The sequence below is a fragment of the Pseudomonas bananamidigenes genome, assembly GCF_001679645.1.
Taxonomy (GTDB): Bacteria; Pseudomonadota; Gammaproteobacteria; order Pseudomonadales; family Pseudomonadaceae; genus Aquipseudomonas; species Aquipseudomonas bananamidigenes.
The window spans coordinates 1-57,383 of sequence record NZ_LRUN01000036.1; the positions used below are offsets into that span (position 1 = coordinate 1).

Here is a 57,383-nt window from a genome sequence, read left to right on the forward strand (position 1 = left end):
CCCTCTCCCTCTGGGAGAGGGCTAGGGTGAGGGCGGCGATCTGCCTGACTCACTCGTGATCTTCGAGATACTGCAGCGCCATCCGCTCCGTCGCCACCTTCACCGGCGGCAACAGGTGCGGCGCCACCAGCATCATGATCTGGTACACCACCAGCCTTACTTCCCCCTCGCGATCGAGAATCCGCTGGTAGTCCAGCGAGAACAGCAGGGTCATGGTGATCTGTTCCACCAGTTGTCCCAGCGCCTGGGTATCGCTGACCAGTTGCCCCGATGCTTTCAACCGCGCGAGCAGTGACGCCAGCGTGCGCTTCAGGACATTGAGGAACTGGCGAATGCCCTTGGCCAGTTTCGGCAGGCGCCCGGCCAGGTTCGACAGGTCCTGGAACAGGAACCGGTACTGCGCCAGGCGTTCGACGATCAGGTGCAGGAACAACCAGTAATCCTCTGGCGCCAGTTCGACATCGGCGGGCGGGTCGAGCAGTGGCGCCAGTTCGTTCTGAAAACGCTCGAACAGCCCGAGAATCAGCGGTTCCTTGCCATGGAAGTGGTAGTAGAGGTTGCCCGGGCTGATCCCCATTTCATTGGCAACCTCCATGGTGGAGACGTTCGGCTCGCCCTTCTCGTTGAACAACTGCAGGGCACATTCGAGGATCCGTTCGCTTGTTTTCATCCAGTATTCTTAACAGGGTCGGGGTCGGTCAGCGCACGCGCACGTAAGTGCCGGGTGCCGCCTCCATCGGTGGATAATTCGCGTTGCCCAGGGTCATCCGGGTTTCATGCAGGGTGCCGGAACGTTGCTGGACCCATTCCAGCCATTGCGGCCACCAGCTGCCGTCGACTTTTTTCGCGTCGTAGTACCAGGCGCGCGGGTCGCTGCTCAGCTTGCCGTTCTCGACGTAGGTGGCTTTGGGGTTGCTCGGCGGATTGAGAATGCTCTGCACATGGCCGCTGTTGGACAGCACGAAACGCCGCTCGCCGCCCAGCAGCAGGGTCGAGCGATAGACCGCGTCCCACGGCGTGATGTGGTCGTTCATGCCGGCCACGCTGAAACTGTCGACCGTGACTTTCTGCAGGTCGATCGGCGTGCCGCAGACTTCCAGGCCTCCCGAATGAATCAGCGGGTTGTGCTTGAAGAAGTCCAGCAGATCGCCATGAAACGCCGCCGGCAGGCGGGTGCTGTCGTTGTTCCAGTAGAGGATGTCGAACGCCGGCGGCTCCTTGCCCAGCAGGTAGTTGTTGACGAAGTAGCTCCAGATCAGATCGTTGGGTCGCATCCAGGCGAACACTTTGGCCATGTCGCGACCGTCCAGCACGCCTTTCTGATAAGAGCGGCGCTTGGCCGCTTCGAGGGTCTGCTCGTCGGCGAACAGTGTGGCCGGAGAGTCGATCTGGCTGTCCAGCAGGCTCACCAGATAGGTGGCGCTGGAGACCCGCCGCAACTGCCGCTTGGCCTGCAAGTGCCCTTGCAGCGCGGCGATGGTCAGCCCGCCGGCACAGGCTCCCACCAGGTTGACTTCCCGGGCACCAGTGATCGCCCGGCAGATATTCATCGCTTCTTCCACGGCCTCGACGTAGGTCGACAGGCCCCATTCGCGATGGCGCACGTCCGGATTGCGCCAACTGATCATGAAGGTCTGCAAGCCGTTTTTCAGGGCGTACTGGACGAAGCTGTTGTTCGGGCTCAGGTCGAAAATGTAGTACTTGTTGATTTGCGGCGGCACCACCAGCAACGGTTTCGAGTACTGCTTTTCGCTCATTGGCCTGTACTGGATCAGTTCGAGCAATTCGTTGCGAAACACCACCGAGCCGGTGGTGGTGGCAACCGTCTTGCCGACTTCGAAAGCCTGTCTTGTCACCTGACGTGGCAAGCCGTCGTTGTGCAGCAGGTCATCGAACAGATGACTCAGGCCGCGCACCAGACTGTGACCGCCGGAGTTGAACAGCTCCTTGATCGCCAGCGGATTGAGCAGCGTATTGGAAGGCGCCACGGCGTCGTTGATCAGGGAAAAAGCGAAGTGCGCACGGGCGCGATCGTCGTCGCTCATGCTGCTTTCGTCGATCCAGCTCTTGACCTGTTTCTGCCAGCTCAGATAGGCCTGCAGGCTCCGGCGATAGAACGGATTGAGGCTCCAGGCCGGGTCGGCAAAGCGGCTGTCGTTGGGGTTGGTCGGGTGCAGGGTTTCGCCGAGCAGCACGCGTCCGAGCGCGCCACCGAGTTTCAACGCGTGTCTGGCGCTGTGGATCGGGTTGCGCAGACCATGGGCGGCGACGCTGCGCAGCGTCGAAATCAGATCGCGGCCACGCAGGCCGGCCATTGCACTCTGTGCATTGATGAACACGGCAGGACCGGGCGCTGCGCCCGTCGCTGGTTTGTCGCGCATGACTCAACACTCCTTCGTCTTCAGGTCAATAACAAACACACCGAACCAGAACACCATAGACGCTGTTGCGGGTTGTTGCCTGCGCGGCGTCCTGCCACGCACTTGCAAAAAGTCCTGCAAGGAACTGTCCAGAAAACCGTGTCCGAACGGTTATCCGCCCAGCGGTGTTGGGTGGGGATGCATCACTGCGCGAAGGCGTTCCTCCTGGAGAAATTTCATGATGATCGGCGCCACGGCTTCGGCCCGGGTGATGAGGAACAGATGCCCGTCATCGATGATGTGCAATTGCGCGTTGGGAATGCGCCAGGCGAGCAGACGCATGTTGATCAGCGGGATCAGCGGATCGTCGTCGCCGGCCAGCACCAGAGTCGGCTGGTGGATCTTGTGCAGCCAGTGAATGCTGGTCCAGCCGAGGCCCGCGAACAGTTGCCAGTAATAGCCGAGCTTGCCCGCCGAACGTACCTTGGCCGCATGGCTGGCGGCGAGGGTGGGATCACGCCGGAACGAACCGCCGTAGATCATCGGGGCGATGCGGATCACATGGGACGGCTGGATGTAGCGGCGCGGACTGGCCATCATCCACAGCACCTTCGGCTTGCCCGGCACCATCACCGCGCCCGCTGCCGTGGCGGCCAGTACCAGCTTCTTGCAGCGCTCGGGATAGTCATGGGCGAACTGCTGCGCCAGCGCGCCGCCCCAGGACACGCCGATCACATTGACCTGGCCGTAGTCGAGGTAATCGAGCATGCGTGCCGTCAGCTTCGCCAGCCCGGGAAAGCGGTACGGCCGGCTCGGCGTCGAAGAACCGCCGACGCCAGGCACGTCGAAGGCGATCACTTCCAGATCCGGATCCAGCGCCGCGACAAAAGGAAACACCAGCTCCAGGTTGGCGCCGATGCCGTTGAAAATCAGCAAGGGCGTCAAGTGAGGCTTGCCGGGGCGTACGGCGGTCCGGAGGGTCTGGCCATCCAGCTCGACGGTACGGAAGATGAACGGTTGCGGCATGCTTCAGGGCCCTGTGGGTGAAATCTCTATCTCATCTTTAACTGTGGGAGCGAGCTTGCTCGCGAAAGCGGCGGATCAGTCGATTTCAATGTTGAATGTCAGTCCGCCTTCGTCGGAACGCCGCCCGGAGCAAGCTCGCTCCCACAGGTGTCAGTTACCGCTCGTGTACGTAAGTGCCCGGCGAGGCTTCTCCCGCCGGATACGCCTTGTTGCCCAGCTTCGTCGGTGCCTTTTTCAGTTCGCCCGAGCGTGCCGCCTGCCAGGCCTGCCAGTACAGCCACCAGGAGTCGGTGTGCTTGGTCGAGTTTTCCTGCCAGTCATCGGCATTGGCGGTCATTTCGTCGCTGGTCATGTAACGGGATTTCGGGTTGCCCGGCGGGTTCAGGATGCTCTGGATATGCCCGCTGCTGGACAGCACGAATTCCACCTTGCCACCAAACAGCTGCGCCGACTTGTAGCAGGATTTCCACGGGGTGATGTGGTCGTTGGTGCCGGCCAGCGAGAAGATGTCGGCCGTGACCTTCTTGAGGTCGATCGGCGTGCCGCACACTTCCAGTGCATCGGGACGGGTCAGTGGATTGTTTTTGAACATCTCGATCAGGTCACCGTGGAACGCGGCCGGCAACCGGGTGGTGTCGTTGTTCCAGAACAGGATATCGAACACCGGCGGTTCGTTGCCCAGCAGGTAGTTGTTGACCCAGTAGTTCCAGATCAGGTCGTTGGGGCGCATCCAGGCGAAGACCTTGGCCATGTCTTTGCCTTCCAGCACACCGGCCTGATACGAATGACGCTTGGCCATCTCCAGGGTCTGCTCGTCGACGAAGAGTGCGACGTCGCTGTCCAGGGTGGTGTCGAGCACGCTGACCAGCAGGGTCAGGGCATTGACCTTGTTCTCGCCGGTGGCGGCGTAGTGGCCGAGCAGGGCGGTGCAGGTGATGCCGCCGGAGCAGGCGCCGAGCATGTTGACGTCCTTGCTGCCGGTGATCGCGGTGACCACGTCGACCGCTTCCTTCAGGGCTTCGATGTAGGTCGACAGGCCCCACTCGCGCTGTTCCTTGGTCGGGTTGCGCCAGCTGACGATGAAGGTCTGCACATTGTTGCGCAGGCAGAAGCGCGCCAGGCTCTTGTCCGGGCTCAGGTCGAATACATAGAACTTGTTGATTTGCGGCGGCACCACCAGCAGCGGACGCTCGTGTACCTGCTCGGTGATGGGTTTGTACTGGATCAGCTCCAGCACGTCGTTGCGAAACACCACTGCGCCTTCGCTCACGCCCAGGGTCTTGCCGACCTCGAAGGCGCCCATGTTGACCTGGCTCGGCATGCCGCCGTTGTGCACCAGATCCTTGGCCAGATGGGAGAGGCCGTCGAGCAGGCTTTTGCCGCCGGTCTCGAAGAAGCGTTTGACCGCCGCCGGGTTGGCCATGCTGTTGGTCGGCGCCATGGCTTCGGTCATCAGGTTGATCACGAAGTGGCCGCGCGCGATGTCCTTGGGCGAGAGGCTGCTGTCGTCGATCCAGGCATGGAGTTCCTTGCGCCATGCCAGGTAGGTTTGCAGGTAACGTTTGTACAGCGGGTTCTGACTCCACGCCGGATCGACGAAGCGACGGTCATCGCCAGCCGGTTGCAGTTCTGATTTGCCGAACAGCACGTTCTTCAGTTCGAGGCCGAAATGAGTGACGTGTCTGACGCTATGGATCGGTTGTTTGATGGCCTGGGTCAGCACCATCCGAGCAGAGGCCAGCAGATCCTTTCCGCGTAGCCCAACGACGGGATTCAGCCCCAGGGTGTTCTCCGAGGCCTGGTACTTCAAATCATCGTTATTCTTGTTACTCATCTACGACGCTCCATTGTCCTGAGACGAGTACCCGGTTTTCTGCTGTGCAGTTCCACAGCCAATGCCAGGTACTACTGCTCGGGTGACCGTTGATTCTGCATAGCTGCTTTACAGTCGTAGAGCACTGCAGGGAACTTGCCAGTTCCATTGGTTACCCGAGATTGATTTTTTTCGCAAGCAGCCGATCCCGGGCCGCTTTAGCGGAGCATTCAAACAGATGAATCTAGAAAATGCCCTCTAAACAGTCCGAGGTGCGGACTAGAGCATCAGCTTGACGACGGACTGGTCCGGGTCGCGGGTTTTGCCGGCAGCTTTGAGCTCGGCCAGATAATCCGCCCAGAGTGCGTCATAACGTCGCCCCAGTTCGTAGAGGTAATCCCAGGTGAACAGGCCGCTGTCATGACCGTCGTCGAAGGTCAGTTTCAGTGCGTACTGACCGGCCGGTTCGACCTTGGTCAGGCCGACATGCAGCTTGCCGGATTGCAGAATCGGTTTGCCGTGGCCCTGGACCTCGGCGGAGGGGGAATGCACGCGCAGGAATTCGGCGGGCAGGGTGTATTCCTCGCCGGACGCGTATTTGAGCGACAGGGTTTTCGAGGCTTTGTGCAGTTTGATGTCGGTGGGGAGTTGGGTCATGGGCTGGCGTCCGATGTGTGGGCGACCCTTGAGCAAATGTGGGAGCGAGCTTGCTCGCGAAAGCGGTGTGTCAGACAACATTGATATCGACTGACACGGCCTCTTCGCGAGCAAGCTCGCTCCCACAGGGTCCGCTACTGCTGTAAGTATGGCTTACAGGATATAACGGGACAGATCTTCGTTCTGTGCCAATTCGCCCAGGTGGCTGTTGACGTACTCGGCGTCGATCAGGATCGCCTTGTCGTCGTGGGCGCTGGCCAGGTCGCCGGCACTGAACGACACCTCTTCCAGCAGGCGCTCGAGCAGCGTGTGCAGGCGACGGGCACCGATGTTCTCGGTCTTCTCGTTGACCTGCCAGGCGATCTCCGCCAGGCGCTTGATGCCTTCCGGCTGGAACTGGATGTTCAGGCCTTCGGTCTTCAGCAGCGCGCAGTATTGCTCGGTGAGCGAAGCGTGCGGTTCGCTGAGGATGCGTTCGAAATCTTCCGGGCTCAGGGCCTTGAGTTCGACGCGGATCGGCAGACGGCCTTGCAGCTCCGGCACCAGATCGCTCGGCTTGCTCAGGTGGAACGCACCGGAGGCGATGAACAGGATATGGTCGGTCTTGACCATGCCCAGCTTGGTGTTGACGGTGCAGCCTTCGATCAGCGGCAGCAGGTCGCGTTGCACACCTTCGCGGGACACATCGGCGCCGCCGACATTGCCACGCTTGGCGACCTTGTCGATTTCGTCGATGAACACGATGCCGTGCTGCTCGACCGCCTCCAGGGCCTTGGCCTTCAACTCTTCTTCGTTGACCAGGCGACCGGCCTCTTCATCGCGCACCAGTTTCAGCGCTTCCTTGACCTTCAGCTTGCGGGACTTCTTCTTGCCCTTGCCCATGTTGGCGAACAGGGACTGCAGCTGGTTGGTCATCTCTTCCATGCCCGGAGGCGTGGCGATCTCGATGCCGGCCATTTCGGCCACTTCGATCTCGATTTCCTTGTCGTCCAGCTGGCCTTCACGCAGGCGTTTGCGGAACAGCTGGCGGGTGTTGGAATCCTGGGTCGGCGCGTCTTCGTTGCCGAAGCCCATGCGTGCCGGCGGCAGCAGGGCGTCGAGGATGCGGTCCTCGGCTGCGTCTTCGGCGCGGTGGCGCACGCGGGTCATTTCCTGCTCGCGCAGCATCTTGATCGCGGCATCGGCCAGATCCCGGATGATCGATTCGACGTCGCGGCCAACGTAGCCGACTTCGGTGAACTTGGTCGCTTCGACCTTGATGAACGGTGCGTTGGCCAGCTTGGCCAGGCGACGGGCGATCTCGGTTTTACCGACACCGGTCGGGCCGATCATCAGAATGTTCTTCGGGGTCACTTCAACGCGCAGCTCTTCAGGCAGCTGCATGCGGCGCCAGCGGTTGCGCAAGGCAATCGCGACAGCGCGCTTGGCATCGTCCTGGCCGATGATGTGGCGGTTGAGTTCGTGGACGATTTCGCGGGGAGTCATGGACATAATAATTGACGGTCCTCAAGCAGAAACAAGCCGTGGCACAGGGGCCGCATCAGGCTCATTCAGCGAGATCCTGCTCCTCAATGGTCTGGGTGTGGTTGGTGAATACGCAGATGTCGCCGGCGATGCCTAGAGCGGTCTCGACGATTTCGCGGGCCGACAGGTCGGTCTTCTTCAGCAGGGCGCTGGCGGCGGCTTGCGCGTAGGCGCCGCCGGAACCCATGGCGATCAGGCCGTCTTCGGGTTCGACCACGTCACCGTTGCCGGTGATGATCAGCGAGGCATCCTTGTTGGCAACCGCGAGCATCGCTTCGAGGCGGCTCAGGGAGCGGTCGGTGCGCCATTCCTTGGCGAGTTCGACGGCGGCGCGGATCAGGTGGCCCTGATGTTTCTCGAGCTGGCCTTCGAAACGTTCGAACAGGGTAAAGGCGTCGGCGGTGGCGCCGGCGAAACCGGCAATGACCTGGCCGTGGTACAGGCGACGAACTTTCTTCGCGTTGCCTTTCATCACGGTGTTGCCGAGAGAAACCTGGCCGTCGCCGCCCATGACGACTTTGCCGTGGCGGCGGACTGAAACGATGGTGGTCAAGGGAAGAGTCTCCACACTGCGGGGCGAAAATGCCTTATGCCCCTTCATATGGGGGTGGTGGAGAGGATTTCAACTGCGGGGCGGGAGAGGGGACGAGCGGTGGTTTGTACATGAGCGCTCCCACGCAGAGAGACATGATCGTTCCCATGCTCCGCGTGGGAATGCCTCAATGGACGCTCCGCGTCCCTGCGGCAAGAGACGCGGAGCGTCCCGGGCTGCATTCCCACGCGGAGCGTGGGAACGATCAGTGGGGCGTTGTTTAGCGGCTCTGGCGTTGTTGTAACAACAGGTTGCTGAACCCTGCGCCCGCCAGTTGTTTCTGGGCGGTGGTCAGTTGTTCGCGGTTGCTGAACGGACCGACCAGTACGCGGTACCAGGTTTCTTCCTTCACCGTCCCGGATTCAACTGCCACCGCCTGGCCGAGCAGGATGATCTGCGCGCGAACCTTGTCGGCATCGGCCTCTTTGCGGAACGAGCCGGCCTGCAGGAAGAACTTGGTCACCGGCGCAGCCTTGGTCACCGGCGGCGCTGGCGGCGGGGTGATTCCGGCGAGTGCGGCCTGGGCGCGTGCGGTGTCGATCTTCGCCGCTTCGGCCGGGGTCACCGGTGTGGTCGGAATCGCCGGCACCTGTGGCGTCGGCAGGGTTTTCTCCGGCACGGCGTCAGGCGGCACGATCACCTCCGATTCCGGCAGCAGGGTGTAGAAGTCGTACTTCGGCTTCACCGGTTGCGTCGGGCTCGGCGGGGTCTTGTTGGCCTCGGCGATCTTGGTGGCTTTCTGTTGTTGCTGTTGCTCGACCTTCTCGCGCTTGACCGTGTCGCTGCCCTTGCCCGGCTCCAGTTTCATCAGGAACACGATGAACGCGCCGACCGTCAGGCCGATGGCCATCCACAGCCAGCCCGGGATCGGTTGCTTCGCAGGAGCTTGGTAACGGCTGGCGCCACGCTTGGGTGCAGGTTTTTTCTTGGCAGCCAACTTACATACGCTCCAGGGTTTCCAGGCCGAGCAGTTCCAGGCCTTGCTTGAGGGTACGGCCGGTCAGCGCGGCAAGGCGCAGGCGGCTCTGCATTTGTGCCGGGGTGTCCGCGGCGAGGATCGGGCAGTTCTCGTAGAAGCTGGAGAACAGGCCGGCGACGTCGTACAGGTAGGTGCACAGGGTGTGCGGCGTGCCCTTTTCCGCGACGTTGTTCAGCACTTCACCGAACTGCGCCAGTTTGGCCGCCAGTTCCTGCTCGTGCGCCGCTTCGAGGACGATCTGACCGTCGACTTCGCTGAAATCCTTGCCCAGCTTGCGGAACACGCCGGCCACGCGAGTGTAGGCATACAGCAGGTACGGCGCGGTGTTGCCTTCGAAGTTGAGCATCAGGTCGAAGTTGAAGCTGTAGTCGCTGGTGCGGTGCTTCGACAGGTCGGCGTACTTCACGGCGCCGATGCCGACTACTTTGGCGATGGCGCGCAGTTCATCTTCGGCGAGCTCAGGGTTCTTTTCCTTCACCAGACTGTAGGCACGTTCCTGCGCTTCGGTCAGCAGATCGATCAGCTTCACGGTGCCGCCGTCACGGGTCTTGAACGGACGGCCGTCGGCGCCGTTCATGGTGCCGAAGCCCATGTGCTCCATTTCCATCGGATGGGTCACGAAACCGGCCTTGCGCGCCACGGCGAACACTTGCTGGAAGTGCAGGGCCTGACGCTGGTCGACGAAGTACAGCGCACGGTCGGCCTTGAGTTTGCCGCTGCGGTAGCGTACGGCGGCCAGGTCGGTGGTGGCGTACAAGTAGCCGCCGTCGGCCTTGACGATGATCACCGGCAGCGGCTCGCCTTCGGCGTTCTTGAATTCGTCGAGGAACACGCACTGCGCGCCGTTGCTTTCAACCAGCATGCCGGCGGCCTTGAGGTCGTTGACCACGTTGATCAGGTCGTCGTTGTAGGCGCTTTCGCCCATCACGTCGGCCATGGTCAGTTTGACGTTCAACAGTTCGTAGATCTTCTGGCAGTGCGACAGCGAGATGTCCTTGAACCGGGTCCACAGGGCCAGGCATTCGGCATCGCCGGCCTGCAGCTTGACCACCAGGCCACGGGCGCGGTCGGCGAATTCCGGGGATTCGTCGAAACGCTGCTTGGCGGCGCGGTAGAAGTTTTCCAGGTCCGACAGCTCGTCGCTGGTGATCGGATTTTCCTGCAGATACGCCATCAGCATGCCGAACTGGGTGCCCCAGTCGCCGACGTGGTTCTGACGGATCACGGTGTCGCCGAGGAATTCGAGTACCCGGGCCACGCCGTCGCCGATGATGGTCGAGCGCAAGTGGCCGACGTGCATCTCTTTGGCCAGGTTCGGTGCCGACAGGTCGACCACGGTGCGTTGCGCCGGGCCGGCCTTGCGCACACCGACGTGAGCGTCGGCCAGGGCAGCGTCGAGGCGCGAGGCCAGTGCCTGGGTGTTCTGGAAGAAGTTGATGAAGCCGGGACCGGCGATTTCGGCCTTGCTGACGTTCTCGTCGGCCGGCAGGGCGGCGATGATTTTTTCCGCCAGGTCACGTGGCTTCATGCCTGCAGGCTTGGCCAGCATCATCGCGATATTGCTGGCGAAGTCGCCGTGGGTCTTGTCCCGGGCATTTTCCACCTGGATCGCCGGCGTCAGGCCTTCAGGCAACACACCTTCGTTGACGAGTTGGGTGAGGGCTTGTTGGATCAGCTGGCGAATGGTGTCTTTCATGGTCTTCTCTTTCGACCGCAAGCGCGGCGGCGCATCGATGCGCGGGTGGAAAAACTGGGCATTATCCGTTGCGAAGACGGGCTTGCCAACCTTAGCAGGCAGGATGTGGATGTGTGGTGACAATTCGAGCGGTTTTGCCCAGTCAGTACAGATCCACCGGATCAACATCCAGCGACCAACGCACCGCCCGCCCGCTCGGCATCTGCTCAAGCGTCAGCAGCCAGCTCGCCAACAACCGGTGCAGCGGCGCCCGGGCGGTGGCCTGCAATAGTAATTGAGCGCGGAAGCGTCCGGCGCGGCGTTCCATCGGTGCCGGCACCGGTCCCAGCAGCTCGATGCCGCTCAGGTTCTGTTCGGCCAGCAAGCGCTCGGCTTCGCTGCACGCCTCGTCGAGAAAACCTTCGGCCTGCCCCGGCTTGTGCGCTTCAGCGCGCAACAGTGCCAGATGAGCGAACGGCGGCAGGCCAGCGGCGCGGCGCTCGCTGAGGGCCTGTTCGGCGAAGGCGAAATAACCCTGCTCGGTCAATTGCACCAATAAAGGATGGTCGGCCAGATGGGTCTGGATGATTACCTTGCCCGGCTCCTCAGCCCGCCCGGCGCGCCCGGCAACTTGCACGATCAATTGCGCCATGCGTTCGCTGGCACGGAAGTCGCCGGAGAACAGGCCGCCGTCGGCATCGAGGATCGACACCAGCGTCACCCGGGGGAAGTGGTGACCCTTGGCCAGCATCTGGGTGCCGACCAGGATGCACGGCTGGCCTTTCTGGATCGTGGCGAACAACTGGTTCATCGCGTCCTTGCGCGAGGTGCTGTCGCGGTCGACGCGCAGCACCGGGTAATCCGGGAACAGAATCGCCAGCCGCTCCTCGGCCCGTTCGGTGCCGGCGCCCACCGGTCGCAGATCGACCTTGTTGCACTTCGGGCACTGACGCGGCACGCGCTCGACGTAACCGCAATGGTGGCAGCGCAATTCGCCATAGCGCTGATGCACGGTCATCCGCGCATCGCAGCGCTGGCACTCGGACATCCAGCCGCAATCGTGGCACAGCAGTGTCGGGGCAAAGCCGCGGCGATTGAGGAACACCAGCACCTGCTGGCCGGCGGCGAGGGTCTGGCCGATGGCTTGTTGCATCGGTCCGGAAATACCACTGTCCAGCGGGCGACTTTTTACATCCAGGCGCAGGAACCGTGGCGGTTTGGCGCCGCCGGCCCGTTCGTTCATTCGCAGCAGTCCGTAACGACCGGTGTAAGCGTTGTGCAGGCTTTCCAGCGATGGCGTTGCGGAGCCGAGGACAATCGGGATGTCTTCCTGTCGTGCCCGCACCAGCGCCAGGTCCCGGGCGTGATAGCGCAAGCCCTCCTGCTGTTTGTAGGAGCTGTCGTGCTCTTCGTCGATGATGATCAGCCCCGGATTTTTCATCGGGGTGAACAGCGCCGAACGGGTGCCGATAATAATGTCGGCCTCGCCGTCACGGGCAGCGAGCCAGGCATCCAGACGGTCGCGGTCGTTGACTGCCGAGTGCAGCAGAGCGATGCGGGCGTTGAAGCGTTGTTCGAAACGGGCCAGGGTTTGCGGGCCGAGGTTGATCTCCGGGATCAGCACCAGCGCCTGCTTGCCGGCCTCGAGGGTTTCGCGGATCAGCTGCAAATAGACTTCGGTCTTGCCGCTGCCGGTGACCCCGGCCAGCAGGAATGCGTGATAACTGTCGAAACCGGCGCGAATCGCTTCATAGGCGGCGCGCTGTTCGCCGTTGAGCGGCAGTTCCGGCTGGGCCAGCCAGTGCTCGTGACGCACGCCGGGGGCGTGGCGGCGCACTTCGACCTGCACCAGATCCTTGGCCAGCAGCAGGTCGAGGCTGTCCTTGCTCAGCATCAGTTTGCTCAGTAACTGATGGGCGACGCCGTGAGGATGCTGGGCCAGCGTTGCCAGGGCTTCACGCTGGCGCGGGGCGCGGGCGATGCGCGGGTCATCGAGGCTGGCACCGGGAGCGACGGACCAGAAGCGCTCCTGGCGCGCCTCGGCCAGTTCGCCCTGACGCAGCAGCACGGGCAGCGCCCAGCTCAGGGTGTCGCCGAGGCTGTGCTGATAATACTGGGCGGTCCACAGGCACAGCTTGAACAGGGCCGGTGGCAGGGGCGCGGTGATGTCGAGCAGGGCCAGCGCCGGCTTGAGTTTGTCCGCCGGGACTTCGCTGGTGTCGCTGACTTCCACCAGTATCCCGATCATCTCCCGACGACCGAACGGTACCCGCAGGCGCATGCCCGGTTGCAACTGCGAACGCCGGACACCGGCCGGGGCCCGGTAATCGAACAGGCGGCGCAGGGGCGAAGGCAGGGCGAGGCGCAGAATGGCGTCGGGCACGCGGGATCTCGATCAAACAGGAAGAAGGGTTTGGCTTATAACCCTGTGGGAGCGAGCTTGCTCGCGATGGCATTCTGTCTGTCAGCCTCTTTATTGACTGACACGGCGCCTCCGCGAGCAAGCTCGCTCCAACAGGGATCGCGCAATGGCCGGGAGCCTAGCAGACGGTCGGTCTAAGGGACAGCTTGCGTGATTGGCATTGTCTGGTAGAATCCGCGGCCTAATTACGTGCGGTATTCAACAATCGTGTTGGATGGCGGCACGCCAGCTGAGGAAAACACCATGAAAGCCGATATCCACCCGAATTACCCAGAAGTTGCAGTAACTTGCAGCTGCGGCAACAAGTTCGAAACCCGTTCGACCTTCGGCAAAGCCCTGGCGATCGACGTTTGCAACGAGTGCCACCCGTTCTACACCGGTAAGCAGAAGACTCTGGACACCGGTGGTCGCGTTCAGAAGTTCGCCGACCGTTTCGGTGCTTTCGGCGCGAAAAAGGCCTGAGGCCCTTCATTCTGGAAAACCTCAGCGGCTTTTCCGGACTGATGAAAAAGGCGTCCCTTGCGGGCGCCTTTTTTGTGTCCGCGATTTGGCTGTCCGCTGCCCAGGCCTTTTGTCCGGCGCCTTCGGGCGTGTCCAGCGTTGTGGTGCAGCGGGTCGTCGATGGCGACACTGTGCGCCTGAGTGACGGCCGCAGCGTACGCCTGATCGGTCTCAACACACCTGAATTGGGCAAGCAGGGTCGCAGCGACGAACCGTTTGCCGTGGCGGCGCGCAAACGCCTGGAAGCCCTGGTGGCTGACAGTGGCGGGCGGGTCGGTTTGCGCCTTGGTGCGCAAGAAAAAGACCATTACGGGCGTACGCTCGCCCATCTCTACAGCGTCAACGGCGCCAGTCTCGAGGCGCAAATGCTCGCCGAGGGCCTGGGTTTCCAGGTCGCGGTGGCACCGAATGTCGATCTTGTCGATTGTCAGCAAGCCGCCGAACGTAGCGCCCGGCAGGCCGGGCTTGGTCTTTGGAGACGCTCACCTGTACTGAAAGCGGAGCAGATCGAGCGCTCGGGTTTCGCCATCGTCAGCGGGCGTGTGAGCAAGGTTCAGCGCAATCGTGGCGGAATCTGGATCGAGTTGCAGGATAAGCTTGTACTGCGTGTTGCACCCAATCTGCTGGATCGCTTCGATGGCAATGCCCTGCAAGTGCTGGAGGGCAGGCAGATCGAGGCCCGGGGCTGGGTGGTCGACCGTTCCCGGAAGGGTGGCTTGAAAACCGGTCAGGCCCGTTGGCTGCTGCCGCTGACCGATCCTTCCATGTTGCAGACATCTCGCTGAAGAAAAATTGTAGACATTTTTTCTGTTGATTGTGAACAGTCGAGCCCTTGTGCGCCGTGGCTCTTGGCCCAAAGTCGTAGGGCAGGGCGCTTGACAGGGGTGACCGGGCAGTCTTGTGGGGACTTTGCGAGGCGCGTATCCTCGCTGACCAGTCTGTCCAACAGTAAAAAGCGGAATGCCAAAATGTCTGATCTGAAAACTGCCGCTCTCGAATATCATGCCAATCCTCGTCCAGGAAAGCTGAGTGTCGAGCTCACCAAGGCCACTGCTACCGCCCGCGACCTGTCGCTGGCCTACAGCCCCGGCGTAGCTGAACCAGTGCGCGAGATCGCCCGCGATCCTGAGCTGGCCTACAAGTACACCGGCAAGGGCAACCTGGTTGCAGTCATTTCCGATGGCACCGCGATTCTCGGTCTGGGTAACCTCGGCCCACTGGCCTCCAAGCCTGTGATGGAAGGTAAAGGCGTGCTGTTCAAGCGCTTCGCCGGCATCGACGTCTTCGACATCGAAGTCGACTCGGAAAGCCCGCAAGCCTTCATCGACACCGTCAAGCGCATCTCCATCACCTTCGGTGGCATCAACCTGGAAGACATCAAGGCTCCGGAGTGCTTCGAGATCGAACGCGCCCTGATCGAGCAGTGCGACATTCCGGTATTCCACGATGACCAGCACGGCACCGCGATCGTCACCGCTGCCGGCATGATCAACGCCCTGGAAATCGCTGGCAAAACCCTGGCGGACGCTAAGATCGTCTGCCTGGGCGCCGGCGCTGCCGCCATCTCCTGCATGAAACTGCTGGTGAGCATGGGCGCCAAGGTCGAAAACATCTACATGATCGACCGTACCGGCGTGATCCACGCTGGCCGTGACGACCTGAACCAGTACAAGGCCGTGTTCGCTCACGCGACCGACAAGCGCACCCTGGACGACGCCATCGAAGGCGCTGACGTGTTCGTCGGCCTGTCCGGCCCGAACCTGCTGAGCGCCGAGCAGCTGAAGCGCATGGCGGCCAACCCGATCGTCTTCGCCTGCTCCAACCCGGATCCGGAAATCTCCCCGGAGCTGGCTCACGCCACCCGCAACGACGTGATCATGGCCACCGGCCGTTCGGACTACCCGAACCAGGTCAACAACGTACTGGGCTTCCCGTTCATTTTCCGTGGTGCCCTGGACGTTCGCGCCAAGCGCATCAACGAAGAAATGAAGATCGCTGCCGCCAACGCCCTGAAGGACCTGGCCAAGCTGCCGGTGCCGAAGGAAGTCTGCGCCGCCTACGGCGTCGATGCACTGGAGTTCGGCCGTGAGTACATCATTCCGAAGCCGATGGACGCACGCCTGATCACCGTCGTCTCCGACGCCGTGGCCAAGGCCGCCATCGAGACCGGTGTGGCGACCCTGCCATATCCGAAGCACTACCCGCTGAAAAGCGTGGATGACGTGTTCAACGGCTAAGTCGTTGTAACGCTCCAAACGAAAGCCCTGGCTCGTGAGAGCCGGGGCTTTTTTGTGCCTGAGGGTTTTGTATCGGGTGCGCAGGCCTCATCGCTGGCAAGCCAGCTCCCACAAAAGATGAAGTGAGGCGCACACTGTGGACATTCAACAAACCCTGTGGGAGCTGGCTTGCCAGCGACGGGGCCGGTTCATCCACTGTAACTCCCTCAAACAATAAAAAGCCCCGCACTTCTCACGAAGGCGGGGCTCTTTAGCGGATCCGGATCAGAACAAATCGATCGGCGCCTGTTCATCCGCCGGCAGCGGGCTGCCCGGCACGGCGCCATTGCCGATCTCGTTGACCGACGGCGGCGTGTCTTCGGCCTTGAACAGTTCGAAGTAGGCGCCAGGGGTGCTCGGCGAAGCTGCGCGACCGCTGACCGGGTCTACCCGCAGGCTGAGGATGCCTTCCGGCTCTGGCTGGACATGCGGTGGCTTGTCCTTGAGTGCCGCGCTCATGTAGTTCATCCAGATCGGCAGCGCCACGGTGCCGCCGAACTCCCGGCGACCGAGGCTTTCCGGCTGGTCGAAACCGGTCCAGACCGTGGTCACGTAATCGGCGTTGTAACCGGAGAACCAGGCGTCCTTGGATTCGTTGGTGGTACCGGTTTTGCCCGCGATGTCGCTGCGGCCCATGGCCAGTGCGCGGCGACCGGTGCCGAGCTTGATCACGTCCTGCAGCATGCTGTTGAGGATGTACGTGGTACGGCCATCGACAATGCGCTCGGCGACTGCCGGTGTTTGCGGCACAGCGGCGCTGCCCGGTGCTTCACCCGGAACCGGTGCTGCGTCGACGGTGATCGATTGGGTCGCCGGTGCTGCGATGCCGTCGGTGACCGCGCCGCCCTGCGGTACGGTCGGCGGGTTGGCGACGAACAGCGTGTCGCCGTTACGGCTTTCGATCTTGTCGATGATGTACGGAGTGATCTTGTAACCGCCGTTGGCGAAGGTGCTCCAGCCGGTAGCGATTTCCATCGGCGTCAGGGTCGCGGTGCCCAGGGCCAGCGAAAGGTTTGGCGGCAGGTCCTGCTTGTTGAAGCCGAAGCGGGTGATGTAGTCGATGGTCTTGCCTACGCCCATCGCCTGCAGCAGGCGGATCGAAACCAGGTTGCGCGACTTGTACAGGGCCTCGCGCAGGCGTATCGGGCCGAGGAAGGTATTGGTGTCGTTCTTCGGACGCCAGACCTTGTCCAGATACTCGTCGACGAACACGATCGGTGCGTCATTGACCAGGCTGGCAGCTGTGTAGCCGTTGTCCAGTGCGGCGCTGTAGACGAACGGCTTGAAGCTCGAGCCCGGCTGACGCTTGGCCTGCATCGCGCGGTTGTAGTTGCTCTGCTCGAAGGCGAAACCGCCGACCAGCGAGCGGACCGCACCATTCTGCGGGTCAAGCGATACCAGTGCGCCTTGCGCCTGCGGAATCTGGCTGAACTTCAGCGAATTGTTCGGCTGGCGCTGCACGCGCACCAGATCACCGACCTGCGCCACATCCGAAGGCTGACGCGGCGCGGCGCCCATGCTGTTGGTATTGAGGAACGGACGCGCCCATTTCATGGTGTCCCAGGCCACATGCTCTTCACCGGTACGGGTCAGCACTTGCAGGCCGTTCTTGTCGACCTGGGTGACGATGGCCGGTTCGAGGCTGCTGATGGTGCGTTGTTTGGTCAATTCGACGGCCCAGGCTTCACGGGTCTTGCCCGGCAGGCGCGATTCGGGGCCACGATAGCCGTGACGCTGGTCGTAAGTCATCAGGCCTTCGTGCAACGCGGTGTTGGCCATTTCCTGCAGGTTGCTCGGCACCGTGGTGGTGACGCGGAAACCTTCGGTATAGGCGTCGCTGCCGTAGCGGCCGACCATTTCGGCGCGGGCCATCTCGGCGATGTACGGCGCATTCACTTCCGGGGTCGGTACGTGATAGCTGGCGTTCAGCGGTTCGTTGATGGCGGCGGTGTAGTCGGCTTCGGTGATCTTGCCGAGTTTGTACATGCGCCCGAGGATCCAGTCGCGACGCTCCTTGCTGCGGGCGGGGTTGGCCAGCGGGTTGAAGCGCGACGGGGCTTTCGGCAGGCCGGCGATCATCGCCATCTGCGCCAGGCTGACCTCGCGGATCGACTTGCCGTAATACACCTGCGCCGCCGCCTCGATGCCGTAGGCGCGGTTGCCCAGATAGATCTTGTTCACGTACAGCTCAAGGATCTCGTCCTTGGTCAACTGCCGCTCGATCTGCAGGGCCAGGAGGATTTCAGTCGCCTTGCGCGAGAAGCTGCGTTCGCTGGTCAGGAAGAAGTTCTTCGCCACCTGCATGGTAATGGTGCTGCCACCGGACTGAATGTGCCCGCTTTTGACCAGTTGGGTCGCGGCACGCATCAGGCTGCTCGGATCGACACCATAGTGGTTGGCGAAATTGTCGTCTTCAGCACTTAGTAACGCATTAATGAAATTGGGGGGAATGTCGGCGAAACGGATCGGTGTGCGGCGCATTTCGCCAAATTCTGCGATCAATTTGTTGTCGCTGCTGTACACCCGGAGCGGAATCTGCAACTGAATGCTTCTCAGCGCCTCCACAGATGGCAAACCCGGACTAAGGTAAAGAAACGCGCCGCTGAGAACTAAAAGCAGTCCGCAGAAAACGGCGACGATGGACCAACCGAAGAATTTCAGCAGACGAATCAAGGCTTTTGGACATCCAGGGCAAAGAATGAATTTGGCGCCAGGGTTCCGGGAACACACAGAACGGCCCGCGCTGGCGGTACAAAGCGGAAAAAATCGCTGGGCATTATAAGCACTTTTCCGCTGGGGGCGTCATTTGCGCTTCTGTCAAGACGGGGCCAGGGAACGCAATGCGCATTACAGAGTCCGTAACTCACGGAAAGTCATAGGGAATTGGTAGTGCTAGGACTCTTCAATAAAAAGACCAATACGTTGCTGGGGATCGATATCAGCTCCACTTCGGTGAAGTTGCTGGAGCTCAGCCGCCAGGGGGAGCGCTACCGGGTCGAGGCGTACGCGGTGGAGCCGTTGCCGGCCAATGCCGTGGTCGAGAAGAACATCGCCGAACTCGAAGGCGTCGGGCATGCCCTGTCCCGGGTGCTGGTCAAGGCGCGCACCGGGCTGAAATCCGTGGCAGTGGCGGTGGCCGGCTCTGCGGTGATCACCAAGGTCATCGAGATGGATGCCGGCCTGTCCGAGGACGAGCTGGAAAACCAGCTCAAGATCGAGGCCGACCAGTACATTCCCTATCCGCTGGACGAAGTGGCCATCGATTTCGAAGTCCAGGGCGTTTCGCCGCGCAACCCCGAGCGGGTCAATGTGCTGCTGGCCGCCTGTCGCAAGGAAAACGTCGAAGTTCGGGAGGCGGCCCTGGCCCTGGCCGGTCTGACAGCGCGGGTGGTGGACGTCGAGGCTTATGCCCTGGAACGTTCGTTCGGCCTGCTGGCCACCCAATTGGCCGCCTCGCAGGAGCGCCTCACCGTCGCGGTGGTCGACATCGGCGCCACCATGACCACCCTCAGCGTCCTGCATGACGGGCGGATCATCTATACCCGCGAACAACTGTTCGGCGGTCGCCAGCTGACCGAGGAGATCCAGCGTCGCTATGGCCTGACCCTCGAGCAGGCCGGGCTGGCCAAGAAGCAGGGCGGCCTGCCGGACGATTACGTCAGCGAAGTCCTGCAGCCGTTTCGCGAGGCGCTGGTGCAGCAGGTTTCGCGCTCCCTGCAATTCTTCTTTGCTTCCGGTCAGTACAACGCGGTCGATCACATAATGCTGGCCGGCGGTACGGCCTCGGTGCCAGGTCTGGACCGCTTGATCGAAGAACGCCTGGGCACGCCGACCCAGGTTGCCAATCCGTTTTCCGACATGGCCCTGAGCAGCAAGGTCAACGCCGGGGCACTGGCCAGTGACGCGCCGGCCCTGATGATTGCCTGCGGGCTCGCGCTCAGGAGTTTCGACTGATGGCGCGGATCAACCTTCTCCCCTGGCGCGAGGAGCGCCGCGAAGAACGGCGCAAACGCTTTCTGCTGGCCCTGACCGGGGTGGTGGTCGGCTCGATCGGTGCGGTGTTCATTGCTGCGCAGGTGCTCGGTATGGCCATCGAACATCAACAGGCTCGTAACGACTACCTCGGCAAACAGATCGCCGTGATCGATGAGCGGATCAAGCAGATCAGCGAACTGAAGGCGCGTCGTCAGCAACTGGTGGAACGCATGCGCATCATCCAGGACCTTCAGGGTAATCGGCAGATCAGCGGGCGGATCTTCGATCAACTGGCGCGTACCCTGCCTGACGGTGTGTATTTCACCAGCGTGAAAATGGTCGGCAAGACCCTGTCGATCAGTGGCGCGGCGGAATCGAACAATCGGGTATCGGACCTGATGCGCAACCTTGAAGCGTCCGACTGGTTCGATGCGCCGACCCTGAATGAAGTCAAGGCGACCACGGCAGGGCAGCTGGATCAGGCCAACGTTTTCCAGTTGACTGTTCATCAGACCCGGCCGAAGAACCTGGAGGACGAGCCATGAAACCGTCCGAATGGCTGGCCAGCCTGCGCAATATCGATTTCAACGATCTGGACACCAGCAACATCGGCTCGTGGCCGCCGGCAGTGAAAGGCCTTGCCGGGGCGCTGCTGATGATTCTGGTTCTGGCGCTGGGCTACAACTTCTTCATCAGTGACATGGAAAACGGGCTTGAAACCAAGCGTACGGAAGAAGCCACGCTCAAGGAACAGTTCGCCAGCAAGGCGCGCATGGCGGCCAACCTGGAGCTTTACACGCAGCAGATGAGCGAGATGGAGAACTCGTTCGGTGTGCTGCTGCGGCAATTGCCCAGCGATACCGAAGTGCCCGGGTTGCTGGAGGACATCACCCGCACCGGACTGGGCAGCGGTCTTGAATTCGAAGAGATCAAACTGTTGCCCGAAGTGACGCAGCAGTTCTACATCGAGCTGCCGATCCAGATCACCGTTACCGGCGCCTATCATGACCTCGCCACCTTCGTCAGCGGTGTGGCCGGTCTGCCGCGGATCGTGACCCTGCATGATTTCGAACTGGCCCCGGCCAACCCTGAGGGCGGGACGAAGCTGCGCATGAGCATCCTCGCCAAGACTTACCGCTACAACGACAAGGGGCTGCAGAAATGAGCCCGATCCGATTCCTTCTGTTGTCGACATTGACCCTGGGGTTGTGCGGTTGCGGCGGCAACGACTTCAGCGATCTCGATGCCTACATGAATGAGGTGCGCCTGCGGCCGCCAGGCAAGATCGAACCGACACCGACCTTTCGTTCCTTCCCGACGTTCACCTACAGCGCAGCCAATCTGCGCAGCCCGTTCTCGCGTCAGGTTCGGGTCGATCTGGCCGGGCAGCAGCACGGTTCACGTAACGTCAAACCCGATCCGAACCGGGTCAGGCAATACCTCGAAGGTTTCAACATCGAGCAGTTCGAGATGGTCGGCACGATTGCCAATGCCTCCGGCTTCTATGCGCTGTTGCGCGGTGCGGGCGGGGTGCATCGGCTGAAAGTCGGCGATTACCTGGGGCGCAACGAGGGGCGCATCGTCGCCATCAGCGCCTCCCAGGTCGATGTGATCGAGATCGTTCCGGACGGCGAAGGCGCCTGGCTGGAGCGGCCGCGCACCATTCCTTTGAAAGAGCACTCATAGTGGAAGTCGAACAATGAACAGGATTTTCTCCACCCTCGGTTTTTCGCTATGGATAGCGCTGCTGTCACCGATGGTTGAAGCGGCCAACCTGAAGATGCTGGACGTGGCGGCGTTGCCGGGGGATCGCGTCGAGTTGAAGCTGTCGTTCGACGGCCCGCCGCCGCAACCCAAGGGTTACACCACCGACTCACCGGCGCGGATCGCCCTCGATCTGCCGGGAGTAACCAGCCAGCTTGCGAGCAAGACCCGCGACCTTGGCAGCGGCAACGCGCGTTCCGCCACGGTGGTCGAGGCCAACGACCGTACCCGATTGATCATCAATCTGACGCAGCTGGCACCCTATGACGCCCGGGTCGAGGGCAACACGCTGTTCGTGGTGGTCGGACAAGGCACCAGGCCCAGTGCGCCGCGACCTGCCGCGAAGACGCCGCGTGCCACGCCGGTCGCGGCGCCGGCCCGGGCTTACGCGCCAGTCGCCAGGGCCATCCGTGGTGTGGACTTCCAGCGTGGCACTGCCGGCGAGGGCAACGTCGTCATCGACCTGTCCGACCCTGCCATCGCGCCAGACATCCAGGAGCATGACGGCAAGATCATTCTCAACTTTGCCCGTACCCAGTTGCCGGAACCGTTGCGGGTGCGTCTTGACGTCAAGGATTTCGCCACCCCGGTGCAGTTCGTCAACGCCGCCGTCAGCGGGGATCGGGCGATCATTACCGTCGAGCCCGGCGGCACGTTCGACTATTCCACCTACCAGACCGACAACAAGCTGACCGTGAGTATCCGGCCACTGACCATCGACGATCTGCAAAAACGCAACGCCGACCGCAACAACTACAGTGGTGAGAAACTGTCCCTCAACTTTCAGGATATCGACGTGCGTTCGGTGCTGCAGTTGATTGCGGACTTCACCAACCTCAACCTGGTGGCCAGCGACACGGTGCAGGGCGGGATCACCTTGCGCCTGCAAAACGTGCCGTGGGATCAGGCGCTGGATCTGGTGCTCAAGACCAAAGGACTGGACAAGCGCAAGGTCGGCAATGTGTTGCTGGTGGCGCCGGCAGATGAAATTGCCGCTCGCGAACGGCAGGAGCTGGAGTCGCAGAAGCAGATCGCCGAGCTGGCGCCACTGCGTCGTGAACTGCTGCAGGTGAACTATGCCAAGGCGGCGGACATTGCCAAGCTGTTCCAGTCGGTCACCAGCGCCGAGGCCAAGGTTGACGAGCGGGGCTCGATCACCGTCGATGAACGCACCAACAACATCATCGCCTATCAGACCCAGGACCGCCTGGACGAGCTGCGGCGGATCGTGGCGCAGCTGGATATTCCGGTGCGCCAGGTGATGATCGAGGCGCGAATCGTCGAGGCCAACGTCGATTACGACAAGAGCCTGGGCGTGCGCTGGGGCGGTTCGATCCAGAACAAGGGCAACTGGAACACTTCCGGGGTCAGCAATGGTTCGTCGACCACGATCGGTACGCCGGGCAGCACCAGTACCAACTCGCCGTTCGTCGACATGGGCACGGTCAACAATACCTCCGGGATCGGCATCGCCTTCATCACCGACAACGTCTTGCTGGATCTCGAGCTGACGGCGATGGAGAAGACCGGCAACGGCGAAATCGTCTCGCAGCCCAAGGTGGTCACCTCCGACAAGGAGACAGCGAAGATCCTCAAGGGCACCGAGATCCCGTATCAGGAGGCCAGCTCCAGTGGTGCCACGTCGGTGTCCTTCAAGGAGGCCTCGCTGTCGCTGGAAGTCACGCCGCAGATCACGCCGGACAACCGCATCATCATGGAGGTGAAGGTCACCAAGGACGAGCCGGATTACCTGAACAAAGTGCAGGATGTACCGCCGATCAAGAAAAACGAGGTCAATGCCAAGGTACTGGTGAACGACGGCGAGACCATCGTGATTGGCGGGGTTTTCTCAAATACTCAGAGCAAGGTCGTAGATAAGGTGCCATTTCTTGGCGATGTGCCGTATCTTGGCCGCCTTTTCCGGCGTGATGTGGTTTCGGATAAAAAATCCGAGCTGCTGGTATTCCTCACTCCGCGTATCATGAATAACCAGGCGATTGCTGTGAGTCGTTGATTCTGTGCGAAATTTGATTCTTGTAGGACCGATGGGCGCTGGGAAAAGCACCATCGGCCGATTACTGGCCAAAGAGCTGCGCCTGCCGTTCAAGGATTCCGACAAGGAAATTGAACTGCGTACGGGCGCCAATATTCCGTGGATCTTCGACAAGGAAGGCGAGCCCGGTTTTCGTGATCGAGAACAGGCGATGATCGCCGAGCTGTGCGCGTTCGACGGCGTTGTGCTGGCAACCGGCGGCGGCGCGGTGATGCGCGATGCCAACCGCAAGGCGCTGCACGAAGGCGGGCGGGTGGTATACCTGCACGCCTCCGTCGAGCAGCAGGTCGGTCGCACCTCCCGTGATCGCAACCGTCCGCTGTTGCGCACTGCCAATCCCGAAAAAACCCTGCGCGACCTGCTGGCGATCCGTGATCCGCTCTATCGGGAAATCGCCGATCTGGTGGTGGAAACCGACGAGCGGCCACCGCGCATGGTGGTACTCGACATTCTTGACCGCCTGGCACAGCTTCCGCCCCGTTAAAGCCTCGCCGGAAATGCGCTATCCTCGGCGTCCTGTCGAGGGTTGTGGCGGATCGCACGCAAGCGGCGTCACACCCTCAAGACCGGGGACATCCGATAATTCAAGGCAGGACGCCTGCTTCCATCTTCACTGTGGGGACACATGCAGACACTCAAGGTCGATCTAGGCGAGCGCAGCTACCCGATTCATATTGGCGAAGGTCTGTTGGATCAGCCTGAACTGCTGGCTCCGCACATCCACGGGCGGCAAGTGGCAATCATCTCCAACGAGACCGTTGCGCCGCTCTATCTCGAGCGTCTGACTCGCAGCCTGGCGCAGTATTCGGTGATTTCCGTGGTACTGCCTGACGGCGAAGCCTTCAAGAACTGGGAAACCCTGCAATTGATCTTCGACGGTCTGCTGACCGCTCGTCATGATCGTCGCACCACAGTGATCGCCCTGGGGGGCGGTGTGATCGGCGACATGGCCGGGTTTGCGGCCGCCTGCTACCAGCGCGGTGTCGATTTCATCCAGATTCCTACCACGCTGTTGTCACAGGTCGATTCATCGGTGGGCGGCAAGACCGGGATCAACCACCCGCTGGGCAAGAACATGGTCGGCGCCTTCTACCAGCCGAACGTGGTGCTGATCGATACGGCGTCCCTGAAGACCCTGTCAGAGCGAGAGCTGTCGGCGGGCCTGGCCGAGGTCATCAAGTACGGTCTGATCTGCGACGAACCGTTCCTGAGCTGGCTCGAAGACAATATCGACGCCCTGCGTGCGCTGGACCAGAAAGCCCTGACTTATGCCATCGAGCGCTCCTGCGCCGCCAAGGCTGCGGTGGTCGGTGCCGATGAAAAGGAAACCGGTGTGCGCGCCACGCTCAATCTCGGCCACACCTTCGGCCACGCCATCGAGACCCACATGGGCTATGGTGTCTGGTTGCACGGTGAAGCGGTCGCTGCTGGCACCGTAATGGCGCTGGACATGTCCGCGCGCCTCGGCTGGATCAGCGAGCAGGAGCGTGATCGTGGCATTCGTCTGTTCCAGCGGGCCGGGCTGCCGGTCATTCCGCCGGAAGAAATGACCGAAGCCGATTTTCTCGAACACATGGCAATTGATAAAAAAGTGATCGACGGTCGTTTGCGCCTGGTGCTGCTGCGCCGGATGGGCGAAGCGGTGGTGACCGACGATTATCCGAAAGAGGTTCTACAGGCCACGCTGGGAGCGGACTACCGCGCTCTGGCTCAGCTTAAAGGTTAATAAGATTCCGATGACTAGTTTGCATGCCGACGAGGCGTTTCTCGGCCATTTCCAGTTAAGTCACGACCCCTTCGCCCCACGGGTCCCAGGCTTCAAGTTTTTTCCGGCCCAGCGCAAACCCGTGCTGGGGCAACTGCATCATCTGGCGCGTTACAGCCAGTTGCTGCTGGTGGTCACCGGCCCTCAGGGCAGCGGCAAGACGCTGCTGCGTCAGGCACTGGTGGCCAGTACCAACAAACAGTCGGTTCAAAGTGTCGTCGTCTCCGCCCGTGGTGCCGGCGATGCGGCCGGTGTGCTGCGTCAGGTCGCCCAGGGACTGGACGTTGCCCAGGCCGAGGTCGGGGCGATTCTCGATCAGGTCGTACAGCTGGCGTTGACCGGTCAGGAAGTCTATCTGCTGGTGGATGACGCCGAGCAGCTCGACGAGTCCGCGCTCGAAGCCCTGATGGCGCTGGGCGCCGGCGCGCCGGAAGGTCGCCCGCATGTGTTCCTGTTCGGCGAATCGTCGCTGATAGCTCAGCTTGAGGCGCTGCATCTTGAGGAAGAGCGCTTTCACGTCATCGAATTGCAGCCGTACACCGAAGAGGAAACCCGCGAATATCTCGATCAGCGGCTGGAAGGCGCCGGTCGGGGTGTCGAACTTTTCACCGCGGATCAGATCTCTGATATTCACGAAAGCTCCGAGGGCTGGCCCGGCAACATCAACCAGGTCGCCCGCGATGCACTGATCGAAGTCATGATTGCCAGCCGCTCTGCGGTGAAGCGTCCAAGTATGGGGTTCAACATGCCGAAGAAACACGTATTGGCGATTTCCGCCGTCGTCGTGGTGGCGGTCGCTGCCGCCTGGCTGATGCCCGGTCGCAACAAGGCGCCGACCGCCGGGGCGCCGGCCAATGAACAGGCTCAGCTGCCGCTGGGACAGGGCGGTGCGCCGAACGTGGAGTTCGCCGGTAACACCCAGCCGATGCCGTTGCCGCTGGTCGGCAATTCGCAACCGGTGATGCGCAAGCCTTTGGCCGAAGCGGCGGGCGGGATTACCGAGGGTGACGATGGCGTGCCGCTGGAAGGTTCGAGCAATACGCCGCCGACCGTAACCACTACCGCGCCACCGGCCGGTGTGCCTGCCGGACCGGCACCGACGCCGGTTCCGGTCCCTGCGGCCAAGCCGACGCCGGCACCGACCCAGGTTGCCACGGCCAAGCCAGTGCCTGCTCCGGCTGCGCCAGTGGCCAAGCCAGCCCCGGCGCCTGCCAAGCCTGTGGCTGCGGCCAAACCGGTCGAGAAAGCCGCCGAGAAGCCGGTTACCGTCGCCAAGGCCGCCGGTGGCAGTTGGTACGCAGGTCAAGCCCCGGGCAACTACGTGGTGCAGATCCTCGGCACCAGCTCCGAAGCGGCAGCGCAAAGCTTCGTCAAGGAGCAGGGCGGCGAGTACCGCTACTTCAAGAAAGTCCTCAACGGCAAGCCGCTTTACGTGATCACCTATGGCAGCTTTGCCAACCGTGATGCGGCCGTTTCTGCCATCAAGGCCTTGCCAGCGAAGGTTCAGGCTGGTAAACCTTGGCCTCGCACTGTCGCCAGCGTCCAACAGGAACTGGCAACAACTCGCTGAAGATTCGGCGGCCTTACCAAGGCCGCCTCTCCAAGCACCTCAAAATCTCTACAAGTGCGCGCCGCCCCTACGGGCCGCGTGCCTTGTGGTGTCTGCGTCACAGTAGTCTTTGAGTCGTTGCGGTCAGAATTAAAAAAGTTTTGACTAGCACAGCAGATCGCTTTAAACCTTTCACAAATGCGACATGGATTTGCGACATTTCGTCGTCAAATTTGTGAGCGTCTGTGTCGCTGTGTACAATGACCACCCTTTTGCCCCCGCAAAGCCGGCGTACGTTCGGCGCGAGATGCAAGTGGTTGAATTGAAAAGAAATTTGCCTCGAAAAGAGGCAGCCTGGTGAGAAAGTGTCTATGAAAGCAGGTCTGTACCAACCAGATGAATTCAAGGATAACTGCGGTTTCGGCCTGATAGCCCATATGCAGGGCGAACCCAGTCATACCCTATTGCAAACGGCCATCGAGGCCCTGACCTGCATGACCCACCGCGGTGGGATTAATGCCGACGGCAAGACCGGTGACGGTTGCGGTCTGCTGATTCAAAAACCCGACGCCTTCCTGCGTGCCATTGCCCAGGAAGCCTTCAGCGTCGAGCTGCCCAGGCAATATGCCGTGGGCATGGTCTTCTTCAACCAGGATCCTGCCAAGGCCGAAGCCGCTCGCGAGAACATGAACCGCGAGATCCTCGCTGAAGGCCTGCAGCTGATCGGTTGGCGCAAAGTGCCGATCGACACCAGCGTCCTCGGCCGTCTCGCCCTCGAGCGTCTGCCGCAGATCGAGCAGGTGTACATCGGCGGCGAAGGCCTGAGCGATCAGGACATGGCGGTCAAGCTGTTCAGCGCCCGTCGTCGTTCGTCGGTGGCCAACGCCGCTGATACCGACCACTACATCTGCAGCTTTTCCCACAAGACCATCATCTATAAAGGCCTGATGATGCCGGCCGACCTGGCCGCGTTCTATCCGGACCTGGGTGACCAGCGCCTGCAAACCGCGATCTGCGTGTTCCACCAGCGCTTCTCCACCAACACCCTGCCGAAATGGCCGCTGGCCCAGCCTTTCCGCTTCCTCGCCCACAACGGCGAGATCAACACCATCACCGGCAACCGCAACTGGGCCCAGGCCCGTCGCACCAAGTTCACCAACGATCTGATGGATCTGGAAGAACTCGGCCCGCTGGTCAACCGTGTCGGTTCCGACTCCTCGAGCATGGACAACATGCTGGAGCTGATGGTCACCGGCGGCATTGACCTGTTCCGTGGCGTGCGGATGATCATTCCGCCTGCGTGGCAGAACGTCGAAACCATGGACCCGGATCTGCGTGCGTTCTACGAGTACAACTCGATGCACATGGAGCCGTGGGACGGTCCGGCCGGCGTGGTAATGACCGATGGTCGCTACGCGGTGTGCCTGCTCGACCGTAACGGTCTGCGCCCGGCGCGCTGGGTCACCACCACCAACGGTTTCATCACCGTCGCCTCGGAAATCGGCGTCTGGAACTACCAGCCGCAGGACGTGATCGCCAAGGGCCGTGTCGGTCCTGGCCAGATCCTCGCCGTGGACACCGAAACCGGTCAGATCCTCGACACCGACGCGATCGACAACCGTCTGAAATCCCGTCATCCGTACAAGCAATGGCTGCGCAAGAATGCCCTGCGCATCCAGGCGACCATGGAAGACAACGATCACGGTTCGGCTTTCTACGACGTCGATCAGCTCAAGCAATACATGAAGATGTATCAGGTCACGTTCGAAGAGCGCGACCAAGTACTGCGTCCGCTCGGCGAGCAAGGCTACGAAGCCGTCGGCTCGATGGGCGACGACACGCCGATGGCCGTGCTGTCCCAGCGCGTGCGCACGCCGTACGACTATTTCCGTCAGCAGTTCGCGCAGGTCACCAACCCGCCGATCGACCCGCTGCGTGAAGCGATCGTGATGTCGCTGGAAATCTGCCTCGGTGCCGAGCGCAACATCTTCCAGGAATCGCCGGAACACGCCTCGCGCGTGATCCTCAGCTCGCCGGTCATTTCCCCGGCCAAGTGGCGCTCGCTGATGAACCTTGACCGCCCGGGTTTCGAGCGGCAGATCATCGACCTCAACTACGACGAAAGCGTCGGTCTCGAAGCGGCTATCCGCAACGTGGCCGATCAGGCTGAAGAAGCCGTGCGTGCCGGTCGTACCCAGATCGTCCTGAGCGACCGCCATATCGCGCCGGGCAAACTGCCGATCCATGCCTCGCTGGCCACCGGCGCGGTGCATCACCGTCTGACCGAAAAAGGCCTGCGCTGCGACTCCAACATCCTGGTGGAAACCGCCACCGCACGCGATCCGCACCACTTCGCCGTGCTGATCGGTTTCGGTGCCTCGGCGGTCTATCCGTTCCTGGCCTACGAAGTGCTGGGTGATCTGATCCGTACCGGTGAAGTGCTGGGCGACCTCTACGAGGTGTTCAAGAACTACCGCAAAGGCATCACCAAAGGTCTGCTGAAGATCCTGTCGAAGATGGGCATCTCGACCATCGCGTCCTATCGCGGTGCTCAGCTGTTCGAAGCGATCGGTCTGTCCGAAGAAGTCTGCAACCTGAGTTTCAAAGGCGTGCCGAGCCGCATCAAGGGGGCGCGTTTCGTCGACATCGAAGCCGAGCAGAAAGCACTGGCCACCGAAGCCTGGAGCCCGCGCAAGCCGATCCAGCAGGGCGGTCTGCTGAAGTTCGTCCACGGTGGCGAATACCACGCGTACAACCCGGATGTGGTCAACACCCTGCAAGCCGCCGTGCAGCAGGGCGACTACGCCAAGTTCAAGGAATACACCTCGCTGGTGGACAACCGTCCGGTGTCGATGATCCGCGACCTGCTCAAGGTCAAGACCCTCGACAAGCCGCTGGACATCAGTGAAGTCGAACCGCTGGAGTCGGTGCTCAAGCGCTTCGATTCCGCCGGTATCTCGTTGGGTGCCCTGTCGCCGGAAGCACACGAAGCCCTGGCTGAAGCCATGAACCGCCTTGGTGCGCGTTCCAACTCCGGCGAAGGTGGCGAGGACCCGGCGCGTTACGGCACCCTCAAGAGTTCGAAAATCAAACAGGTCGCGACCGGCCGTTTCGGGGTGACCCCGGAATACCTGGTCAACGCCGAAGTGCTGCAGATCAAGGTCGCCCAGGGTGCCAAGCCGGGCGAGGGCGGGCAACTGCCCGGCGGCAAGGTGAACGGCCTGATCGCCAGGCTGCGTTACGCCGTGCCGGGCGTGACCCTGATTTCGCCGCCGCCACATCACGACATCTACTCCATCGAGGACCTGTCGCAGCTGATCTTCGACCTGAAACAGGTCAACCCGCAGGCGCTGGTTTCGGTGAAACTCGTGGCTGAAGCGGGCGTCGGCACCATCGCTGCCGGTGTGGCCAAGGCCTATGCGGACTTGATCACCATCTCCGGCTACGACGGTGGCACCGGTGCTTCGCCGCTGACCTCGATCAAATACGCTGGTGCACCGTGGGAACTTGGCCTGGCCGAAACCCACCAGACCCTGCGCGGCAACGACCTGCGCGGCAAGGTCCGGGTGCAGACCGACGGCGGCCTGAAAACCGGCCTCGACGTGATCAAGGCGGCGATCCTCGGTGCAGAGAGCTTCGGCTTCGGTACCGCACCGATGATCGCGCTGGGCTGCAAATACCTGCGTATCTGCCACCTCAACAACTGCGCCACCGGTGTTGCGACCCAGAACGAGAAGCTGCGCAAGGATCACTACATCGGTACCGTCGACATGGTGGTGAACTTCTTCACCTACGTCGCCGAAGAAACCCGTGAGTGGCTCGCCAGGCTGGGCGTGCGTTCCCTCGAAGAGCTGATCGGTCGTACCGATCTGCTGGAAGTGATCGAAGGCCAGACCGCCAAGCAACATCACCTGGATCTGACCCCGCTGCTGGGCAGCGATCACATCCCGGCAGACAAGCCTCAGTTCTGTGGCGTCGAGCGCAACCCGCCGTTCGACCAGGGCCTGTTGGCCGAGAAGATGGTCGAGATGGCGACGTCGGCGATCAACGACCTCAGCGGTGCCGAGTTCGATCTGGACATTTGCAACTGCGACCGTTCGATCGGCGCGCGGATTTCCGGTGAAATCGCTCGCAAGCACGGCAACCAGGGCATGGCCAAGGCGCCGATCACCTTCCGCTTCAAAGGCACTGCGGGTCAGAGTTTCGGCGTGTGGAACGCCGGCGGCCTGAACCTGTACCTGGAAGGCGATGCCAACGACTACGTCGGCAAGGGCATGACCGGCGGCAAACTGGTCATCGTGCCGCCGAAGGGCAGCGTTTATCAGACTCAGAACAGCGCCATCATCGGCAACACCTGCCTGTACGGCGCCACTGGCGGCAAGCTGTTCGCCGCCGGCACCGCGGGCGAGCGTTTCGCCGTGCGCAACTCCGGTGCCCACACGGTCGTGGAAGGCACCGGCGATCACTGCTGCGAGTACATGACCGGCGGTTTCGTCTGCGTCCTGGGCAAGACCGGTTACAACTTCGGCTCAGGCATGACCGGTGGTTTCGCCTACGTGCTCGACCAGGACAACACCTTCGTTGACCGGGTCAACCACGAACTGGTGGAAATCCAGCGGATCAGCGGCGAGGCGATGGAAGCCTATCGCAGCCACCTGCAGAACGTGCTGAACGAGTATGTCGCGGAAACCGACAGCGAGTGGGGTCGTGAGCTCGCCGAGAACCTCGATGACTACTTGCGCCGTTTCTGGCTGGTCAAGCCGAAGGCTGCCAACCTGAAGTCGTTGCTTTCCAGCACCCGTGCCAACCCGCAGTGATATGCGCCTGAAGAGTTTGATGAGGTTTTAACAATGGCTGAACGTCTGAATAACGACTTCCAGTTCATCGATGTCGGGCGCAAGGATCCGAAGAAGAAACTGTTGCGTCAACGCAAGAAAGAGTTCGTGGAAATCTACGAACCGTTCAAACCCCAGCAGTCGGCCGACCAGGCCCACCGCTGCCTGGGTTGCGGCAACCCGTATTGCGAATGGAAGTGCCCGGTGCACAACTTCATTCCGAACTGGCTGAAGCTGGTGGCCGAGGGCAACATCCTTCAGGCCGCCGAACTGTCGCACCAGACCAACACCCTGCCGGAAGTCTGCGGTCGGGTGTGCCCGCAGGATCGTCTGTGCGAGGGCGCGTGCACCCTCAACGACGGCTTCGGCGCAGTGACCATCGGTTCGGTCGAGAAGTACATCACCGACACCGCGTTCGCCATGGGCTGGCGCCCGGACATGTCCAAGGTCAAACCGACCGGCAAGCGTGTCGCGATCATCGGTGCCGGTCCGGCGGGCCTCGGTTGTGCCGACGTGCTGGTGCGCGGTGGTGTGACCCCGGTGGTGTTCGACAAGAACCCGGAAATCGGCGGTCTGCTGACCTTCGGCATCCCCGAGTTCAAGCTCGAAAAGACCGTGTTGAGCAATCGCCGCGAAGTGTTCACCGGCATGGGCATCGAGTTCCGCCTCAACACCGAGGTCGGCAAGGACGTGACCATGGAGCAACTGCTCGCCGAATACGATGCGGTGTTCATGGGCATGGGCACCTACACCTACATGAAGGGCGGTTTTGCCGGTGAGGATCTGCCGGGCGTTTATGACGCGCTGGACTTCCTGATCGCCAACGTCAACCGCAACCTGGGCTTCGAAAAGTCGCCGGAAGATTTCGTCGACATGAAGGGCAAGAAGGTCGTGGTGCTGGGCGGCGGTGATACGGCGATGGACTGCAACCGCACCTCGATCCGCCAGGGCGCCAAGTCGGTGACCTGTGCCTATCGTCGTGACGAAGCGAACATGCCCGGCTCGCGCAAAGAGGTGAAGAACGCCAAGGAAGAAGGTGTGAAATTCCTCTACAACCGCCAGCCGATCGCCATCGTCGGCGAAGACAAGGTCGAAGGCGTGAAAGTGGTCGAGACCCGTCTCGGCGAACCGGACGCCCGTGGCCGTCGCAGCCCCGAGCCGATCCCGGGTTCCGAGGAGATCATCCCGGCCGACGCCGTGGTCATCGCGTTCGGTTTCCGTCCGAGCCCGGCGCCTTGGTTCGAACAGTTCGAGATCCAGACCGACAGCCAGGGTCGCGTCGTCGCGCCTGAGCAAGGTCAGTACAAGCACCAGACCAGCAACCCGAAAATCTTCGCCGGTGGCGACATGGTGCGCGGTTCCGACCTGGTGGTGACGGCGATCTTCGAAGGCCGCAATGCGGCGGAAGGGATCCTGGATTACCTGGGCGTCTAAGCCCGGATCCTGAGCCAAACGCAATAACCCTGTGGGAGCGAGCTTGCTCGCGAAAGCGGCCTGTTAGTCAACTTCAATGTTGGATGTACAGGCCTATTCGCGAGCAAGCTCGCTCCCACAGTTGTTTCTCGGTGTTGCTGATAGCGCATTTCCAGCGCGACAAATTGACCCGATAGACAAAAGGCTGACCTGCATCCGTGCCTTTTGCGTCGCGCTCTGAGAAAATGCCCGCACTTTTTTTCCGGATGCCGACATGACTGCCCTGAAGAACGACCGTTTCCTCCGCGCCCTGCTCAAGCAACCCGTAGACGTCACCCCGGTGTGGATGATGCGCCAGGCCGGCCGCTACCTGCCGGAATACCGCGCCAGCCGCGCCCAGGCCGGTGATTTCATGAGCCTGTGCATGAATCCGGAATTCGCCTGCGAAGTCACGCTGCAACCACTGGACCGCTACCCGCAACTGGACGCGGCGATCCTGTTCTCCGACATCCTCACCATCCCCGATGCCATGGGCCAGGGCCTGTACTTCGAAACCGGTGAAGGCCCGCGCTTCAAGAAAGTCGTCAGCACCCTGGCCGACATCGAAGCCCTGCCGATCCCGGATCCGCAAAAAGACCTCGGCTACGTGATGGACGCGGTCAGTACCATCCGCCGCGAACTGAACGGCCGCGTGCCGCTGATCGGTTTCTCCGGCAGCCCGTGGACACTGGCTACCTACATGGTCGAAGGCGGCTCGTCGAAAGATTTCCGCAAGACCAAGGCGATGCTCTACGACAACCCGCAAGCCATGCACCTGCTGCTGGACAAGCTGGCGCAGTCGGTGACTGCGTACCTGAACGGCCAGATCCAGGCCGGCGCGCAAGCGGTGCAGATCTTCGATACCTGGGGTGGCAACCTGTCGGCGGCGGCATATCAGGAATTCTCCCTGGCCTACATGAAGAAAATCGTCAGCGGCCTGATTCGCGAGCACGAGGGTCGCAAGGTGCCGGTGATCCTGTTCACCAAGAATGGCGGCCTGTGGCTGGAAAGCATCGCCGAGGCCGGCGCCGATGCACTGGGCCTGGACTGGACCTGCGACATCGGCAATGCCCGCGCCCGCGTCGGTGACAAGGTTGCCTTGCAAGGCAACATGGATCCGACCGTGCTCTACGCCAAACCGGAAGCGATCCGTACTGAAGTGGGCCGCATTCTCGCCAGCTACGGCAAGGGCAGCGGCCATGTATTCAACCTCGGCCACGGCATCACCCCGGAAGTCGATCCGGAACACGCTGGCGCGTTCCTGCGGGCGGTGCATGAGTTGTCGGCGCAGTATCACGAGTAATCATGTTTCAATAAAAAACGCCCGATGCAAAATGTGGGAGCGAGCTTGCTCGCGATAGCGGTTTATCAGTCGGCAGATTTATTGACTGACACTCCGTAATCGCGAGCAAGCTCGCTCCCACATTCGTTTTGGATCAGGCTTTGACACCACCCAACGGCGGCAACTTCGCCAGCTTCAACGCCACCAACAGCGCCACCAGCAATAGCGCGCCGATGAACAAACCAATGCCGTTCCAGCCGCCAAGGTGCCAGAACACCCCGCCTGCCGTCCCGGCGATGCTCGACCCGGCGTAATAGCTGAACAGGTAAAGCGACGAGGCCTGGCCCTTGGCCTTGAGCGCCCGGCGGCCGATCCAGCTGCTGGCCACCGAGTGGGCGCCGAAGAAGCCGAAGGTGAAGATCAGCATGCCGATGATCACCAGAGGCAGCGGTGTGAACATCGTCAGGGCGAGGCCGGCGAACATCAGGGCGATGGTAGCCCACAGCACTTTGCGGCGGCCCAGTTTGTCGGCAAGTGAGCCGATTTTCGCCGAGCTGTAGATACCCGACAGATAGACCACCGACAACAGGCCTACAAACACCTGATCCAGGTGATAGGGCTCGGCCAGCAGGCGGTAGCCGATGTAGTTGAACAGGGTGACGAACGCACCCATCAACACGAACGCCTCAAGGAACAGCAGCGGCAGGCCGGCGTCGCGAAAGTGCATGGTAAAGCCGTCGAGCAGGCTGCGCGGGTGCAGCGAACGAGAACGGAAGTTGCGCGATTCGGGCAGGATTTTCCAGAACACCGCCGCCGCGATCAGCGCCAGGGCACCGATCACCAGCATCGCCGTGTGCCAGCTGACGAAGTCGATCAGTACACCGGTAATCAATCGCCCGCTCATCCCGCCAATGGCGTTGCCGCCGATGTACAGGCCCATCGCCAGACCGATGTGCTGCGGATGGATTTCCTCGCTCAGGTAAGTCATTGCCACCGCCGCCAGACCGCTCAATGACAGCCCGATCAGCGCGCGCATGATCAGTACGCCGTGCCAGCTCGGCATCATCGAACTGGCGATGGTGCACAGGGCTGCGGCAAACAGCGCGGCGACCATCACCGGTTTGCGTCCCACCCGATCGGAAATCGGCCCGGTGATCAGCAGACCGAAGGCCAGCATGCCGGTGGCCACTGACAGGATCAGGCTGCTCTGCGCCGCGTTGATCGAATATTCGTGGGACAGCAGCGGCATCATCGGCTGCACGCAGTACAGCAGGGCGAAGGTCGCGAAGCCGCCGCTGAACAGCGCGAGTACCGTGCGCATGAACGCGGGCGTGCCTTTCTCGATGTAGATCTCTTGCAGTTCGGTCATTACATCGTCCGCCGCAGCGGGCGGGACTTCATGGGCCAGTGGAGCGACGGCGGTTTTCACATCAGACCTCGGAGGGCGCGGACAAGCAGGCAATGAAAAAATCATATAGCTGGCTAATGTTTCTATCCAATATATTGTTCGACCTGTTTGATAGCTTTAACGACCTAATGGGGTGTCCATGGAATTGCGTCACTTGCGCTACTTCATCGCCGTCGCCGAAGAACTGCACTTCGGCCGCGCCGCACAAGTGCTGGGCATTTCCCAGCCACCGCTGAGCCAGCAGATTCAGGCGCTGGAACAGGAAATCGGCGCACGGCTGTTCGAGCGTACCAATCGTCGGGTCGAGCTCAGCGAAGCCGGACGATTGTTTCTGGAAGAGGCGCGGCTGGTGCTGGCCCAGGTCGATAAAGCGGCGGATGTGGCGCGGCGGGCGCAACTGGGTGAACTCGGTGAACTGAAAATCGGCTTCACCTCGTCGGCGCCGTTCAACTCGACCATTCCCCAGGCGATTTTTTCCTTCCGCCAGCGTTTCCCGGCCGTGCATCTGAACCTGCGGGAGATGAGCAGCACCATGGTGGCCGACGCGCTGGTGGACGAGTCGATCGAGGTTGGCATCATGCGGCCGCTGGGTTTGCCGGATTCGCTGAGCGTGGTCGAGCTGATGCGCGAGCCCTTGGTGGCGGTGCTCAGCTCCAAGCATCCGCTGGCCCAAGGCAGTGAAGAGGGGCTGTTTCTGTCGGCTCTGGCCCTCGAGCCGTTCGTGTTCTTCCCCCGCAGCTACGGCAGCGGTCTGTATTCGCAACTGATCAGCCTGGCCCGTGACGCCGGTTTCAGCCCGCACTTCGCTCAGGAGGCGGGGGAAGCGATGACCATCATCGGTCTGGTGGCGGCAGGCCTGGGGGTGTCGGTCATGCCGGCCTCGTATCAGCGGATGCGCATCGACGGTGTGGTCTATCGACCGTTGCTGGATCCTGAAGCGGTAACGGCGGTGTGGCTGGTACAGCGCAAGGATCAGAAATCGCCGATGGCCAAGGCGTTTGTCGAGTTGCTGACGCGCAAGGTCGAAGCCGGCTGATCAGGGCAGCCGCACCAGATCGCCCTTCAACGCTACCCGCGTCACAAACACCCCGGCCCGACATTCGTAAGTGTTCAGATCCTTGCGCACATGCTGGTCGTAGTAGCTGACGATATTGGTCACCGCATTGGCCCCGACGCGCTTGGCCTGGGCCTGCAGCGCAATCAGATTCGATTGCAGCACCCACTCGCAGGAGTCGTGATCGCTCTTGTTGAAACCGTTGGTCTTCAGATCGCTGACCACGCCGCGCTGCAACATCCGTTGAGTCCCCTGAGGTCCATTGCCGATCAGGTAAAACTTCACACTGCCATCCAGCCGCCCGGCGCGAATTGCATCCGACAGCACGGTTTCGAACGGCATGTACATCAGGTTGGTAGCGTGGCTGGCGCTGGGGAGCAAGCCGAGAAGGGCAGCGGCGATCAGGGCTTTCGCTTGCATGGTTGTCTCCTTGACGGTGAAAGAGAACCGCGAGTGCTCGACCGACCGGGCTCGCCGTTCCGGCAGGCGCTGTGCGATGGCCTGTTTGAGCGAGTGTAGTTGGGTGCACAGGTTTGGTTGGCTCGACTCCGTACATTTCGAGTAACGGATCTGTCGTATGGAATATGGCCGTTGTTGCGCAAAATCAATTCTTTTCAAGCGAGTGTCACGGATGCCACTTCGATATCAGCCCAAGGAGGGCAGCGTTTTGATTTGCGATTTCAGGGGTTATGAAGTCCCCGAGATGGTCAAAGTCAGACCTGTTGTTGTGATACGTAAACATCGAACCAACAGCCTGTTGGTAACAGTAGTACCGTTGAGTACCACCGCCCCTGATTGTTTGCTCGGGCACCATCTTGAACTTGCAAGTCACCTTCAGGGAGCCAACCCGACCTGTTGGGCCAAGTGCGACATGATTGCCACGGTCAGCCTTTCGCGGCTTGATCGGATCAAAATCCGGGATCGGCAAGGCAAGCGCACCTACCTGATCTCACATCTTGCAACAGACGAATTTCACGCGATCAAAACCGCAGCCAGACGGGCGTTGGGACTGTGATGGCAGCGGAAGTGGCGCATCGAAGCCAAATGCCAGCCGTTGCCCGGCATGCAGTTTCAGGCAATACTGACCGCGTTCCCGAAAGGGGCTTGTGAGACTCTGAGGATCCTGGGCAACCAGCCATCGCAGAGCCAGGCAGGTGACAGGCGATGACAAGCCAACCTGTTTGTGAAAGGGCGCCGAAAGGCGCCCTTTGTCGTTTCCGGCGGTTACTGAACCGTTGCCAGGTCACCCTTCAACGCAACGCCGGCCATGATCGCGCCCGCGTGGCATTCGTAGTTCTTCGCATCCTTGCGCTCGTTGCTCTTGTAGAAGCTGACGATGTTGGTCACGGCGTTGGCGCCGGCGTTTTTCGCCGCCTGGTGCAGGCTGATGATGGCCGATTGCACGACCCACTCGCAGGCTGCCTGGTCGGACTTGTTGAAGGCATTGGTCTTCTTGTTGGTCACCGCGCCAGGGCTGACGACGCTGACTTTGCCGGCAGGAGTGTTGCCCGCCAGGAAGAACTTCACGCTGCCGTCGATTTTGCCGGTACGGGTCGCTTCGGCGACGGCTTTGTCGAAGGGCAGGTACACCGCCGTGTCACGGGCCTGGCTGACGGCCGGCAAGGCACAGATGAGCAGAGTGGCGGCGAGTTGCTTGAAACGCATGGAGGTCTCCTTGACCTGGATTAATTCGGTTGTATCCAGCGGCGGAAGATCAGCGAGGTGTTGACCCCGCCGAACGCGAAGTTGTTGTTCATCACGTACTCGTGATGCATCTGGCGGAACTCGCCGCGCAGGTAGTCGAGCTGGCCGCAGTGAGGGTCGACTTCGTCGAGGTTGAGCGTGTGCACGTACAGGTCGCGGTTGAGCATTTCGATGCTGAACCAGGATTCCAGCGCACCGCAGGCGCCGAGGGTATGGCCGAGAAAGCTCTTCTGCGAGCTGATCGGCATGTGTTTGCCGAACAGGCTGCTGGTGGCCAGGGTTTCGGCGATGTCGCCCTGCTCGGTGGCCGTGCCATGCCCGTTCACGTAACCGATGGCGTCTGGCGGGAGCCCCGCGTCTTCCAGCGCCAGCTCCATGGCCCGGCGCATGGTGGTCTGTTCCGGACGGGTGGTGTGCTGGCCGTCGGCATTGCTGCCGAAGCCGACAATTTCGGCGTGGATGTGCGCACCGCGAGCGAGGGCATGTTCCAGCTCTTCGAGCACCAGCATGCCGCCGCCTTCACCGATCACCAGGCCGTCGCGGCCCTTGTCATACGGACGTGGCGAGGTCTGCGGCGCATCGTTCTTCAGGCTGGTGGCGTACAGCGCATCGAACACCATGGCCTCGGTCGGGCACAGTTCTTCGGCGCCGCCGGCGAGCATCAACGGCAGGCGACCGAACTTGATTGCCTCGTAAGCGTAACCGACGCCCTGGCTGCCGCTGGTGCAGGCGCTGGAGGTCGGGATCAGACGCCCGGTGAGACCGAAGAAGATGCTGATGTTCGCCGCCGTGGTATGCGGCATCATCCGCACGTAGGAATTGGCATTGAGCCCTTCGGCCACCGAATTGAGCAGCATGTTGCCGAACGCCTTGATCTCGTCGGTACTGCCGGTGGACGAGCCACAGGCCACGCCCATGCGTCCGTCCTTGATCGACTCGTCGCCGAGCAGACCGGCATCGGCCAACGCCTTTTCCGCTGCGGCCACGGCGAGCCGGGACACCCGGCCCATGCTGCGCAATTGCTTGCGGGTCCAGTGCGCCGGCACCTGGAAATCATCGATGGGCCCGGCCAGGCGAGTGTTGAGTTCACTGAAACGATCCCACTCGTCCATCCGGCGGATGCCGCTGCGGTTGGCCGCAAAGTTGCCGGCAATCGTGTCCCAGTCGCTGCCCAGCGAGGTGATGCCGGCCATGCCGGTGACGACAACGCGCTTCATCAGCACAAGCCTCCATTGACCGCCAGGACCTGGCGGGTGATGTACGACGCTTCCGCCGACATCAGGAAATTCACCGCACCGGCCACTTCTTCCGGGGTGCCCATGCGTTGTGCCGGGATCATCTTCATCAGTTCTTCCACCGGCACGTTTTCATCGAGCATGGCCGTGTCGATCAGGCCCGGCGCGACACAGTTCACCGTGATTTTGCGCTTGGCCAGTTCGATCGCCAATGCCTTCGCAGCGCCAATCACACCGGCCTTCGACGCGCTGTAGTTGACCTGGCCACGGTTGCCGATCAGCCCCGAAACCGAGGTGATGCAAACAATGCGACCGGCGGCGCGGCGACGGATCATCGGCATCATCACCGGGTGCAGGACGTTGTAGAAACCGTCGAGGTTGGTACGCAATACCACGTCCCAATCGTCATCGCTCAAGGCCGGAAACGCGCCGTCGCGGGTCAGACCGGCGTTCAGCACTACGCCGTAATAGGCGCCGTGAGCTTCGACATCGGCCTCGAGGATGGCTTTGCAGGTTTCGCGGTCTGCCACGTCGAATTGCAGGATGCGCGCATGGCGGCCCAGGGCTTCGATTTCGGCTTTCACCGCTTGCGCTTCGGCCACGCCGCTGCGGCAATGCAGGACGATATCGTGGCCGGCCTGGGCCAGGCGCAGGGCTATGGCGCGGCCGATGCCACGGCTGGAGCCGGTGACCAGTACGAATTCAGTCATCCTTCGACTCCTTCAATTGTTCAAGATATTGCGCTGCGTGCGGTGGGCGGAACACGTTCAGCCGGGCACTGGCTTCGATGCCGGGCGCCGTGATATGGCACTCGAACACGCCCATGCCGTTGTCGTCTTCCAGCGAGCGGATGCCGTGAACGTTCAGCTCGCTGCCGACCGGAAACGCCTCGACGTTGCATTCGAATTTGCGAGTGCCGAGCAGAAAACCCAACTCCACTGCGTTGCCTTTCTGCCGTGCATGGCAGCCGGCGAACGCGGCGACACTCTGGGCCATCAGCTCGACGCCGACCCATGCCGGCAGGCTGCCGTCGGGCAGGCTGAACAGGCCACCGGGTCTGACCGTCAGGGTGGTGTGGATCTGCTCATCGTCGAAGCTGAGGATCCGGTCGATCAGAATCATGTCGCCAGCGTGGGGCATCAATTCGGCGAGCGGCCAGTCAGTCATGGGGCGTCTCCGATAATCAGGCTGACGTTATTGCCACCGAAGGCAAACGAATTGCTCATCAGGTAGCGGGGAGCAATGGACGCCAGGCGTTCGCTTGCGGTCACCCACTTCAGCACGGGTATGTCCGGATCGGCCTGGCCATCCCAGACATGTGGCGGCAAGGCGTGGTCAGGGTTATCGGCGCTCAGGCTCAGCCAGCAGAACGCGGCTTCCAGTGCGCCGGCCGCGCCGAGGGTGTGGCCGGTCATCGGTTTGGTCGAGGAGCACGCCACGCCCTGCGGGAACAGGGTGGAAACGGCCAGGCTCTCCATGGCGTCGTTGTGCTGGGTGGCGGTGCCGTGCAGGTTCAGGTAGCTGATTTGTGAAGCTTGCAGGTGCGCGCGATCCAGTGCCTGCTGCATGGCCTGCAACGCGCCACGACCGGACGGTTCCGGCGCGGAAATATGATGTGCATCGGAACTGGCTCCGGCGCCCAGCAGGGCAATGGCCGGGCCGTCGCTGCGCTGTTTGCTCATGACGAAGAGCACCGCCGCCTCGCCGATGTTGATGCCGTTGCGGTTGGCCGAAAACGGATTGCAGCGCTCGCCGGAGACTGCTTCGAGCGACGAAAAACCATTGAGCGTCAGTTTGCACAGGCTGTCGACGCCGCCGCACAGCACCGCGTCGCACAACCCCAGATCGAGCAGACGTCTGGCGCTCATCAAGGCCCGGGCGCTGGAGGTGCACGCCGTGGAAATCACGTAGGCCGGGCCGCTCAGTTGCAGCCAGTCGGCAAGAAAAGTCGCCGGGGCGCCGAGTTCCTGTTGCCGGTAGTCGTAATCGGTCGGGAACTGCTGGTGGCGAATGTAGTGCGCCAGACCCTGACTGGCCTCGTCGATACCGGAGGTGCTGGTGCCGAGCACCACGCCGATGCGATCAGGGCCATAGGTCTGAATCGCGGCGTCAATGTCGTCGCGAATCTGCAACGCGGCATCCAGCAGCAACTGATTGTTGCGGCTCTTGTGCGCCGCCATTTGCGGCGGGATGGGTGCCAGATCACCGCGCACGGCGGCTACCGGCAACTCGCGCTCCGGCACCCAGCCAGACTCGTGGCGCATGCCCGAGCAATCGCCGGCGAACAGGTGGCGGGCGACCTCTTGCTTGTCACGGCCCAGGGCGCAGATCACGCCGAGGGCATTGAGGTAGGCGGTCATGGCGTCGATTCACCTAAAGGAGACACGCGATAGTGCGGGCCTTGGGGCAGATTCAATTCGAAGCGCAACGGTTGTGCATACCGGATGTTCCAGCGTTCCGGCAGTGAACGTTGTCCGTCGCTTTGCAATGCACCAGGGTAATTGCGCGACAGCTCGACCGCAGGCGTCAGAGCGAACAGCAGCGCGGCGAACAGCTCCCGGGCTTGCGGATTGGGCGGCAGCAGGCCGTCGGCCTGCCAGTGTCCGTCGATCAGTTGCTGGCGGGCCTGGGGAATGCCCAGCGGATCCATCATCGACCAACGGATGCCCTGGCCCTCGCGCTGGATTACCAGCAACCAGTCCTGACGCTGTCCGGCTTGCTGGCGCTCGATGTGCAATTGCAGCGGCAAGGGCAGCGTCGGGTTATCCACAGGCAGCGGCGCCTGGCTGGCGCAAGCGCTCAAAAGCAGTGCAACGCCGAAAGCAAAAAAACGCCACACATCGGAAATTGTGGGAGCGAGCTTGCTCGCGAATGCGGTTTCACATTCAACCTTTGCGGTGTCTGGCATACCGCTTTCGCGAGCAAGCTCGCTCCCACAGGTGATGTTTGGCATCAGTTGTCACCTTGCAATGGTTTGCGCGCCACGACATTGACCAGGGTTTCCTCACGCTGGCCAAACGGCTTCGGCTTGCGCAGGCCAAAACGTTCCAGCAGGCCGAAATCCTTCGCCCGGCTCCACCACAGGTACGGGTAGGAAACATTCCGTTCGCCGAACTCGAAGCCCTGCTGGCGGATCATCTCCAGATACTGCGCCGCACTCTTCTGCACATGCATCGGATGGCGAAACAGCCAACGGATGACCCACGTATCAATGTAGGCCTCGGTGGACTCGGCGAACAGCAGATAACCGCCCGGCTTGAGCACCCGGTAGAACTCGGCCAGGGCTTTTTCCTGCTCCACCAGATGATGGAAGGTCTGGTGACAGAACAGCAGATCGACGCTTGCATCCGGAACATTGAGCGCCGCGCAATCGCTGCCGATCAGCTCGACATCGAAACCCTGGCGCGCCGCCTCTGCGGCGCTCAGTTCCAGGCTGTGCGGGTCGGCATCGACGCCGATCAAACGCTGCGGGGCGAAAGTCAGGCGCAGGTGGCCGAAGGATTTGCCCTGGCCGCAGCCTGCATCCAGCAGCACCGGGTTGGCCGGCAGCGATTCGCTGAACAACCGGCGCAAATCATTGATCGCCACGCGCAACACATGATGTTGCCAGGTGTGGCTGCGCAGGAACCAGAAGCCGAAACGGGTTTCCTCGACGTAGCTGTCGCTCAAGTAGTTCATGGGGCGTCCTTTGCACAGAGTTCGGAAATCGTCTTCAGCCGGCGGCGCGCTTCGCTGACGAACGGGTTGCGTTCATCCCAGGCATAACCGGCGAGGATGGAGCAGATCATGCGACGGATGTCCGGGGAGGCCTGCTCATGAAAAATCACGTCCTGGAAGGTGCCGGCGTACCAGCCCTCGACGTAGGCGCGGAAGGTGTCGACGCCGCGTTTCAACGGTTCGGCGAACTCGCTTTGCCAGTCCACGGTTTCACCCAGCAACTGCCGGTGCAGTACGCCAGCGGCCATGCTCGCCGAGCGCATGGCGATGGTGACACCGGAGGAAAACACCGGATCGAGAAACTCCGCCGCATTGCCCAGCAAGGCAAAACCGCGACCATGCAGGGTTTTGACGTTGGCCGCATAGCCGCCGAGGGTGCGCGCCGGGGTATCCCAAACGGCGTTGTTCAGCACCTTCGCCAGGCTCGGGGTTTCAGCGATGAAACCGCGCAGGCAGGCATCGAGGTCGGCATCGCGACCATTGAAATGTTCGGCAGCCGCCACCACTCCCACCGAGCAGCGACCGTTGCTGAACGGAATCGTCCAGAACCAGATGTCGCGATGCTGCGGATGGGTGGTGACGAGGATTTTCTCGCGGTCGAAGGCCGGGTGATCGATGTGGTCTTCGATGTGGGTGAACACGGCCTGGCGCAGCGGGAAATTCGAGGGCGCCTCGAGATCCAGCAAGCGCGACAGCACGCGACCGTAGCCGCTGGCATCAAGAACGAAACCGGCCTCGACGCGGTACTCGCTGCCGTCCTCGCGGCGTACTTCGAGTTGCGGGCGCGGGTGGTCGAAATCGACGCTGACGATGGCATCGCCATAACGGATTTCCACACCCTGCAGCGCGGCTTGATCGGCCAGCAGTTTGTCGAAGTCGGCGCGCTGCACCTGAAAGGTGGTCGGTTTGCCGCCGCTGAACGTATCGCCGAAATCGAACGCGCTATAGCGTTCGCCCCAGGCAAATGCGGCGCCGGTCTTGCGCTGGAAGCCGGCAGCATTCACCGCATCGAGCATGCCGGCTTCTTCGACGAAATCCAGGCAATGGCTGAGCAGGCTTTCGCCGATGGAAAACCGCGGGAAATGCTGACGCTCGATGACCAGCACATCGTGGCCCTTGCGCTTGAGCAACGCGGCAGCGATGGCGCCGGACGGGCCGGCGCCGATGATCACGACCTGACGGGATTCCATTTCAACGATTGGCACGCGAACTCCTGGGTGCGGCAATTGGGTTTTGCGATACGCGGTGCAGACCGATGAGGGCCGGCAACAGCGTCGCGATCAGACCCATCAGCATCAGCGCGAAGTACAGCGCCGGGCTGATAAGCTGTTGGTGCAACAGCAGGTTGAGAAAAACGATTTCGCTCAAGCCGCGGATGTTCAGCAGCACACTTTCGCGCCAGCGGCTGGCGCCTTCGAACGATGCACCGGCCCAGCCCAGGCCCAGCCAGTTGCCGAACAGTTTGCTGGCGATCGGCAACAGCAACAGCGCCGCCCATTGCACAGCACCGAGGCTGGCGAGGGCGCTGTGCACATCGATTTGCACGATGCCAAAGGTGAGGATCAGCGGAATCGCGATCCACGTCTGCAAACGGTTCATCCAGCGTGCCGGCAACGGCAGCACCAGCGGTACCTTCAGCGCGGCCATGCACAGCAGATAGCCGATGCCGAAAATCAGCGCATTGAGTTTGTAGTGTTCGGCCAGCACCAGCAGCGCAAAAAAACCGAGGCTGTAAGTCAGTGGTCGACGGATGCCGAACACCCTTAGCAGCAACGGCACACAGGCCAGCCCCAGCGGCAGCAACAGACTGCTCAGGTGCAGACTGCCCTGGGCGAGGCCGAACAGGGTCCAGCAGGTCAGGTCGATCAGGATCGCGGTCTGCACCAGACGCCGGGTTGCGGCGGGCGGATAGTCGATATGCCGCAGGTACAGATACAGCACCGGGATCGCGGTGATAGCGAACACCAGACCGATGGCCAGCGAATTGATCCACGGTTGCGTCGGCAGCAGCCAGTACGCCGTTGCGAGACCGCAGCCGAAGGGCACGGCGAAGCTCGGCAGGGCGATTTTCACGCTCTGACGATCCAGACGCAGGTCGATCACGTCGCTGAGAATGTGTCCGAGCAACAGGGCGAAACCCAGGCTATAGAGGTTTTTCAGCCAGTCCGGCGCAATCAGATCGGCGCCGCTGAGCTGCCAGCCCGGTTCGATCCAGAAATACATCAACAGGGGCAGGATGAAGCTGGCCAGGAGCAACTGGCTGACAATCGGAATCAGGCCGAAATGCCGGCCGATATGGGTCGCGATGGCGAACAGTATCAGTGCCATCAGCCAGAACGCCGCGATCATCATGCCGGACGCTCCGCAGCTGTCACAGCGTGAGCATGACGCCCGGCCCACGGCGCCAGCAGGAAGCTGAAAGCCAGCCCGAGGCTGACCGACAGACCGAAGTTGCTCACCGCCGGTGTACTCGACACCGCCAGCAGGCCGAACGACAGCCAGGTCGTCAGCGCCGCGAGCAAGGTGCCGAGCAGGCTCACCGCTGCGCCGCCGATCTGCTCACGCATGAGGATTGCGTAATCGACGCTGATCGCCGTCACCAGCAGCAGGCCGAACAGGCTGAACAGTGTCAGCGGCTGACCGAGCCAGCCGAGGCTGGCCAGACTGCACAGCGCCGCAAGCAGCGGCAGGGAAACGATGCGCAACGCTCCGCCGAGGCCGAACGGCAGAATCAGCACCAGCACGATCAGCACACAGGAGGCGAGTTTCAGTTCGGCGGCGCTGATCTGGGTTTCGGCAAACACCCGATTCAGGTCACCGAGGCGATCCACCAGTTCCACGCCGGGCAGATCCAGCGCCTGTACCCGCAGCAGCGACGGATTGTTCAGTCCTTGCAGGCTGACCATCGCCGCCACGCCGCCTTCGACCGGGCCGAGCCACAAGGTGCGGTAAGGCTCACCGAGCGGGCCGCCGAGCGCGGTGTCGATGTCTTCGGCGGGCAGCGCTTGCAACTGCGCGAGTTCGGTTTGCAGCGCTGCCAGCGGTACGCCGACTTCCAGCAGCGGTTGCCAGAACTGCGGCAACCTGCTCAGCGCTTCGCGTACCTGTTGTTGCTGGCTCAGCGGACTGACCAATTGGTTGAGCGCCAGAAAGCCCTGCAATTTGTCGAGGTTGACCAGTTGTTCCAGTCGCTCGCTCAGCGCAGCCTGACGCTCCAGCAGTTGCTCCTGATTGTCCGCGCGCACCAGGAAAAACTGGCTGGTCGGCTGATAACCGGTGATGCGGGCAATGGTCTGCGCTTCATCGGTCAGATGCTGCGGCGCGCCGACCCATTGGCGGATGTCGTTTCGGGTTTGCAGCTGGATCAGGCCTCCGGCGCAGAAGGCGATCAACAGTGCCGCCAGAATCGGTGTGCGTACATGCTCCAGCAGGGTTTCCCGAAGGCTGACCATGCGCTCGGCCAGTCGCAACGGCCATTGTGCCGGCTGGATTTCAACATTGCTCAACAGCGCCGGCAGCAGACACACCGCCGACAGGTAGGCGCCGAGCAGTCCGGCGGCGGAGAACACGGCGATCTGGGTCAGGGCCGGAAACGGCGTCCACGCCAGCGCCAGATAGCCGATGGCGCTGGTGATCAGGCTCAGGGTCAGGCCCGAGACGGTCAGCCGCAGCGCAGGCCAGCTGCGCCAGGGCTTGAGGCTCCAGCTCTTGGACAGATAGTGCAGCGGGTAATCCACTGCCACGCCGATCAGGCTCGAACCGAGCACCAGGGTCATTACATGCAGATGCCCGAACAGCGCCACGCAAGCCACCGCGCCGAACAGCATGCCCACCAGCACTGGAACGAACGCCAGCAACACCCGCCAGCGGCGGAAGGCGAGCAACAGCAGCAACAGAATGCCGAGTGTCGCGCCGCCACCCACCCAGGAGATCTCCCGCGTGGCCTGTTGCTGACTGTTGGCCGCGTAGAGCAACCCGCTGGCGGCCAACAGTTGCACATCGGCTTTCGCCGCTTGCTCGCGGCTGTGTTGCAGCAGCGCGGCGACCTGCAGCGGCAGGTTCATGTCGAAGGCGTTGCCGGTGGTGCGTGCCCGCAGCAGCACCCAGCTTTTGCCGTCGGCATCGGCGATCAGCGCGCCGCTGCCGATGTCCAGTTGCACCGAACCGTGCTGCGGCTGGCTGTTCTGGATGCGTCCGGTCAGGCCCAGCCAGTCGTCCTGACTCGGCACCAGGCTGAAACCGGTGAACGGATCGAACAGTGCCTGCACCCGTTGCTGGATAAAGGCGTCCGGGTGTTCGATCAACAGTTGTCGATCATCGGCCGAGAGCATTGCCAGTCGCCCTTGCAGCAATTGCGTGCGCAGGGCGGGCAGGTCGGCTTGCAGGTTCCACTGGACCTTTTCGAACAGCCCGCTGGCCTGCCACTGCTCGCCCAACGTCCGGGCCATGGCAATGGCCTGCTGGCGATCAGCGTGACCGACCAGTACCAGCATTTCCCGATTGAGCGGTTCCTGCATGCGTTGTTCGGCGCGCTGCTCGACGGCGTCCGGATGGGTGCCGGGCACCAGCTCCATCAGGTTCGCCGACAGCGGTGCGCCATCGCGCCACTGCCAGGCGCCCAGTGCGCCGACGGCCAGCAACAGGATCAGGAACAGCCAGGGCAGCCTGCGTTCACTCGGCAAAGTCATGTTGCTCCGCGTCGCTCAACGGTTGGCCGGCGGTGCTGTCCTGCATGCGCAGCACAGTGCTGTCGCCCTGGGTTTCCAGCAGTTCGATGGTGTTCACCAGCGTGCCGCCGGTGATGTTGATCTGGTTGAAAACCTGTTTGAGCAGCACCGAGCGTGGGGTCAGCGTCAGATGCCATTGTTGTGCGTCGCCGCTCAGGGTCAGCTCGAAATCCCGTTGCAGGCCGCTGCTGTCGCCTTGCAGCACGGCGAGGAACAACCGGTTCTGCTCCGCGCCGGCACTCTTGCCGGGCAACAGTTGCCAACCATTTACGTCACGACGGGCGATGCCCCTGGCGTCGATACGGTAGTCCTGCTGCAGCGGGGTTTTCAGCAGCCAGAGCAGGCCGTGGTTTTTCGCCAGCACGAAGCTGCCCTTGCTGATCAGCGGCTGGGGCAGGGCACGCAGGTGCTTTTCCTGGATGAACTGGCCGTGGATCACATCCGGTTTCGCCAGTTGATCGCTCAGCTGTTGCAGGTCGAAGGCGTTGGCCAGCGACGACAGCGTCAACAGCACCAAGGCACCAAGGGATTTCACAAGCGCATTCATCGCAGCATCCTTTCCACGGCATCGGTGAAGACTTTCGGCGACGCCAGTTGCATCTCGCGGCTGCTCACCTCGACAGCGACCTGCACCGAACTGGCGCGGGTCAGGCGCTCGCCGGTCTCGGCATCGGTGATCAGGTAGTGAATCTTCAGGCGGTTTTCCCATTCCACCAGGCTGGCGCGTACGTTCAGCCGCTGACCGAACACCGCGCCGCGCACATAACGCAATTGCAGGTCGATCACCGGCCAGGCATAGCCCGAATCGACCATCTGGCTGTAGTTGTGGCCGATCTTGTCGAGCAGCGCGCAGCGCGCCACTTCCAGATATTTCACGTAGTGGCCGTGCCAGACGACGTGCATGGTGTCGACGTCAAAGAACGGCACGAGGATTTCCGTATCGGCGTGAAGCACTCCGGCGCTACGCATGCAGCCTCCAGTGTTGTTCGGCGATGCGTTGCAGGCACAGGCGCAGTTCGCCTTCCAGGGCGCGGTCTTCGATCACCGGCGGGAAGTCTTTGGCCAGTTCTTCGTGCATGGCGGCCAGGGACGGAGGCAGTGGTCGTGCGTCTTCATCGCGACCACGCAACCATACGCCCTGATTGGCCGCGAGCAGGGTGGCGGCCGCCACCTGTTCGGTCAGTTCGAGCACGCGAATGGCGTCGCGGGCGGCGATGGTGCCCATGCTCACCTTGTCCTGGTTGTGGCATTCGGTGGAACGCGAGAACACGCTGGCGGGCATGGTGTTTTTCAAGGCTTCGGCGGTCCAGGCGCTGGCGCCGATCTGCACGGCCTTGAAGCCGTGGTTGAGCATCGCGCGGTCGGCGCTGGCGCCGGACAGGTTGCTCGGCAATCCATGGTTGTAACGTTCGTCCACCAGCAGCGCGAGTTGTCGGTCAAGCAGGTCGGCGACGTTGGCCACGAGGTTTTTCAGGCTGTCCATGGCGAACGCGATATGCCCGCCGTAGAAGTGCCCGCCGTGCAGCACGCGCTCGGCTTCGGCGTCGATGATCGGGTTGTCGTTGGCGCTGTTGAGCTCGGTCTCGATGAACGAGCGCAGCCAGTTCAGGCTGTCGGCCAATACGCCTAGCACGTGCGGTGCGCAACGCAGGGAATAGCGATCCTGCAGGCGATGCAGCGGCGCGGTCGGTGCGTCGATCGCCAGATCCTTGCGCAGCCACGCCGCGACCTGCATCTGCCCCGGGTGCGGCTTGGCGGCGAACAGGCGCTCGTCGAAGTGTTCCGGATTGCCTTGCAGCGCCACCACGTTCAGCGCCGTGATGCGGGTGGCCAGTTGCAGCAGGTAATCGGCGCGGGCGTAGGCGAGGCAGGCAAGACCGGTCATCACGGCGGTGCCGTTCATCAGTGCCAGCGCTTCTTTCGGGCGCAGCACCAGCGGCGTCCAGCCCAGTTCGCGGTGGACGTCGGCAGCCTGACGACGTTCGCCACGGAACATCACTTCACGCTCGCCGGACAGGGTCGCGGCCACGTAGGACAGCGGCGTCAGGTCGCCGCTGGCGCCTACCGAGCCCTCTTCAGGGATCAGCGGCAGGATGTCGTGTTCAAGGAAGGCATGCAGGCGCTCCAGCAGCTCGATGCGCACCCCGGACACGCCGTGGCACAGCGACTGCAGACGCGCCGCCAGCACTGCGCGGGTGGCCTGGGCGTCGAGCAGCTTGCCCAGGCCGCAACCATGAAACGTGTAGAGATGCTGCGGCAATGCTTCGACGTGATGCAGCGGCACCGCGACCACGCAGGAGTCGCCGTAACCGGTGGTCACGCCGTAGATCACGCCTTCCTTGTCCAGCAGCGAATCGAGGAACCGCGCACCCTTGGCGATGCGTTCGCGGTAGTCGGCGTCGCTCTGCAACTGCACGGGCGCCTGACGGTTGGCCAGGGCCAGCACGTCTTCGATGCGCAAGGGGCGTTCGCCGAAGGTTACCGGCTCATGGGTTGGCGTCGTCATCGGTCTTCCAGAAAGGGTAAAAGTTGAACCATTGCTTCGGTGCTTCGAGGCAATAGTGACTCAGGCGTTCGGCGTAGCGGGTCGCCCACTGATGAATGACCTGTTCGCGGTCGCGGCGGGTCCAGGTCACGGCCTCGGCGAACGGTTCGAGGGTCAGGCGATAGTGCCCGTCAGGTTGCTTGAGGCACATCAGCAGATTGACCGGACATTTCAGCAGGCCGGCCAGCAGCCACGGGCCTTGCGGAAACCGCGCCGGATGGCCGAGAAAGTCCACGGTCACGGTGCGCCCGCCATGCAGCGGCACGCGGTCACCGGCAATCGCCAGCCACTCGCCGCGCTCCAGACGCTCGTTGAGCTGCAGCATGATTCCCGGGTCCAGCTCGCTGACCTGGATCAGCCGCAGATTGGTCGCCCCGGCTTCGCCCAGCAGACGGTTGAATTGTTCGGCGTGCTTGGTGTGCACCAGCACGTTCATGGTGACCTTTTCGCCGATCTCCGCCAGCGCCCGGCACACTTCGAGGTTGCCCAGATGCGCGCCCACCAGCATTTGCCCGCGACTGCCACGCATCTGATTACGCAGCAGCGCCGGGTCGATGATTTCGATCTGCTCGATGCTCAACTTGCGATTCCACACGTCGAGCTTGTCGAGCAGCGAGTCGGCGAACGCCATGAACTGCCCGAACACGCGCCAAAGGCTCGGGCGCAATTCGTGGCGCCCGCTCCAGTCGGCCAGATGCTGCTGGTATTGCCAGGCGCTGCGCCGCGCCGTGCGGCCGAACAGGAAGAAGTACAGGACGATGCCGTACAACAAAGGGCTCAGCAGGCGCCGGCCAAGGACTCTGGCGGCGAACGCGGTGAATTTCATCAGCAGGAAACTGCCGCGCTCTTCGCGGTCGGCCCAGTGCTTCTTGTCGGTTTCGACGGTCATGCGCGCCACCGTCGCCAGAGAATGACGGGCGAGCGCAACAACATGCCGAAGAACAGGCGTGTGTGCATGCTCGAGATCAGCACGTTGTCGTGAAGCAGGCGAAAGTGCGACACGCCGTCCAGCGGGTAATGCACGCGGGTCTGCAGCCAGCGCATCGGCTGGTTGCGCCAGGACAGTCGCACGAGGATGTCCGAGTCGAAATCCATGCGCCTGCCGATCCGCGCCGAATCGATCACCGCCAGTGTCGGTTCCAGCGGGTAGACACGAAAACCGCACATCGAATCGCGGATCTGCAACGACAGGCTGTTGATCCACACCATCACGTGAGTCAGGTAACGGGCGTAAAGGCGCCCTTTTGGCACGCTGGCGTCGTACAGCGGATAACCGCAGATCAGGGCCTGCGGATGGGCACGGGATTCCTCGATGAAGCGGCTGACATCCCGCAAATCGTGCTGGCCATCGGCATCGACCTGCAAGGCATGGCTGAAGCCCAGTCGTGCAGCTTCACGCAATCCGGTCATCACGGCACCGCCCTTGCCTTGATTGGCGGTCAGTCGTACCAGATACACCCGCTCGCGTTCGGCCAGAACGTCCAGCACGGCTGCACAGGCCTTGCTGCTGGCGTCGTCCACCAGAATGCATGGCAAGCCCTGGGCGAGCAGGGCTTCGATCACGGTGGTGATGGCGGTTTCGTGGTTGTAGACCGGGATGACCGCGCAAGGACTATGCATTGCCGGCCCCCAACAGAATCCTCCCGCTGGAGCAGGTGGCGGTGTCGTTGCGGTAGGTGAAATACAGCTTGCCGCGTTCAGGGTCGAAGCGCAGGTGCAGCTGGATTTCATCGCCGGGGCGCACCAGTTGCTGGAATTTCAGGACTTCCATCCCGGCGAAGGCACCGGACAGGTTCAACAGTTGACGACCAAGGTTCAGCGCCCATTCGACCTGCACCACGCCGGGCAGCACCGGGGCCTTGGGGAAGTGGCCGCTGAAACAGGCAAGGTCTGGCGGCACGCTCAGTTGCAGGCTCCACTCGCCCTCGGTTTCGGTCTGTTCCAGAACCTCCGGTGCCTTCGGACGCGTTGCCAGCAGCAGCGCTTCGACGTCGGCCTGAGGCAACTTGCCCTGAGGGTTCAGCGGCAGTTGTCGCAACAGGCGCCAGCGCCGGGGCAGGGCGAGGGCTTCGCAATGCTCTCCGAGGTGACGGCGCAGGGCTTCGGTGAGGCTGCGGCGGCCGTGTTCGCGCAGGGCAAACAGACCTGATTCGCTGAGCACCAGCAAGGCGCCGAGGGAGGCACGGTTTTCCTGCACTACACCGAGTCGCGCTTCGGTGACCCAATCGTGAGCGACCAGGGCCTGTTCCAGCATCGGCAGGGAGATGCGTTTTTCTTCCAGCTTGACGATCCGGTCCAGCCGACCCAGCAGTTCGAAGCGACCATCGGCTTCGATGCGTGCGGCATCGGCGGTGTGTTCGACATGCCCGACGGGCAGGTACGGCGAGGCGATCAACAGGGCGCCGTCGTCATTCTGGCTCAGCTCGACACCGGCGAACGGCCGCCACAACTGCTGGCCCTGACGCCAGGCGATGCCGCCGGTCTCCGAGCTGCCGAGGATTTCCGTCGGCCACTGTTGCAGGCGTTGGTGCAGGCTCTGCGCGGCATCCGCGGGCAGCGCACCGCCGGAGGAGAACACCCGGCGCACGGCGCTCAGGGCCGGCCAGTCGAGGTTGTCGCCCATGCGCTTGAGCAGCGCCGGGCTGGCCACCCAGGCGAAGGCCGGGTGTTCGCGGCTGGCGCGCTGCATGTCTTCGGGGAAGGCCAGTTGCTTGCGCAGGAACGGGCGCCCGGCACACAGCGGCCAAAGCACACGGAACAGCAGACCGTAAATGTGCTGGGTAGCGACGCTGCCGATGATGCAGGCGTCGCCAAGATCCGCACCCCACAGTTGTTCGAGGGCTTCGACTTCGTTGGCCAGTTGGCGCAGGGATTTGTCGATGCGTTTGGGCTCGCCGCTGGAGCCGGACGTGCACAGGCTCAGGCGACACTGGTCGAGATCCAGTTCGGCACCCGCCAGAGCGGTGAGCTGCAAATCGTTGAGGTGTGCATCATTAACATGATCGGTCAGCCACAGGTCGACTTCGTTCGACCAGCGCTGGCGGGTCTGCGCCTGCAGGTCCGAGGGCAACAACACGCTGACGCCGGCGCGCCAGGCCCCCAGCAGCGCGACGGCCAGCTCTGCGGCATCCTCCAGATGCACGGCCAGGCGCTGCACGCCCCTGGCCTTCAGGCCGGCGGCCAGGCTCAGCGCCTGCTCGCGCAGGTGTGCGTGATCGAGTGCCGGCGCGAGGGTGATTGCACGTTGCGGCATGTCCTTGAGCAACAGCTGCTCAAGTTTTATCCAGTTCATGGGCGACCTCTTACCCGTTGTCGTATCAGCCATTCAATGGCAAACATCAGGCCGATCAATCCGTAGGAGATCAGGCCGGTGTACAACATCCACCAGTGCAGCGGCGCCCAAAGGGTCAGCAGGGCGGCGCACAGACCGTTGCAGAAGAAAAACACGCTCCAGGCCACGGTGACCCGGCGGGTGTAGCGGATTGCCTCGGGCGGCAATTGCGGCTCGCGAATCCGTGCCAGGCGCTCGACCATCGGCGGGCCGTATTTCAGGCTCAGGCTGAACAGCACCAGCATGAAGCCGCTGATCAGCACCGGATACCAGCGCAGCAACAGCGGGCTGTCGAACAGCGCCAGCAGCAGGCAGAACATGATGGCCACGCAGGCCATCCACAGGCTGCCGGGCTTGCGCTCGCCGGTCAGGGCCCGAGCCAGCCACAGGCTGCCCAGCAGCAGGCCGAACTGCCACGGCGCAAAGTGCTCCATGCCGAAATACACCGCGAAGGGATACAACAGGCCTGCCAGCAGCAGACCGAGGCCGATCAGTCGGCTCATGCGGCCGGTTGAACCAGACGGTAGACCGCCTCGACCACGTCGCCGACAGTGCGCACCGACTTGAACTCTTCGGCGGCGATTTTCTTGCCGGTCTGACGTTTGATGTGATCGATCAGGTCGACAGCGTCGATGCTGTCGATTTCCAGATCCTGATACAGATTCGATTCCAGGCTCACGCGAGCCGGATCCAGTTCGAACAGCTCGACCAGGGCATCGCGCAGGGTGTTGAAAATGTCGTCACGAGTTTGCATGGTCCGGTCTCAAGCTGCCTGTTTTGCCGTGACGAACGCCGCGAGGCTCGCCACGTTGGTGAAATGGTTGCGGGTGTCCTTGGCGTCGGCGTCGATCTTGATGCCGTACTTTTTCTGGATCGCCAGACCCAGTTCCAGCGCGTCGACGGAATCCAGGCCCAGGCCTTCGCCGAACAGCGTCTGATTGTCGCCGATGTCATCGGCGCTGATATCTTCGAGGCCCAGGGCGTCGATGATCAGCAGTTTTATCTCACGGTGCAGATCGCTCATCTTCGGCGAGCTCCTTGATGAAAAAATGGTGCAGAAAGTCGTTGAGCTTGCGCGAAGCCTGCGGGGCAGGGCCTTGCGCGGCAAAAGTCTGTGGGTCTATATCGGCCCCGACGCGAAAACTGAAGTGAACCCGGCGGTTCGGGATGCGATACCAGGGCTCGGCCTTGGTCAGGGTCGTCGGGCTGACCTTGATGATCACGGGTGTGACGATTTTCGCACCGCGCAGTGCAATGGCTGCAGCGCCCCGATGGAAGGCGGGTGCCTGCCCGGGCCGGGTACGCGTGCCTTCCGGGAAAATGATCAGGGTCTGGCCGTTCTGCAGCGCATCGGCGGCGGCATCGAGCATGTCCATGCTGCCATCGTTGCTGATGTATTCGGTGCTGCGCAGCGGGCCGCGGGTGAAAGGGTTTTCCCACAGGCTTTTCTTGACCACGCAATTGGCGTGGCGCACCAGACCGATCAGGAACACCACATCGATCAGCGACGGATGGTTGGCGATGATCATCTGCCCGGGGCGACCGAGGCGTTCCGCGCCCTGAATGTCATAGGTCAGCACCCCGGTCCTGGCCATGAACCGGACAAAAAACCAGAACAGCCGACTGACGGTCTGCCGTGCCCGTTCCCGATGAGCCTTGGCATCACCCGGCAGGCAGCCCAGCAGCGGAAACACCAGCAGACGCAGACACAACCCGCCAAGCCCGAACAGGGCAAAGCTGAAGGCGGTGGCGAACAGACGCCAGTAATAGGCATCGCGGTGCTTTTCGGTCACGGGTTGCGTTGCCAGGTCCATACACGATTTTTCCAGGCATGTTGGCAAAGGGTTTGCTGGCCGAGCAGGGTTTGCAGCAGGTTCAGCGCATGGGGCCATTGCGCCTTGGACAGTGCTTGCGGGGCGCTGTTCAGGGTCAGCCGCCAGTCGGTACCGGGGGTCAGCAGCAAGCCCACCGCATACGGGAACGGCACATCATCGACCCAGGCCGAATAGGCTTCGGGAGGCTGTTCTTCGGTGATCACCAGCAGCACCGCCGGAGCGCCTTCGGCCAGCAGGGCGGCCGCTTCCAGCATGCCGTGTTCGAGACCGTCGCCGGCGGCGGCAAGGGCGGTCATTTCGCTGGTTTCTCCACGCATGATCGACCACAGGCCGATGATCGCGTTGTGCACGGAGAGGCTGAACTGGGTCGGCGACAGCGGCTGTTCACCGGCCAGATCGCTGAGGATCTCGAACGTACGCGGGGTTTCACCGTGGCGTGAAATGAACACCAGAGGCAGGTTTTTCCGCCCCTCGGCCAGCGGCCAGCCAACACTGAAGGCCATGCGCGCCAGGCGACTGAGGCGGCGCCGCTGCATGGCCGGAAGGAACGACACATCGGGCGCGGCATCACTGCCGGGAAGCGCAACCGGCTGTCGGCTCCAGGCCTGCCAGGCGTCCACGCTGTCGAGCCCGGGAGCCCAGGCGCGCCATTGGGCGATGTTGAAGTTGATCTCGGACATTCATTCCGCCCCTGCGGGCTCATTTGACGCTGTTTTGCCAGCACCGCAAGTGTGCTGACCTTGCCGGAAGTGGCGTGGCGCTTGGCCCCGGGTGGCGCGCATTATCCCGGTGCGACGAGTGTGTAGCAAATGCTGGTTACATTTTGCGCGCTGAAATGGACCAAAGGGTACATGGCGAAAAATGTCACTTGGCCATTATCCAGATCACGCCGGGTTTGTCTGTCAGGCGTATCTGTGGTCAATGGCAGTCTTGACGGCGTGTTCATTAAGACATTTACGTCTGACTCTGTAGTCCGCATCCATGGAGGTAGCGAAGCAGGGCTGGGCGACACTACACTCGGTCATTCTTTGATACACGGAGGTTTTGTCATGCGGCGCGTGGTGTTCAATCAGAAAGGTGGCGTGGGCAAATCCAGTATCGCCTGCAATCTGGCGGCGGTCAGCGCCAGCGAGGGTTATCGCACGCTGTTGGTGGATCTCGATGCCCAGGCCAACTCCACTCAGTACCTGACCGGGCTTACCGGTAATGACATTCCGATGGGCATCGCCGATTTCTTCAAGCAGACCCTGTCCTCGGGCCCGTTCTCCAGAAAGAACCAGGCGGATATCTACGAAACGCCGTTCGACAACCTGCACATCATCACCGC

General features: G+C 62.1%; 51 protein-coding genes (1 of these 51 running past the window's edge). 17 read left to right on the forward strand and 34 right to left on the reverse strand.

Annotated features, from left to right (window positions below):
* Positions 1-49 precede the first annotated feature (49 nt).
* From BBF94_RS13135 to BBF94_RS13180, 10 genes are all read right to left on the reverse strand, one after another.
* The gene (locus tag BBF94_RS13135) at positions 50-670 is read right to left on the reverse strand and encodes a TetR/AcrR family transcriptional regulator (RefSeq protein WP_065259453.1); all 621 of its coding nucleotides are present in this window, start codon (positions 668-670) and stop codon (positions 50-52) included.
* Between the two features lie 28 nt (positions 671-698).
* Positions 699-2,381 (reverse strand): class II poly(R)-hydroxyalkanoic acid synthase, encoded by a 1,683-nt coding sequence (gene phaC, locus BBF94_RS13140; protein WP_065259454.1) that lies wholly within the window; start codon positions 2,379-2,381, stop codon positions 699-701.
* A gap of 150 nt (positions 2,382-2,531) precedes the next feature.
* On the reverse strand, positions 2,532-3,386 hold the full coding sequence (gene phaZ / locus BBF94_RS13145; protein ID WP_065259455.1) for a poly(3-hydroxyalkanoate) depolymerase: 855 nt from the start codon (positions 3,384-3,386) through the stop codon (positions 2,532-2,534).
* 154 nt (positions 3,387-3,540) lie between these two features.
* Positions 3,541-5,220: a class II poly(R)-hydroxyalkanoic acid synthase gene (phaC, locus tag BBF94_RS13150; protein ID WP_065259456.1), complete on the reverse strand. Its 1,680-nt coding sequence runs from the start codon at positions 5,218-5,220 to the stop codon at positions 3,541-3,543.
* Positions 5,221-5,478: 258 nt separating this feature from the next.
* Positions 5,479-5,856 (reverse strand): gamma-butyrobetaine hydroxylase-like domain-containing protein, encoded by a 378-nt coding sequence (locus BBF94_RS13155; RefSeq protein ID WP_065259457.1) that lies wholly within the window; start codon positions 5,854-5,856, stop codon positions 5,479-5,481.
* A 153-nt stretch (positions 5,857-6,009) separates the two neighbouring features.
* Positions 6,010-7,347, reverse strand: coding sequence for an ATP-dependent protease ATPase subunit HslU (gene hslU, locus BBF94_RS13160; RefSeq protein ID WP_065259458.1), 1,338 nt, complete (start codon positions 7,345-7,347; stop codon positions 6,010-6,012).
* 55 nt (positions 7,348-7,402) lie between these two features.
* Complete coding sequence (hslV, locus tag BBF94_RS13165; protein WP_007968352.1) at positions 7,403-7,933, reverse strand: ATP-dependent protease subunit HslV; 531 nt, start codon at positions 7,931-7,933, stop codon at positions 7,403-7,405.
* Positions 7,934-8,192: 259 nt separating this feature from the next.
* Complete coding sequence (locus tag BBF94_RS13170; RefSeq protein ID WP_065259459.1) at positions 8,193-8,909, reverse strand: SPOR domain-containing protein; 717 nt, start codon at positions 8,907-8,909, stop codon at positions 8,193-8,195.
* Position 8,910: 1 nt separating this feature from the next.
* A complete protein-coding gene (argS, locus tag BBF94_RS13175) occupies positions 8,911-10,647 on the reverse strand; it encodes an arginine--tRNA ligase (protein WP_065259460.1) in 1,737 nt (578 codons plus the stop codon).
* 142 nt (positions 10,648-10,789) lie between these two features.
* Entirely contained in the window at positions 10,790-13,009 is a 2,220-nt protein-coding gene (locus BBF94_RS13180; protein WP_065259461.1) for a primosomal protein N', read from the reverse strand.
* 282 nt (positions 13,010-13,291) lie between these two features.
* Here BBF94_RS13180 and rpmE point away from each other — a divergent pair, with 282 nt between their 5' ends.
* From rpmE to BBF94_RS13195, 3 genes are all read left to right on the forward strand, one after another.
* Positions 13,292-13,510 carry a 50S ribosomal protein L31 gene (gene rpmE, locus BBF94_RS13185; protein WP_007952398.1) on the forward strand — a complete coding sequence of 73 codons (219 nt, stop codon included), beginning with the start codon at positions 13,292-13,294 and terminating at the stop codon, positions 13,508-13,510.
* A 41-nt stretch (positions 13,511-13,551) separates the two neighbouring features.
* The gene (locus BBF94_RS13190) at positions 13,552-14,334 is read left to right on the forward strand and encodes a thermonuclease family protein (protein ID WP_065259462.1); all 783 of its coding nucleotides are present in this window, start codon (positions 13,552-13,554) and stop codon (positions 14,332-14,334) included.
* A 183-nt stretch (positions 14,335-14,517) separates the two neighbouring features.
* A complete protein-coding gene (locus BBF94_RS13195) occupies positions 14,518-15,786 on the forward strand; it encodes a malic enzyme-like NAD(P)-binding protein (RefSeq protein WP_065259463.1) in 1,269 nt (422 codons plus the stop codon).
* Positions 15,787-16,050: 264 nt separating this feature from the next.
* On the opposite strand, the gene BBF94_RS13200 is transcribed toward BBF94_RS13195, so the two are convergent.
* On the reverse strand, positions 16,051-18,498 hold the full coding sequence (locus BBF94_RS13200) for a penicillin-binding protein 1A (protein ID WP_065259464.1): 2,448 nt from the start codon (positions 18,496-18,498) through the stop codon (positions 16,051-16,053).
* Positions 18,499-18,714: 216 nt separating this feature from the next.
* Here BBF94_RS13200 and BBF94_RS13205 point away from each other — a divergent pair, with 216 nt between their 5' ends.
* The 11 genes from BBF94_RS13205 (at position 18,715) to hemE (ending at position 34,521) form a co-directional block, all read left to right on the forward strand.
* Complete coding sequence (locus BBF94_RS13205; protein ID WP_065259465.1) at positions 18,715-19,779, forward strand: pilus assembly protein PilM; 1,065 nt, start codon at positions 18,715-18,717, stop codon at positions 19,777-19,779.
* Complete coding sequence (locus tag BBF94_RS13210; RefSeq protein WP_065259466.1) at positions 19,779-20,345, forward strand: PilN domain-containing protein; 567 nt, start codon at positions 19,779-19,781, stop codon at positions 20,343-20,345. The genes BBF94_RS13205 and BBF94_RS13210 overlap by 1 nt, the downstream gene beginning before the upstream one ends.
* Positions 20,342-20,965: a type 4a pilus biogenesis protein PilO gene (gene pilO / locus BBF94_RS13215; protein ID WP_065259467.1), complete on the forward strand. Its 624-nt coding sequence runs from the start codon at positions 20,342-20,344 to the stop codon at positions 20,963-20,965. The genes BBF94_RS13210 and pilO overlap by 4 nt, the downstream gene beginning before the upstream one ends.
* Entirely contained in the window at positions 20,962-21,486 is a 525-nt protein-coding gene (locus tag BBF94_RS13220; protein ID WP_065259468.1) for a pilus assembly protein PilP, read from the forward strand. Before pilO ends, BBF94_RS13220 begins: the two co-directional genes overlap by 4 nt.
* A 13-nt stretch (positions 21,487-21,499) precedes the next feature.
* Entirely contained in the window at positions 21,500-23,578 is a 2,079-nt protein-coding gene (gene pilQ / locus BBF94_RS13225; RefSeq protein WP_065259469.1) for a type IV pilus secretin PilQ, read from the forward strand.
* A gap of 4 nt (positions 23,579-23,582) precedes the next feature.
* Positions 23,583-24,101: a shikimate kinase AroK gene (gene aroK, locus BBF94_RS13230; protein WP_011332081.1), complete on the forward strand. Its 519-nt coding sequence runs from the start codon at positions 23,583-23,585 to the stop codon at positions 24,099-24,101.
* Positions 24,102-24,242: 141 nt separating this feature from the next.
* On the forward strand, positions 24,243-25,343 hold the full coding sequence (gene aroB / locus BBF94_RS13235; RefSeq protein ID WP_065259470.1) for a 3-dehydroquinate synthase: 1,101 nt from the start codon (positions 24,243-24,245) through the stop codon (positions 25,341-25,343).
* Between the two features lie 10 nt (positions 25,344-25,353).
* The gene (locus BBF94_RS13240) at positions 25,354-26,952 is read left to right on the forward strand and encodes an AAA family ATPase (RefSeq protein ID WP_065259471.1); all 1,599 of its coding nucleotides are present in this window, start codon (positions 25,354-25,356) and stop codon (positions 26,950-26,952) included.
* Between the two features lie 350 nt (positions 26,953-27,302).
* Complete coding sequence (gene gltB, locus BBF94_RS13245) at positions 27,303-31,748, forward strand: glutamate synthase large subunit (protein WP_065259472.1); 4,446 nt, start codon at positions 27,303-27,305, stop codon at positions 31,746-31,748.
* Between the two features lie 33 nt (positions 31,749-31,781).
* Positions 31,782-33,200 (forward strand): FAD-dependent oxidoreductase, encoded by a 1,419-nt coding sequence (locus BBF94_RS13250; protein ID WP_007909438.1) that lies wholly within the window; start codon positions 31,782-31,784, stop codon positions 33,198-33,200.
* A 253-nt stretch (positions 33,201-33,453) separates the two neighbouring features.
* Positions 33,454-34,521 carry a uroporphyrinogen decarboxylase gene (gene hemE, locus BBF94_RS13255; protein WP_065259473.1) on the forward strand — a complete coding sequence of 356 codons (1,068 nt, stop codon included), beginning with the start codon at positions 33,454-33,456 and terminating at the stop codon, positions 34,519-34,521.
* Between the two features lie 133 nt (positions 34,522-34,654).
* Here hemE and BBF94_RS13260 read toward each other — a convergent pair whose 3' ends face one another.
* Complete coding sequence (locus BBF94_RS13260; protein WP_404820942.1) at positions 34,655-35,869, reverse strand: MFS transporter; 1,215 nt, start codon at positions 35,867-35,869, stop codon at positions 34,655-34,657.
* 178 nt (positions 35,870-36,047) lie between these two features.
* On the opposite strand from BBF94_RS13260, the gene BBF94_RS13265 reads away from it, so the two are divergent.
* A complete protein-coding gene (locus tag BBF94_RS13265; RefSeq protein WP_065259475.1) occupies positions 36,048-36,944 on the forward strand; it encodes a LysR family transcriptional regulator in 897 nt (298 codons plus the stop codon).
* Here BBF94_RS13265 and BBF94_RS13270 read toward each other — a convergent pair whose 3' ends face one another.
* Positions 36,945-37,382 carry an excinuclease gene (locus BBF94_RS13270; protein WP_065259476.1) on the reverse strand — a complete coding sequence of 146 codons (438 nt, stop codon included), beginning with the start codon at positions 37,380-37,382 and terminating at the stop codon, positions 36,945-36,947.
* 211 nt (positions 37,383-37,593) lie between these two features.
* On the opposite strand from BBF94_RS13270, the gene BBF94_RS13275 reads away from it, so the two are divergent.
* Positions 37,594-37,977, forward strand: a complete 384-nt coding sequence (locus tag BBF94_RS13275) for a type II toxin-antitoxin system PemK/MazF family toxin (RefSeq protein WP_065259477.1) — start codon at positions 37,594-37,596, stop codon at positions 37,975-37,977.
* Positions 37,978-38,186: 209 nt separating this feature from the next.
* Here the strand turns inward: BBF94_RS13275 and BBF94_RS13280 are convergent, their stop codons facing one another.
* The 21 genes from BBF94_RS13280 to BBF94_RS13380 are packed head-to-tail and all read right to left on the reverse strand — an operon-like array spanning position 38,187 to position 56,736.
* Positions 38,187-38,627 (reverse strand): excinuclease, encoded by a 441-nt coding sequence (locus BBF94_RS13280; protein ID WP_065259478.1) that lies wholly within the window; start codon positions 38,625-38,627, stop codon positions 38,187-38,189.
* A 20-nt stretch (positions 38,628-38,647) separates the two neighbouring features.
* Positions 38,648-39,883, reverse strand: a complete 1,236-nt coding sequence (locus tag BBF94_RS13285; protein WP_065259479.1) for a beta-ketoacyl-ACP synthase — start codon at positions 39,881-39,883, stop codon at positions 38,648-38,650.
* Complete coding sequence (gene fabG, locus BBF94_RS13290; protein WP_065259480.1) at positions 39,883-40,611, reverse strand: 3-oxoacyl-ACP reductase FabG; 729 nt, start codon at positions 40,609-40,611, stop codon at positions 39,883-39,885. Before fabG ends, BBF94_RS13285 begins: the two co-directional genes overlap by 1 nt.
* A complete protein-coding gene (locus tag BBF94_RS13295) occupies positions 40,604-41,068 on the reverse strand; it encodes a hotdog family protein (RefSeq protein ID WP_065259481.1) in 465 nt (154 codons plus the stop codon). Before BBF94_RS13295 ends, fabG begins: the two co-directional genes overlap by 8 nt.
* Entirely contained in the window at positions 41,065-42,261 is a 1,197-nt protein-coding gene (locus tag BBF94_RS13300) for a beta-ketoacyl-[acyl-carrier-protein] synthase family protein (protein ID WP_065259482.1), read from the reverse strand. The genes BBF94_RS13295 and BBF94_RS13300 overlap by 4 nt, the downstream gene beginning before the upstream one ends.
* Complete coding sequence (locus BBF94_RS13305; protein ID WP_176704455.1) at positions 42,258-42,854, reverse strand: hypothetical protein; 597 nt, start codon at positions 42,852-42,854, stop codon at positions 42,258-42,260. The genes BBF94_RS13300 and BBF94_RS13305 overlap by 4 nt, the downstream gene beginning before the upstream one ends.
* Positions 42,854-43,579 carry a class I SAM-dependent methyltransferase gene (locus BBF94_RS13310; RefSeq protein WP_065259483.1) on the reverse strand — a complete coding sequence of 242 codons (726 nt, stop codon included), beginning with the start codon at positions 43,577-43,579 and terminating at the stop codon, positions 42,854-42,856. Before BBF94_RS13310 ends, BBF94_RS13305 begins: the two co-directional genes overlap by 1 nt.
* The gene (locus BBF94_RS13315) at positions 43,576-44,823 is read right to left on the reverse strand and encodes an NAD(P)/FAD-dependent oxidoreductase (protein WP_065259484.1); all 1,248 of its coding nucleotides are present in this window, start codon (positions 44,821-44,823) and stop codon (positions 43,576-43,578) included. The genes BBF94_RS13310 and BBF94_RS13315 overlap by 4 nt, the downstream gene beginning before the upstream one ends.
* Positions 44,810-45,970 (reverse strand): cation:proton antiporter, encoded by a 1,161-nt coding sequence (locus BBF94_RS13320; RefSeq protein WP_065259485.1) that lies wholly within the window; start codon positions 45,968-45,970, stop codon positions 44,810-44,812. Before BBF94_RS13320 ends, BBF94_RS13315 begins: the two co-directional genes overlap by 14 nt.
* Complete coding sequence (locus BBF94_RS13325) at positions 45,967-48,306, reverse strand: MMPL family transporter (RefSeq protein ID WP_065259486.1); 2,340 nt, start codon at positions 48,304-48,306, stop codon at positions 45,967-45,969. Before BBF94_RS13325 ends, BBF94_RS13320 begins: the two co-directional genes overlap by 4 nt.
* A complete protein-coding gene (locus BBF94_RS13330) occupies positions 48,290-48,892 on the reverse strand; it encodes an outer membrane lipoprotein carrier protein LolA (protein WP_065259487.1) in 603 nt (200 codons plus the stop codon). Before BBF94_RS13330 ends, BBF94_RS13325 begins: the two co-directional genes overlap by 17 nt.
* Positions 48,889-49,314: an acyl-CoA thioesterase gene (locus BBF94_RS13335; RefSeq protein WP_065259488.1), complete on the reverse strand. Its 426-nt coding sequence runs from the start codon at positions 49,312-49,314 to the stop codon at positions 48,889-48,891. The genes BBF94_RS13330 and BBF94_RS13335 overlap by 4 nt, the downstream gene beginning before the upstream one ends.
* Entirely contained in the window at positions 49,307-50,851 is a 1,545-nt protein-coding gene (locus BBF94_RS13340) for an HAL/PAL/TAL family ammonia-lyase (protein ID WP_065259489.1), read from the reverse strand. Before BBF94_RS13340 ends, BBF94_RS13335 begins: the two co-directional genes overlap by 8 nt.
* Positions 50,832-51,779, reverse strand: a complete 948-nt coding sequence (locus BBF94_RS13345) for an LpxL/LpxP family acyltransferase (protein ID WP_065259490.1) — start codon at positions 51,777-51,779, stop codon at positions 50,832-50,834. Before BBF94_RS13345 ends, BBF94_RS13340 begins: the two co-directional genes overlap by 20 nt.
* A complete protein-coding gene (locus tag BBF94_RS13350; RefSeq protein ID WP_065259491.1) occupies positions 51,776-52,510 on the reverse strand; it encodes a glycosyltransferase family 2 protein in 735 nt (244 codons plus the stop codon). The genes BBF94_RS13345 and BBF94_RS13350 overlap by 4 nt, the downstream gene beginning before the upstream one ends.
* Positions 52,503-54,182, reverse strand: coding sequence for an acyl-CoA synthetase family protein (locus tag BBF94_RS13355; protein ID WP_065259492.1), 1,680 nt, complete (start codon positions 54,180-54,182; stop codon positions 52,503-52,505). Before BBF94_RS13355 ends, BBF94_RS13350 begins: the two co-directional genes overlap by 8 nt.
* Complete coding sequence (locus tag BBF94_RS13360; protein WP_065259493.1) at positions 54,179-54,724, reverse strand: COG4648 family protein; 546 nt, start codon at positions 54,722-54,724, stop codon at positions 54,179-54,181. The genes BBF94_RS13355 and BBF94_RS13360 overlap by 4 nt, the downstream gene beginning before the upstream one ends.
* Positions 54,721-54,975, reverse strand: coding sequence for an acyl carrier protein (locus tag BBF94_RS13365; protein ID WP_007909503.1), 255 nt, complete (start codon positions 54,973-54,975; stop codon positions 54,721-54,723). The genes BBF94_RS13360 and BBF94_RS13365 overlap by 4 nt, the downstream gene beginning before the upstream one ends.
* 9 nt (positions 54,976-54,984) lie before the next feature.
* Positions 54,985-55,245 carry a phosphopantetheine-binding protein gene (locus BBF94_RS13370; RefSeq protein ID WP_065259494.1) on the reverse strand — a complete coding sequence of 87 codons (261 nt, stop codon included), beginning with the start codon at positions 55,243-55,245 and terminating at the stop codon, positions 54,985-54,987.
* A complete protein-coding gene (locus tag BBF94_RS13375; RefSeq protein ID WP_065259495.1) occupies positions 55,226-56,035 on the reverse strand; it encodes a lysophospholipid acyltransferase family protein in 810 nt (269 codons plus the stop codon). Before BBF94_RS13375 ends, BBF94_RS13370 begins: the two co-directional genes overlap by 20 nt.
* Positions 56,011-56,736: a beta-ketoacyl synthase chain length factor gene (locus BBF94_RS13380; protein WP_065259496.1), complete on the reverse strand. Its 726-nt coding sequence runs from the start codon at positions 56,734-56,736 to the stop codon at positions 56,011-56,013. The genes BBF94_RS13375 and BBF94_RS13380 overlap by 25 nt, the downstream gene beginning before the upstream one ends.
* 369 nt (positions 56,737-57,105) lie before the next feature.
* Here BBF94_RS13380 and BBF94_RS13385 point away from each other — a divergent pair, with 369 nt between their 5' ends.
* Positions 57,106-57,383 carry the 5' end (the start) of a ParA family protein gene (locus tag BBF94_RS13385; protein ID WP_065259497.1) on the forward strand. The gene runs 493 nt beyond the window's last position, so the window shows 278 of its 771 coding nt (coding positions 1-278); its start codon is at positions 57,106-57,108; its stop codon lies beyond the right edge, outside the window.

What these genes read in the sequence shown, in the direction of transcription:
- BBF94_RS13155 (WP_065259457.1), bottom strand. Translation starts at nt 5,856, where the DNA reads ATGACCCAACTCCCCACCGACATCAAACTGCACAAAGCCTCGAAAACC.
- pilO (WP_065259467.1), top strand. Translation starts at nt 20,342, where the DNA reads ATGAAACCGTCCGAATGGCTGGCCAGCCTGCGCAATATCGATTTCAAC.
- rpmE (WP_007952398.1), top strand. Translation starts at nt 13,292, where the DNA reads ATGAAAGCCGATATCCACCCGAATTACCCAGAAGTTGCAGTAACTTGC.
- phaZ (WP_065259455.1), bottom strand. Translation starts at nt 3,386, where the DNA reads ATGCCGCAACCGTTCATCTTCCGTACCGTCGAGCTGGATGGCCAGACC.
- BBF94_RS13365 (WP_007909503.1), bottom strand. Translation starts at nt 54,975, where the DNA reads ATGCAAACTCGTGACGACATTTTCAACACCCTGCGCGATGCCCTGGTC.
- BBF94_RS13275 (WP_065259477.1), top strand. Translation starts at nt 37,594, where the DNA reads ATGCCACTTCGATATCAGCCCAAGGAGGGCAGCGTTTTGATTTGCGAT.
- hslU (WP_065259458.1), bottom strand. Translation starts at nt 7,347, where the DNA reads ATGTCCATGACTCCCCGCGAAATCGTCCACGAACTCAACCGCCACATC.
- BBF94_RS13220 (WP_065259468.1), top strand. Translation starts at nt 20,962, where the DNA reads ATGAGCCCGATCCGATTCCTTCTGTTGTCGACATTGACCCTGGGGTTG.
- phaC (WP_065259456.1), bottom strand. Translation starts at nt 5,220, where the DNA reads ATGAGTAACAAGAATAACGATGATTTGAAGTACCAGGCCTCGGAGAAC.
- argS (WP_065259460.1), bottom strand. Translation starts at nt 10,647, where the DNA reads ATGAAAGACACCATTCGCCAGCTGATCCAACAAGCCCTCACCCAACTC.
- BBF94_RS13380 (WP_065259496.1), bottom strand. Translation starts at nt 56,736, where the DNA reads ATGTCCGAGATCAACTTCAACATCGCCCAATGGCGCGCCTGGGCTCCC.
- pilQ (WP_065259469.1), top strand. Translation starts at nt 21,500, where the DNA reads ATGAACAGGATTTTCTCCACCCTCGGTTTTTCGCTATGGATAGCGCTG.
- BBF94_RS13240 (WP_065259471.1), top strand. Translation starts at nt 25,354, where the DNA reads ATGACTAGTTTGCATGCCGACGAGGCGTTTCTCGGCCATTTCCAGTTA.
- BBF94_RS13210 (WP_065259466.1), top strand. Translation starts at nt 19,779, where the DNA reads ATGGCGCGGATCAACCTTCTCCCCTGGCGCGAGGAGCGCCGCGAAGAA.
- BBF94_RS13285 (WP_065259479.1), bottom strand. Translation starts at nt 39,883, where the DNA reads ATGAAGCGCGTTGTCGTCACCGGCATGGCCGGCATCACCTCGCTGGGC.
- BBF94_RS13320 (WP_065259485.1), bottom strand. Translation starts at nt 45,970, where the DNA reads ATGATGATCGCGGCGTTCTGGCTGATGGCACTGATACTGTTCGCCATC.
- BBF94_RS13295 (WP_065259481.1), bottom strand. Translation starts at nt 41,068, where the DNA reads ATGACTGACTGGCCGCTCGCCGAATTGATGCCCCACGCTGGCGACATG.
- BBF94_RS13250 (WP_007909438.1), top strand. Translation starts at nt 31,782, where the DNA reads ATGGCTGAACGTCTGAATAACGACTTCCAGTTCATCGATGTCGGGCGC.
- BBF94_RS13375 (WP_065259495.1), bottom strand. Translation starts at nt 56,035, where the DNA reads ATGGACCTGGCAACGCAACCCGTGACCGAAAAGCACCGCGATGCCTAT.
- BBF94_RS13350 (WP_065259491.1), bottom strand. Translation starts at nt 52,510, where the DNA reads ATGCATAGTCCTTGCGCGGTCATCCCGGTCTACAACCACGAAACCGCC.
- BBF94_RS13300 (WP_065259482.1), bottom strand. Translation starts at nt 42,261, where the DNA reads ATGACCGCCTACCTCAATGCCCTCGGCGTGATCTGCGCCCTGGGCCGT.
- BBF94_RS13265 (WP_065259475.1), top strand. Translation starts at nt 36,048, where the DNA reads ATGGAATTGCGTCACTTGCGCTACTTCATCGCCGTCGCCGAAGAACTG.
- gltB (WP_065259472.1), top strand. Translation starts at nt 27,303, where the DNA reads ATGAAAGCAGGTCTGTACCAACCAGATGAATTCAAGGATAACTGCGGT.
- BBF94_RS13270 (WP_065259476.1), bottom strand. Translation starts at nt 37,382, where the DNA reads ATGCAAGCGAAAGCCCTGATCGCCGCTGCCCTTCTCGGCTTGCTCCCC.
- BBF94_RS13335 (WP_065259488.1), bottom strand. Translation starts at nt 49,314, where the DNA reads ATGCGTAGCGCCGGAGTGCTTCACGCCGATACGGAAATCCTCGTGCCG.
- BBF94_RS13190 (WP_065259462.1), top strand. Translation starts at nt 13,552, where the DNA reads ATGAAAAAGGCGTCCCTTGCGGGCGCCTTTTTTGTGTCCGCGATTTGG.
- BBF94_RS13355 (WP_065259492.1), bottom strand. Translation starts at nt 54,182, where the DNA reads ATGAACTGGATAAAACTTGAGCAGCTGTTGCTCAAGGACATGCCGCAA.
- BBF94_RS13195 (WP_065259463.1), top strand. Translation starts at nt 14,518, where the DNA reads ATGTCTGATCTGAAAACTGCCGCTCTCGAATATCATGCCAATCCTCGT.
- BBF94_RS13360 (WP_065259493.1), bottom strand. Translation starts at nt 54,724, where the DNA reads ATGAGCCGACTGATCGGCCTCGGTCTGCTGCTGGCAGGCCTGTTGTAT.
- hemE (WP_065259473.1), top strand. Translation starts at nt 33,454, where the DNA reads ATGACTGCCCTGAAGAACGACCGTTTCCTCCGCGCCCTGCTCAAGCAA.
- fabG (WP_065259480.1), bottom strand. Translation starts at nt 40,611, where the DNA reads ATGACTGAATTCGTACTGGTCACCGGCTCCAGCCGTGGCATCGGCCGC.
- BBF94_RS13345 (WP_065259490.1), bottom strand. Translation starts at nt 51,779, where the DNA reads ATGACCGTCGAAACCGACAAGAAGCACTGGGCCGACCGCGAAGAGCGC.
- BBF94_RS13330 (WP_065259487.1), bottom strand. Translation starts at nt 48,892, where the DNA reads ATGAATGCGCTTGTGAAATCCCTTGGTGCCTTGGTGCTGTTGACGCTG.
- BBF94_RS13135 (WP_065259453.1), bottom strand. Translation starts at nt 670, where the DNA reads ATGAAAACAAGCGAACGGATCCTCGAATGTGCCCTGCAGTTGTTCAAC.
- BBF94_RS13260 (WP_404820942.1), bottom strand. Translation starts at nt 35,869, where the DNA reads ATGACCGAACTGCAAGAGATCTACATCGAGAAAGGCACGCCCGCGTTC.
- BBF94_RS13370 (WP_065259494.1), bottom strand. Translation starts at nt 55,245, where the DNA reads ATGAGCGATCTGCACCGTGAGATAAAACTGCTGATCATCGACGCCCTG.
- BBF94_RS13305 (WP_176704455.1), bottom strand. Translation starts at nt 42,854, where the DNA reads ATGCCAAACATCACCTGTGGGAGCGAGCTTGCTCGCGAAAGCGGTATG.
- BBF94_RS13325 (WP_065259486.1), bottom strand. Translation starts at nt 48,306, where the DNA reads ATGACTTTGCCGAGTGAACGCAGGCTGCCCTGGCTGTTCCTGATCCTG.
- phaC (WP_065259454.1), bottom strand. Translation starts at nt 2,381, where the DNA reads ATGCGCGACAAACCAGCGACGGGCGCAGCGCCCGGTCCTGCCGTGTTC.
- BBF94_RS13310 (WP_065259483.1), bottom strand. Translation starts at nt 43,579, where the DNA reads ATGAACTACTTGAGCGACAGCTACGTCGAGGAAACCCGTTTCGGCTTC.
- aroB (WP_065259470.1), top strand. Translation starts at nt 24,243, where the DNA reads ATGCAGACACTCAAGGTCGATCTAGGCGAGCGCAGCTACCCGATTCAT.
- BBF94_RS13280 (WP_065259478.1), bottom strand. Translation starts at nt 38,627, where the DNA reads ATGCGTTTCAAGCAACTCGCCGCCACTCTGCTCATCTGTGCCTTGCCG.
- BBF94_RS13340 (WP_065259489.1), bottom strand. Translation starts at nt 50,851, where the DNA reads ATGACGACGCCAACCCATGAGCCGGTAACCTTCGGCGAACGCCCCTTG.